The sequence below is a fragment of the Streptomyces bicolor genome (assembly GCF_000719285.1).
GTDB classification, from domain to species: Bacteria; Actinomycetota; Actinomycetes; order Streptomycetales; family Streptomycetaceae; genus Streptomyces; species Streptomyces bicolor.
Genome location: NZ_JOFS01000009.1, coordinates 1 through 56074 on the forward strand (window position 1 = coordinate 1; position 56074 = coordinate 56074).

A 56074-nucleotide genomic window follows, 5' to 3' on the forward strand; every position below is an offset into this window, starting at 1 on the left:
TGGCGCGTTCTCCGGCAAGGACCCGTCCAAGGTGGACCGTTCGGCGGCGTACGCGATGCGCTGGGTCGCCAAGAACGTCGTCGCGGCGGGTCTGGCCGCGCGCTGCGAGGTGCAGGTGGCGTACGCGATCGGCAAGGCCGAGCCGGTCGGCCTGTTCGTCGAGACCTTCGGCACCGAGACGACCGGAGTGGCGAGGATCCAGGCGGCCATCACCGAGGTCTTCGACCTCCGCCCGGCCGCCATCATCCGTGACCTGGACCTGCTCCGCCCGATCTACGCCCAGACCGCGGCCTACGGCCACTTCGGCCGTGAGCTGCCGGAGTTCACCTGGGAACGCACCGACCGCGTGGACGCCCTGCGGAAGGCGGCCGGGGCCTGATGCGTATCGCCGTCACGGGCTCCATCGCCACCGACCATCTGCTGTCCTTCCCCGGCCGGTTCGCCGAGCAGTTCGTCGCCGACCGGCTGGACCGGGTCTCCCTGTCCTTCCTCGCCGACAGCCTGGAGGTGCGCCGCGGGGGAGTGGCCGCCAACATCGCCCTGGGACTGGCCCGGCTGGGCCTCACACCGGTGCTGGTGGGCGCGGCCGGCACGGACTTCGCGGACTACGCGGCCTGGCTGCGCGAGAACGGCGTGGCCACGGACGCGGTGCTGGTCAGCGAGACCCTGCACACCGCCCGCTTCGTGTGCACGACCGACCTCGACCACAACCAGATCGCCACCTTCTACGCCGGTGCGATGGCCGAGGCCTCCCGCATCAGCCTCGCCTCCGTCACCGAGCACAGCGGCCGGCCCGACCTGGTGGTCGTGGGACCCAACGACCCCGGGGCGATGCTGCGGCACACCGAGGAGTGCCGGCAGCACCGCATCCCGTTCGCCGCCGACCCCTCCCAGCAGCTCGCCCGTCTCGCACCCGACGAGGTACGTCAACTGGTCGCCGGGGCGGAGCTGCTGTTCACCAACGAGTACGAGGCCGCGCTTCTCCTCGAGCGCGCCGACTGGACCGAGGACGAGGTGCTGCGGCGCACCGGCGCCTGGATCGTCACGCGCGGCGCCGACGGAGTCGACGTCGCCCGCGCCGGACACGAGCGGCTGCACATCGACGCCGTACCGACCACCCGGGCCGTCGACCCCACCGGAGTCGGCGACGCGTTCCGCGCGGGCTACCTCGTGGGAACCGCCCGTGGCCTGCCGCCCGAGCGGGCCGCCCGGCTGGGCTGTGCCCTGGCCACCGTCGTCCTGGAGACGGTCGGCACCCAGGAGTACGCGCTGACCCCGGCCGATCTGCTCCGCCGTATCGAAGCCGCCTACGGCCCGGCCGCCGCCCACGAGACCCGGCCCGGACTGGGCCCCGACCGAACCCCGAGCAACGTCAAGCAGGAGGCGATCGCGTGACCACCCGAGTCTGGGACTATCTGCCGGAGTACGCAGTCGAGAAGGACGACATCCTGGACGCCGTACAGAAGGTGTTCGGGTCCGGTCAGCTGGTGCTGGGCGAGAGCGTCAAGGGCTTCGAGGCCGAGTTCGCCGCCTACCACGGGCTGCCGTATGCCACCGGCGTCGACAACGGCACCAACGCGCTCAAGCTCGCCCTTCAGGCGCTGGGCATCGGCCCCGGCGACGAGGTCATCACGGTGTCCAACACGGCCGCGCCGACCGTCGTCGCCATCATCGGCGCCGGAGCCACACCCGTCTTCGTGGACGTCCGCGAAGAGGACTTCCTCATCGACACCGACCAGGTCGAGGCCGCCATCACGCCCCGCACCAAGGCGCTCCTGCCGGTCCACCTCTACGGCCAGAGCGTCGACATGGAGCCGCTCAAGCGCATCGCCGAGCAGCACGGGCTGAAGATCCTGGAGGACTGCGCCCAGTCGCACGGCGCCCGTCACCACGGCCGGCTCACCGGCACCATGGGCGACGCGGCGGCCTTCTCCTTCTACCCCACCAAGGTCCTCGGCGCGTACGGCGACGGCGGCGCGGTCGTCACCGCCGACGAGGAGACCGAGCGGGCCATGAAGCAGCTGCGCTACTACGGCATGGACAAGGTCTACTACGTGGTGCGCTCGCCGGGCCACAACTCCCGCCTGGACGAGGTGCAGGCGGAGATCCTGCGCCGCAAGCTCACCCGCCTCGACGCCTATGTCGCAGGCCGCAACGCAGTAGCCCGCCGCTACGAGGAGCAGCTCGCCGACGTCACCGGCCCGGGCGGACTGCTGCTGCCCACCACCAACCCGGGCAACACCCACGTCTACTACGTGTACGTCGTCCGCCACCCGAAGCGTGACGCGATCATCGAGGCGCTCAAGGCCTACGACATCCACCTCAACATCAGCTACCCCTGGCCGGTGCACACCATGTCCGGCTACGAGCACCTCGGGTGGGCCGAGGGATCCCTGCCGGTCACCGAGAAACTGGCCGGCGAGATCTTCTCGCTGCCGATGTATCCCTCGCTGTCGGAGGGGCTCCAGGACAAGGTCATCGGTGCGCTGCGGGAGGTGCTGGCCCGTGTCTGAGGCATCCGGATCCCTGGGCATCTACGACGTCGGTGACGTCTACGACGCGATCTACAACGGGCGCGGCAAGGACTACCGCGCCGAGTCCGCCGTCGTCGCGAAGCACATCCGCTCCCGATTCCCGGCCGCCGCCTCCCTGCTGGACGTCGGCTGCGGCACCGGCGGCCATCTCGGTCACTTCGCCGAGGAGTTCGGCGACGTGCGCGGCATCGACCTGGCCGACGGCATGCTCGACGTCGCCCGCCGCAACCACCCCGGCATCCCCGTCGAGCGCGCCGACATGCGCGGCTTCCGGCTGGGGCGCCGCTTCGACGCCGTCGCCTGCCTCTTCGCGGCCATCGGCAACCTCACCGGCGAGGACGAACTGGCCGCCACCCTGCGGTCGTTCGCCGACCACCTGGTCCCGGGCGGCGTCGCCGTCCTCGAACCCTGGTGGTTCCCGGAGAACTTCACGCCGGACCACGTCGGCGGAAGCGTCGTCACCCACGGCGGCATGACCGTCGCCCGCGTCTCCCACACGGTCCTGCACGGCACGGGCGACGCCAGCCGCATGGACGTGCACTACCTGGTCGCCCGCCCGGGCCAGGACGTCCGGCACTTCTCCGACACCCATGTCATGGCCCTCTACAGCAGGGCCCAGTACGAGGCCGCCTTCACCGCGGCCGGGTTCACGGTCGAGTACGTCACCGGTGAGTACCCCGGCAACGGCCTCTTCGTCGGCGTCAAGTCCGTCAACCAGGAAGGCGAGTGAGCGCCGTGCAGGTGCACAAGCTCGGCATCGAGGGTGCCTTCGAGTTCACGCCCCAGGTCTACAAGGACGACCGAGGCCTGTTCTCCTCCCCGTACCAGCAGGCGGCGTTCACCGAAGCCACCGGCCGGCCGCTGTTCCCCGTGAAGGACATCAGCCACAACCTCTCCGCCCGCGGCGTGCTGCGCGGCATCCACTACACCGCCACGCCGCCCGGCCGCGCCAAGTACGTCTACTGCCCCTACGGCCGTGTCCAGGACTTCCTGATCGACCTGAGGGTGGGCTCGCCCACCTTCGGCCAGTGGGAGGCCACCGAGATCGGCGGCGACGACTGCCGCGCCCTGTACATCCCGGTCGGTGTCGGCCACGCCTTCCTGTCCCTGCGGGACGACTCGATGGTCGTCTACGTGATGTCGGAGGGCTACGTCCCCGAGAACGAGCGTGCCGTCAGCCCGCTCGACCCCGAACTCGGGCTGCCGCTCCCGGCGGGCATCGAGGCCGCCCAGTCGCAGCGTGACCTGACCGCGCCCACCCTCGCGGAGGCCCGGGAGCGGGGCCTGCTGCCCACGTACGAGGCCTGCCAAGAGGTGGAGGCACAGCTGTGGCCGTGAACCCCCCGCTCGTGGTGCTGCTCGGCGCCACCGGATTCGTCGGCTCGGCCGTGCTGCGCGAACTCGCCCGGCGCCCGCTGCGGATCAGGGCCGTCTCCCGCCGCCCCGCGCAGGTCCCGGCCGACGCCCGCGCCCAGATCGAGGTGCGGGCCACCGACCTCACCGCGCCCGGCGCGATCGCCGAGGCGGTCGACGGCGCCGACGTGGTGATCCACACCGTGCTGTACAGCGCCGGCGCGACGACCTGGCGCGTCGAGGACGGCGACACCGCCGCCGAACGCGTCAACGTCGGCCTGGTCCGCGACCTCGTCGAGGCCCTGCGCGAGCGCCGCACCGCCGACGGCACACCCGTACGGGTCCTCTGGGCGGGCGCCGCCTCGCAGGCCGGCCCGCTCGACAAGGAGGTCCTCGACGGCACCGAGACCGACCGGCCCAAGGGCGAGTACGACCGGCAGAAGCTCACCGCCGAACGGCTGCTGCTGGCCGCCGACGCCGAGGGCGTGCTGCGCGGCGCCGCGATCCGGCTGCCCACCGTCTTCGGCTACGGCCCCGAGTCCACCGCCCGCGACAAGGGCGTCGTCACCCTCATGGTGCGCCGCGCCCTGTCCGGCGAGTCGATCACCATGTGGCACGACGGCACGGTCCGCCGCGACCTGCTCTACGTCGAGGACGTGGCCCGCGCCTTCTCCGCCGCCGTGGACCACGCGGACGCGCTCGCCGGCCGGCACTGGCTGCTCGGCACCGGCCGGGGCGAGCCGCTCGGCGAGGTCTTCACCACGGTCGCGGCCCTGGTCGCCGAGCAGACGGGCAAGCCCGCGGTCCCGGTGGTCTCCGTGCCCCCGCCCGCGCACGCCGAGGCGGGCGACTTCCGCAGCGTCACCATCGACGCCTCGGCGTTCCGTGCCGCCACCGGCTGGCACCCCGGGACACCGCTGGGCGAGGCGCTGCGCCGCACGGTCGCGTTCTGCGCCGAGGGCCGCGAGGGGAGCCTGACGTGACCGCGCCCGCGGCCCCCTCGCTCCCGACCGCGCCGGTGCTGCGCTCCCGCGCCGCCGAGGACCTGGCAGCCCGCCTGGCCCGGTCGGCCGCCGCCACCGACGCCGGGCACGGCATGCGCACCACCGACGTCGACGACTGGCTCGCCGGACGGGCCGGCGCCCACCGCTTCCGCGTACGGCGCCACCCGCTCGGCCGGCTCGACGGCTGGTCCTTCGCCGAGGGCACCGGCAACCTGGTGCACCACACCGGGAAGTTCTTCAGCGTCGAAGGACTGTCCGTCACCCTCAGCGAGGGCTCGGTGCGCTCCTGGCAGCAGCCCATCATCCGGCAGCCCGAGGTCGGCATCCTCGGCATCCTCGCCAAGGAGTTCGACGGGGTCCTGCACTTCCTGATGCAGGCCAAGATGGAGCCCGGCAACCGCAACATCCTCCAGCTGTCGCCGACCGTGCAGGCGACCCGGAGCAACTACTCCACCGTGCACCGCGGTTCGAAGGTGAAGTACCTCGAGTACTTCGCCGGACCCGGGCGGGCCCGCGTCCACGCGGACGTGCTCCAGTCCGAGCACGGCTCGTGGTTCTACCGCAAGGCCAACCGCAACATGCTGGTCGAGGTCGGCCCGGACACCGAGGTCCCGCTCGACGACGACTTCTGCTGGCTCACCCTGGGGCAGCTCGGCGAACTGCTGCGCCGCGACAACCTGGTCAACATGGACGCCCGTACGGTCATCGCCTGCTTCCCGCCGGCGCAGTCCTCCCCGGGCGCCCTGCTCACCGACGCCGAACTGCAGTCCTGGTTCACCGTCGAGCGCTCCCGGCACGATGTGGACATCCGGCGGATCCCGCTGGACGAGGTCGAGGGCTGGCAGCGCGGCGACGACGTGGTCGAGCGGCCCGACGGCCGGTACTTCCGGGTCGTCGGCGTCCGGGTCGAGGCCGGCAACAGGGAGGTCACCGGCTGGGACCAGCCCCTGTTCGAGCCCGCCGGCACCGGGGTCACGGCCTTCCTGTACCGCCGTATCGCCGGAGTGCCGCACCTGCTGGTGAACGCCAAGGTGGAGGCCGGGTTCCTGGACACGGTGGAACTCGCGCCCACCGTGCAGGCCAACCCCGGCAACTGGGAGCACCTGCCGCCCGGGGACCGCCCGCCGTTCCTGGACCTGGCGCTGGACGCCCCCGCCGACCGCGTGCGCTACGCGGCGATCCACTCGGAGGAGGGCGGCAGGTTCCTCAACGCCGAGAGCCGCTACCTCTTCGTCGAGACCGACGAGTCCCAGACCCCGCTGCGGCCGCCCGCCGGCTACCAGTGGGCGACCCCGGGCCAGCTGGGCGCGCTGACCGCCCACGGGCACTACGTCAACGTCCAGGCCCGGACCCTTCTGTCCTGCATCGACGCCGGCGCCGTACAGCTGTAGCGCCGCCTCACGGGGGACGGCCGGGCCCGTCCTGTGCGCGCGGCCGTCCCCGAGGAGAGGCATGACCGTATGACCACCGCCATCCCCGCCACGACCCCGCCCGGGTCCGCCCCGTCACCCGGTGTCCGCCGCATCACCCTGGACGCCGCCGGCCTCACCCTGTCCGCGCTGCTCGCCGAACCCGCGTACGGCGCGCCGCGCGCCGGCGTCGTCGCCCTGCACGGCGGCGGCATGAGCGCCGGCTACTTCGACGGCCGGGCGCGTCCGGGTCAGTCCCTGCTCGCCCTCGGCGCCCGGCTCGGCTACACCGTCCTCGCCCTGGACCGGCCCGGCTACGGTGCCTCCGCCCACGCCCTGCCCGAGGGCCAGCGCCTGGCCGAGCAGTCGGACAGCCTGCACGCCGCCCTCGACGACTTCGCCCGTCGGCACGACACCGGCGCCGGACTCCTGCTGCTCGCCCACTCCTACGGCGGCAAACTCGCCCTCACCGCGGCCGCCGACGACGCGCGACGCGGCCCGCACGACTCCGGTCGCGGCCTGCTAGGCCTGGACGTCTCCGGTCTCGGGCACCGGTACGCGGTGGCGGCGCGGGAGCTGCCGGACGAACACGGCCACGGTCACTGGACCCGGAACTGGGGCAAGCTGCGCCTGTATCCGCCGGGCACCTTCCGGGACAGCGGCGCGCTGGTCGCCCCCATGCCGGCGCGGGAGCGGGAGGAGGCAGCGCGCTGGCCGGAGACGTTCGCGTCGCTGGCCGCGCGGATCCGCGTCCCGGTGCGGCTCACGTTCGCCGAGTACGAGGCGTGGTGGCGGCACGACGACGACACCCTCGCCGCACTCCGGGAGCAGCTGGCCGGCGCGCCCCGGGTCGTGGTCGACCGGCTGCCCGGCGCCGGGCACAACATCAGCCTCGGCTGGGCTGCCCGCTCGTACCATCTGCGCGCCCTCGGCTTCCTGGAGGAGTGTCTCGCCCAGCGCGAGTGCGCCCCGGCCGGGCGCTGACGGACCGGTGACCGCCATGCTCGGAAAGACTCTCGCGAGCGGCCTGCGCTCCCTGTCGGTGCGCAACTTCCGCCTCTTCGCGGCCGGTCAGCTCGTCTCCGTGGCGGGCACCTGGATGATGGTCGTGGCACAGGACTGGCTGGTGCTCTCGCTGACCCGCGACTCCGCGGCGGCCCTCGCCACCGTGACGGCCCTGCAGTTCACGCCGCTGATGCTGTTCACCCTGTACGGCGGCAGGCTCGCCGACCGCCACGACAAGCGGAGCCTGCTGACGTGGGCCAACACGGTCTCCGCAGCCCTCGCCCTGGCTCTGGCGCTCCTCGACCTCTCCGGCTCGGCCCGCCTCTGGCACGTCTACTTCTTCGCGCTCGCCCTCGGCACGGTCAACGCCGTCGAGGTGCCGGCCCGGATGTCCTTCGTCGGCGAACTGGTCGGCGCGCGCCTGCTGCCCAACGCCTCCGCGCTCAGCGCCGCGTACTTCAATGTCGCCCGGGTCGCCGGGCCCGCCCTGGCGGGGCTGCTGATCAGCGCGTTCGGCACCGGGTGGGTGATGCTGCTGAACGCGGTGAGCTATGCGGCGACCGTGGCCGGGCTGCGCATGATGCGTACGGCCGAGCTGCATCGGCCGAAGCGGGCTGCCGGGCGGGGCGGGGTGACCGACGGGCTGCGGTATGTGACGAGCCGTCCGGACCTGCGGCTCCCCGTCGTGCTGATCGCGGTCGTCGGGTTGTTCGGCCTCAACTTCCAGCTGCTGCTGCCCCTGCTCGCGAAGACCGTCTTCCACGCAGACGCCGCCTCCTTCGGCCTGCTCACCACGGCCTTCGCGGCCGGTTCCCTGCTGGCCGCGCTGGTCGGCACGGGACGCCGCTCCCGCCCCTCGGCCGGTACGGTCGTCCTCTCCGCGCTCGCCTTCGGGGTCCTGGAGACGACGGCCGCCTGGGCGCCCGACTTCATGTCCGCGCTGGCTCTGCTGGCCCTGACCGGATTCGCCTCCCTGTACTTCGCCCAGGCCGCCAACCACCGCATCCAACTGGGCAGCGACCCCGTGTACCGGGGCCGGGTGATGGCCCTGTACACGCTGATCCTCCAGGGTTCGACGCCCCTGGGTGCCCTGCTCGTCGGGGGGCTGTCCCAGCGTCTGGGGGCACGTGCGGGGCTGCTGACCGGAGGGCTGGTGTCTACGGCGGCGGCGCTCGCGGCGTGGGCGGTGGTGCGCAGGGGGAGCGGCCGGGGCGAGGGCGACACCGGGCAGCGCGATGTTCAGGAACGCCGGCCGTCCCACGACCACCGGCACCCCACGAAAGGCGGTACGACATGACACTCGTCCCGGCCGCGACGGCCACGGCACCGCGGCGCCCCCGGCAGTCGGCCGGCCTGCCGGCCCCCGCCGTACTGCGCGCCATGCCCACCGACCTCCGCGTCCACACCCTGGAGGCCTGCCTGCGCCGCGAGTTGCAGCTCCGCCTGCGCGTCCCGCCCGCACACCGCGTCAGCGGCGACCGCCCCCTGCGCCGCCAGGGCGTTCACCCACTGCTGGCGCTGCAACTCAAGCGGGCCCTGGAGCACGCGCTCGATGTCGCGGTGCCGGCCGACCTGCTGTGCGAGGGGACACTCGGCGAGGTCGCGGAAACGCTGGCGGCCGGGCTCGGCGGCGGTCCGGAGGTTCACGAGGGCGGCAGTCCATGACCGTCCGCCACCGCGGCCGCTCAGTGCCGCAGGCACCCCGACTCTCCGTCGGCCCGGGCGAGGCGCACCTGTGGGCGCTGTGTCCGCCCACCGACGGCGAGGAACCCCGGGCGATCGGTGAGCTCGACGCGGAGGAGCGACGCCGGGCCGCCGGCTTCCTGCGGCCCGAGGACCGGCTGGCGTATCTGCACGCACACCTCGCGTTGCGCCGGCTGCTGTCGGCGTACACCGGCACCGCGCCGGGACTGCTCCGGTTGCGCAGAGCCCCGTGCCCCTACTGCGGCGGCCCGCACGGCCGTCCCGTCCTGCTGGGCCGGTCGGGTTCGCTGCACTTCTCCATGTCCCACAGCCACGGCCTCGTCCTGTACGGCGTGGCGGGGACCCCGGTCGGCGTGGACGTACAGCGCGTGCCCACCGCCAGGACGGTGCAGCTGTGCCTGCCCCGGCTGCACCCGGCGGAGCGGGAGGAGGTCGAGCGGGCACCGCAGGACCGGCGGCGCAGGGTCTTCGCGGAGCTGTGGGCACGCAAGGAGGCCTACCTGAAGGGCCTCGGCACGGGTCTGAGCCACGGGGTCGGCCAGGACTACCTCGGCGTGCACGCGAACGCCGGAGGGCACCGGGCACCGGACGGCTGGCTCGTGGCCGACCTGCAGGGCTGCCCCGAGCACGTGGCCGCCCTGGCGCTCGCGGCGACTACCGGCCACCGGGCCGCGCTCCACGAACTCCCGCACCACGTCACGCGGTTGCCGCCGCGGCGGGCCGCCGAGGAGATCGCCGCCGCGGAGCCCGTTCTGTGCATGCCCCTGCCGGCGCCGGCCCGATGACCGCGTCGACGACGTTTCGAGAGCTTTCACAGTCGAAGACAGCAGACGAAGAGAACAGAGGAGAACCAGAACCATGGGGGAGACCACCACGACCGGCCGGGTGGAAGAGCTCGACCAGCTCAGGGAGCTGGCCCGTCAGGGACCCGACCCGAAGGCCACCGAACGCCAGCACGCCAAGGGCAAGCTGACCGCCCGCGAACGGATCGAACTCCTGCTGGACAAGGGCAGCTTCACCGAGGTCGAGCCCCTGCGCCGGCACCGCGCCGTCGGCTTCGGACTGGAGGCCAGGCGGCCGTACACCGACGGAGTGGTGACCGGATGGGGCACCGTCGACGGCCGTACCGTCTTCGTCTACGCCCACGACTTCCGTATCTTCGGCGGCGCACTCGGCGAGGCGCACGCGCAGAAGATCCACAAGCTGATGGACATGGCACTGGCCGCCGGCGCCCCGCTCGTCTCGCTCAACGACGGCGCCGGCGCCCGCATCCAGGAAGGCGTGTCCGCGCTCGCCGGCTACGGCGGCATCTTCCGCCGCAACACCAAGGCCTCCGGCGTGATCCCGCAGATCTCGGTCATGCTCGGCCCCTGTGCCGGCGGCGCCGCCTACTCGCCCGCACTCACCGACTTCGTCTTCGCCGTACGGGACATCTCCCAGATGTTCATCACCGGGCCGGACGTCGTCCAGGCCGTCACCGGCGAGCAGGTGACGCAGAACGAACTCGGCGGCGCCGACGTGCACGGCGGCGTCTCCGGCGTGGCGCACTTCGTCTACGACGACGAGGAGCACTGCCTGGCCGAGGTGCGCTATCTGCTGTCCCTGCTGCCCGCCAACAACCGCGAGCTGCCGCCCACGGTGCGCGGCGCCGACCCGGCGGACCGCGCCGGCGACACGCTGCTCGACCTGGTCCCCGCGGACGGCAACCGCTCGTACGACATCCGCGCGGTGATCGAGGAACTCGTCGACGACGGCGAGTACATGGAGGTCCACGCCACCTGGGCGACCAACCTCGTGTGCGCACTGGCCCGCCTCGACGGCCATGTCGTCGGCATCGTCGCCAACCAGCCCGCCTCGATGGCCGGGGTGCTGGACATCAAGGCCAGCGAGAAGGGCGCGCGGTTCGTGCAGTTCTGCGACTCCTTCAACATCCCGCTGGTCACCCTGGTCGACGTGCCGGGCTTCCTGCCGGGCGTCGACCAGGAGCACGACGGCATCATCCGGCGCGGCGCCAAGCTGCTGTACGCCTACTGCAACGCCACCGTGCCGCGGATCTCCGTGGTGCTGCGCAAGGCCTACGGCGGCGCGTACATCGTGATGGACTCCCGGTCGATAGGCGCGGACATCGCGCTCGCCTGGCCGACCAACGAGATCGCGGTGATGGGCGCCGAGGGCGCGGCGAACGTGGTCTTCCGCCGGGAGATCGCCGAGGCCGAGGACCCCGAGGCGATGCGCCGCCGGAAGATCGAGGAGTACCGCACCGAGCTGGTCCACCCCTACTACGCCGCCGAGCGCGGCCTGGTCGACGACGTGATCGACCCCCGCGAGACCCGCGCGGTGCTCTGCCGCGCCCTCGCCATGCTGGCCGGCAAGGACGCCGAGCTGCCCCGCCGCAAGCACGGAAACCCGCCGCAGTGACAGGGGACGTACCGATGATCCAGGCGAACCACACCAATCCCGCGCAGCTGCTGCGCATCGAGAAGGGCAGCCCCGACCCCGAGGAACTGGCCGCGCTCACCGCGGTCCTGCTCTCCCGTACGGCCGCGGTCGGCGCCGAACCCGACGACCTGTCCCGCCGGCACCGGGCCGTCGCCCGCTGGCGCCGCCTCGAGCGGGCCCAGGGCTTCGACGGCCCGCGCAGCTGGCGGGGCGTCACCCGCTGAACACCCGGACCGGACAACGACCCGGACCAGCTGAAGACCCCGACCATCCGACATCAGGAGCAGCCATGACCACCGCCCACGACGAGTTGGCGTACCTCCGCGCCGAGGTGCGGACCCTCGGGGACCGCGCCGGGATCACCGAGGTGTGCGACCGCTATGTGCACCACCTGGACGCCGACCGCCACAACGACACCTGGTTCGGCTCGGTGTTCACCGAGGACGTCCAACTCACCTTCCCGTTCGGCGAGTACAAGGGCTTCGACGGCCTCGCGGGCTTCCAGCAGATGGCCCGTACGACCTTCGAGCGCACCCATCACCTCGCCGGGAACTACGCGATCGACCTCTACCCGGAGGGCGAGTCGGACCGGGCGCGCGTGCGTGCCCATCTGATGGCGGTGCACGTCCGGCAGCGGGAGGAGCCGGCCGCCCACTTCGACATCGGCGGGCACTACGACGCCGAGCTGGTGCGCACCCCGGTGGGATGGCGGATCCGGCGGTTCACCTTCGACCTGGTGTGGAACGCGGGCCAGGGGCCGAACGCCGCCCACTGAGCGAGCGGTCGGCCCCCGGCGGGGCGGCTCAGCCGCGGGGCAGATAACCGTGCAGGAAGGCGTGGACGCCGGCCGCGGCGATGTCGTGGGTCTCGGCGTCGGACAGCGCGTCCACGCCCGCCCGGTCGCGGCCCCAGGTGTTGGTCACCAGCACCACGAAGTGCTGTGCGGCGAGTTCGGAGTCCTGCACGTGCAGCAGCCCGCGCTCGGCGAGCCGGGCCATCCGGGCGGCGAGCGCGCGCTGCACGCGCAGCGGGCCGGCCTTCTGCCAGGCGTCGTGCAGGTCGCCGGGGAAGTTCTCGCCCTCGGCGTTGATCCGGGCGACGATCGCGAAGTGCTCGGTGAACTCCGGGCGCGGGCGTACCCAGTCCTTGGCGAGAGCCACCAGGTCGGCCTCCAGGTCGGCCGGGCTCGCCGTGCCGCCGAGACAGCGCTCGATCATCGCCTCGTGGGCCGCGGCCACCTGCTCCGAGCTGTCGATCAGCACGGTGGCGAAGAGCTGCTCCTTGTTCTCGAAGTGGTTGTAGATCGTGCGCGTCGAGACACTGGCCTCGGTGGCGATCATGTCGATGCTCGCGCCCTGGTAGCCGACCCGGCCGAAGACCTTCCGGGAGGCCGCCAGGATGGCCCGCCGCTTCTCCGGGAACCCCTTGCGCGGCCTGTTCTGCCCGCTGTCTGCACTGGCCATTGCGGCACCTCCTCATCGATTACAACGACCACTTTACACGTTGCAATGCACGTTGTACTTTACCTTCATGAGCGGTTCGCAGAAGCTCGACCACGCAGAGGTGCCGTCCGGCGCCGAGTTACCTCCGGGTGCCGGGGGACGCGCCAGGTCCGCACTGACCCTGGCCTCCGTACTCCTCGGCTATCTGATCGTCCCGATGGCCATGTCCGGCACGAGCATCGCGCTCCCGCGCATCGCCGCCGACCTCGGCGGCAGCGGCGGCGCCCTGCAGTGGGTGGTCACCGGCTACTTCCTGGCCGCCTCCTGCCTGATGCTCGTCGCGGGCTCGCTCGGTGATCTCTTCGGGCGGCGGCGGATCTTCGCCGTGGGAGCCGTGCTCTACGTCGTCAGTACGGCTGCCGCCGCGTTCGCCCCGCATGTGCTGCTGCTGGACGCGGCCCGGACCCTGTCCGGGGTGGGCGCGGCCGGCGTGATGGCCGGTGGCGGCGCCATCCTCGGCAGCACCTTCGAAGGGCCCGCCCGCACCCGTGCCTTCGCCATGGTCGGCACCTCGGTCGGCGTCGGCCTCGCCTTCGGCCCGACCTTCGCCGGCTGGCTGGTCAGCGCACTGGGCTGGCGCGCGATGTTCGGCGCCTTCGCCGGGGCGGGGCTTTTGCTGGTGGCCGGCACGCTGGTCCTGCGGGAGTCCTCCGCCGAGCACCGGCCGAAGTTCGACCTGCCCGGCACCATCGCCTTCGTCCTCGCCATCATCGGCCTGATGTACGGCACCAACCAGGTGGCGTCGGCGGGCTGGACCAGCCTCCGGGTGCTCGGCTTCCTGGGTGCCGGTCTGCTCATGCTCGTGGTCTTCGTCGCCCTGGAACGGCGTACCGAACACCCGGTCCTGGACCTGGCGTTGCTGCGCGGCGGCCCCTTCGCCGGCTGGCTGCTCGCCGCGCTGACTACGGCCGTCGGCACCGTCGGCGTCCTGGTCTACCTGCCGACCTACCTCCAGGGCGCGGGCGACTTCTCCGCCGGGGACGCGGGCACCCTGATGCTGGCGATGACCCTGCCGGTCCTGGCGGTGCCCCCGCTGGCCGGCAAGCTGGTGAACCAGGGCGTGCCCGCCCGGCTCCTGATCGCCCTGGCCGTCGCCCTCATCGCCGGCGGCAACGCCTGGATGACCGTGCTGGCCCCGGACTCCGGTGCCGTGCAGCTCGTCGGCCCGCTGCTGCTGATCGGCGTGGGCAACGGTCTGTCCGCCGCGCTCGTCGACGCCCAGGCGATGGAGCACGTGCCCCCCGACCGCATCGGCATGGCCTCCGGCCTGCTGAACACCGCCCGCGGCGGCGCCAACGCGCTGGTCCTCGCGGTCTTCGGCGCGGCCCTGATCAGCCTGATGCAGTCCGAGGTCGGCGGCCGGGAGCAGGCCGGCAAGGTGGCCGCGGGCGACCTCGACGGCGGCTCCCGCGCCTTCCTCGCCGAGCAGTACACCGAGGCCTGGCATGTCGTGCTGTGGACGGTGACGGCCCTGTGCGTGCTGTCGGGCCTGGTGATCCACCGCCTGGTCGGCAGCACCGCCCGCGGCGCGGCGCGGCCCGCCGAGGCCGCCGTATCGGACGAGGGGTGAGGCGGAGATGCGCACACCACTCCCAGTCACGCCCATGGGCGCCACCGGCCTCGTGGTCCCCGTCCAGGGGCTCGGCTGCATGCGGATGACCGAACCGGCCACGCTCACCGGCCCGTCCGAGGCCGCCGCCGTCATCAACCACGCGCTGGACCTCGGCGCGACGGTGATCGACACCTCCGACATGTACGGCCGCGGCCGCAACGAGGAGATGGTCGGCCGCGCCATCCGCCACCGCCGTGCCGAGGCCGTGCTGTGCACCAGGTTCGGCGTGGTCTTCGGCCCCGGCGACAGCTGGTCGGTGCGCGGCGACGCCCCCTTCGTACGGGCGTCCTGCGAGGCCAGCCTGAAGCGCCTCGGCACCGACGTGATCGACCTGTACTACCTGGCCCGGCCGCAGGTGAACGTGCCGCTGGAGGAGACCATCGGCGCCATGGCCGACCTGGTCGCCGAGGGCAAGGTGCGCCACATCGGGCTCAGCGAGGTCAGCGGCGAGGAACTGCGCCGCGCCCACGCCGTCCACCCCGTCTCCGCGGTGCAGTCGGAGTGGTCGCTGGGCGCCCGCCGGATCGAGGCGATGGTGCCGGTCTGCGCCGAACTCGGCGTCGGCGTGGTGCCGTTCTCGCCGAACGGCCGCGGGCTGCTCAGCGCCCGGGACGACCGGTCGGCGCAGATCGCGCGGACCTTCCCGGGCCGGGAGGCGCTGCCCGACGTACTGCGCGGGATCGCCGGTGCCCGGGGTGTGCGGCCCGGCCAGATCGCGCTGGCCTGGGTGCACCACCGGGCCGGGGTCTGGGGCATTGCGGTCACCCCGATCCCCGGCACCAGGCGGCTGGACCACCTGGAGGAGAACGTCGCCGCGGCGGGCATCGACCTCGACGACGGCGAACTGGCCCGGCTCGACGCCGCGTCCATGGCGGGCGTGTGAGCCGCGTCCATGGCGAGCGTGCGCGTCGGCCACCCAACTCCACACCCTTTCCCTTCCGTTCAACCTGATGAGGAGCAACTCACCATGTCCACACAGACCCTGAAGCTCGCCGTCATCCTCGGATCGGTCCGCGAGGGCCGGTTCGGTGAGGTCGTGACGAACTGGTTCGCCGGGCTGGCCAAGGAGCACAGCGCCTTCGACGTCGAGGTCGTCGACCTCTCCGAGACGGAGCTGCCGCTCGTCCTTCCGGCGATTCCGCCCGCCATGGCGACCGAGGAGGTGCGTCCGGCCGAGATGCTGCCGCTCTCCGCGAAGCTGGCCGCGGCCGACGCGTTCGTCGTGGTGACCCCCGAGTACAACCACAGCTTCCCGGCCTCCCTGAAGGCCCTCATCGACTGGCACTTCACCGAGTGGCAGGCCAAGCCGGTCGGCTTCGTCTCCTACGGCGCTCAGAGCGGCGGCCTGCGTGCCGTCGAGCAGCTGCGCCAGGTCTTCGCCGAGATGCACGCCGTCACCATCCGCGACGGTGTCGCCTTCCCGTTCTACTGGGAGGCGTTCGGCGAGGACGGCGCGCCGCGTGACACCGAGGGCACGAGCGGCGCCGTCAAGGTGATGCTCGACGAGCTCGCCTGGTGGGGCAACGCCCTCCACGAAGCCCGCGCCAAGTCGCCTTACACCCCCGAGGCCTGACGCGGCACGGGACGGGGGCGTGCCCGCCCCTCGTGGGCACGCCCCCTCCCACCCCTTTGCCCCACCTGTCTCACTCACCGTCCCCACCCCGCTCATCACTCCCCGGAGGAGTCATGTTCATCGCGTACGTCGTGCTCGCCGTCCTGGTGTCGGTCCTGCTGGTCTTCTCCGGCCGCAGCATGCTCGTCAAGGACAAGGACATCGTCGAGACGCTGACCCGGCTCGGCGTGCCGGACAGCTGGTACACCATGCTGGCGCTGCTGAAGTTCGCCGGCGCCCTGGGCCTGCTGATCGGCATCTTCTACCGGCCGCTGGGCATCGCCGCCGCCGTCGGCGTGGTGCTCTTCTTCATCGGTGCGGTCGTCTCGCACCTGCGCGTCAAGGACGTCAAGGGCGTTCCGGTGCCGTTCGTCCTGGTGCTGGTGTCGGCCGCCCCGCTGGTGCTGGGCCTCGCCACCCTGTGACGGCGCGCGTCGGAGCGCACCCTTCGATCGGCCCGTACGGACCACGCGTACGGGCCGATCGCACGCCCGGCACGTCCGGTCACGGACACCCGACCGACCTTACAAAATCTGACACACCACAACTTTCCCTGACATTGGATGTATTGACCCACTCTCCGGCATTGAAGAAGCTCTTGAGACATGACGACGACTCTGCGTGAGGTGCTCGCCCGCGACCTCGCAGCCGGTACGCCCACGTTCTCCTTCGAGTTCTTCGCGCCGAAGACCGAGTCCGGGACCCGCAGCCTCTGGGACGCCGTACGCCGGATCGAGCCGCTGTCACCGACCTTCGTGTCGGTCACCTACGGGGCGGGAGGCTCCTCGAAGGACCGCACGGTCGAGGTGACGCAGCAGATCGCGGCCCAGACCACCCTGCGGCCGGTCGCCCATCTGACCGCCGTCGGCCACAGCGTTGCCGAACTGCGCCACATCATCGGCCAGTACGCGGACGCCGGCGTCCGTGACGTCCTCGTCCTGCGCGGCGACCCGCCCGGCGATCCCGACGGCCCCTGGATCCCCCACCCTCAGGGCTTCACCCACGCGCACGAACTCGTCTCCCTGGTACGGGACATCAGCGACTTCAGCATCGGCGTCGCGGCCTTCCCCGAGCGCCACCCCCGTTCCGCCGACTGGGCCGACGACATCCGGCACTTCGTGGCCAAGTGCCGTGCCGGGGCGGACTACGCCATCACGCAGATGTTCTTCCACGTCGACGACTACCTGAGGCTGCGCGACCGGGTGGCGGCCGCCGGCTGCGGCACACCGATCATCCCCGAGATCATGCCGGCCACCGACGTCCGTCAGATCCGCCGCTTCGCCCGGCTCAGCAACGCGTCCTTCCCCGAGGACCTGGCCCACCGCCTCGACGCGGCCCGCGACAACCCCGCCGAGGGCCACCGCATCGGCGTCGCCCACGCCACGCACATGGCCGACCGCCTCCTGACCGAGGGCGCCCCCGGCCTGCACTACATCACCCTGAACCGCTCGACGGCGACGTACGAGATCCACCAGAACCTGGGCCTGACCCGCCGGCGGACGCCGACGCCGGCGTAGGGGCCTGAACCTGCGGCCGGCGCTTCCTTGCCGACGGGGAGAGAACCCCGGATCTAAGGGTGACGGGGGCGAATGCGGCGTACTTCGTCATTGGCCGTCTGCGGCTTCTTGTGCGTATCGGCCCAGGTCGCCAGCAGGGTGAGACCGTCAGCGCTGGGCGTACCGGGATCTTCGGTGTAGGTGGTGATGGAGACGTGCGGGTCGCCGGGCAGTGCGAAGTCGTCGTACGCGAGTTCCATCGTGCCGACGACCGGGTGGTGTACGACCTTGCGTCCGCGTGAGTGGCGGCGCACGTTGTGCTTGGCCCAGCGGGTGGCGAAATCGGTGCTGCGGGCGGAGAGCTCGCCGATGAGTTCGGTCACCTGCTGGTCCAGCGGGTCCCGCCCGGCGGTCGCGCGCAGGACCGCGACCAGCAGGTTCTTCGCCTCGTCGATGTCGGCGTAGAAAGCCTCCGCGCGCGGGTCGAGGAATACGTACCTGGCGAAGTTCGGTGGCTGCTGGGCCATGGTGAACAGGTCGGCGTACAGAGCGCGGCCCAGGTCATTGGCGGCGAGGAGGTCGAGGCGGCCGTTCTGTACGACGGCGGGCACGCTCATGGAGTCGAGGACCTGCTGCACCGACGCGGTGATGGGGGAGGTGCGCTTGGGGCGCTTGCGGCGTGAGCCTTCGCCAGGCCGGTGTACCCGAGGCCCGACTGGCCCGGCTGCGCTCACCGATCGGGCTCGACCTCGGCGCCCGCACACCCGAGGAGACAGCCGTCTCCATCACCGCGGAGATCATCTCCCACGCCAACCACGCCACCGGCCTGCCCCTGTCCGACGGCACGGGGCCGATTCACGGACCGCTCGTCCGACGCCAGGCCGACGGTCGAAGGACCCCCGACGATGCCGCACGCGTCGGCGTGGGCAGCTGAGGCCAACCGGTCGGCCTGCGCACGGCGGGGCCGAATCCCCTTCTCGGCGAAGGGCCCCGTCCCATCCTGCTGTGGCATGGCCGACGTCTCCGAACCCCCGCAGCCGGCTCTGGCAGCGCTCGACTTGCATCTGACCACGAGGGAGGATCCTGAAGTGCCAACGGGAAGAACCGGCGGCACCCTCCGGTTGGCACCGAAGTACGGCTGTCGCGCACACCGACCGGAGGGAAACCGCCACTCATGACCGACAACTTGAAGGAAACCGTCGGACGGTACGGCATCTGGAGCAGCGCCCTGCGCTTCGGGAACCCGTCCCGCAACGGTGAACTCGCCGAGGCAGCCGTGGAGTTGGAGGAACTGGGCTACGGCGCGCTCTGGCTCGGCGGCAACACCTCCGCCCGCGACGCCGCCCCGCTGATCGACGCGACCTCCCGGATCGTGGTCGGCACCAGCATCCAGAGCATCTGGGAGCACGAGCCCGCCGCCACCGCCGCGAGCTTCGCCGAACTGGACTCCGCGCACCCCGGCCGCTTCGCCCTGGGCCTCGGCGTCAGCCACGCCAAGCTCGCGGAGCAGTACCGGCGCCCCTACTCGGCCCTGGTGTCCTACCTGGACGCCCTGGACGAGGCGGGCCACCCCGCGGACCGCCGCCTCCTCGCGGCCCTCGGCCCGAAGACCATCGACCTCGCCCGGGACCGCGCCGCCGGCTCCATCCCGTATCTGGTCACCGCCGACCACACGGCCGCGTCCCGCGAGCGCCTGGGCGACGCCCCGCTGCTGGCCCCGGAGCTGAAGGTCGTCCTGGAGTCCGACCCGACCCGAGCCCGCACCCTGGCCCGCGACTACCTCGCCATGTACCTGGCCCTCCCCAACTACACCAACAACTTCCTCCGCAACGGCTTCACGGAGGACGACCTGGCGAACGGCGGCAGCGACCGCCTCATCGACGCGGTCTACGCCTGGGGCGACGAAACACAGATCCGCGCCCGCATCGACGAGTACATCGCCGCGGGCGCGGACCACGTGGCCCTCCACATCGTGGACGGCGGCACGCCCTCGGGAGAGTCCCTCCCGAGGGAGGCCTGGAGCAAGCTTGCTTCTCTACTGATGTGAGCTTCGGGAAGAAACTTCCTCTGACCAGCAAAAACGCCCTCCCGGTGGGAGGGCGGAGACGGGGCGCCCCCGGCGGGAGCCGCAACCAAGGGCTGGTCTGCCGTACCCGCTATGACCCAGGAAGCGAGCTAACATCTAAGTAAGACTCAATCTACGTAATATCGAAACTGTGTTTCACTGGGAGGCTGCCGTGGAGTTCAAGGGCAGGGCGGCTGACCTGGACCTGCTGGCTCGACAGCTGGGCTTGGTGATCGAGGGCGCGGGCGCCACCCGAGGGCAGGCTCTGATCATGACGGGACGGCGTCGGGTGGGGAAGTCCCGCCTGGTTCAGGAGTTCTGTGACCGGTCCGGAGTTCCGTATGTGGTCTTCCAGGCGACTCGGGGCCGCAATGCCGTGGCCGAGCGGGCGGACTTCACCGGAGCGCTTGCCCAGTCCGCCCTACCGGGAGCGGAGCTGGTGGCCGGGCTGCAGACCGCGGACTGGAACCAGGCGCTTCGCTCACTGGCCGTCGCGGCTGCGGACGATGCCCCGAGTATCGCGGTGATCGACGAGGTGCCGTGGCTGGTGGAGCAGGACGCGGAGTTCGAGGGGGCGCTGCAGACGGTCTGGGACCGCCACCTGTCCGCCAAGCCGGTCCTGCTCATCCTGGTCGGCAGCGACATGTCGGTGATGGAGGCACTGCAGTCGTACGGCCGCCCCTTCTTCGGCCGGGCGGCGAAGATGACCGTCCAGCCATTGCACCTGGCCGATGTGCAGGCCATGACCGGGCTGGATGCGGCGGAGGTGGTGGACGCGCTGCTGATCACGGGCGGCTTTCCGGAGATCGTCCAGTCGTGGCGGCCGGGGATGGGCCGGGCGGACTTCCTGCGCGCGGCGGTGGCGAATCCGCTGTCGCCGCTGCTGGTGGCGGGCGAGCTGTCGCTGCTGGGGGAGTTCCCCGAGGCGTCGCACTCGCGGGCGGTGCTGGAGGCGGTGGGCAGCGGGGAGCGGACCTTCTCCACCATCGCCGCCCAGGCTGGGGGCGCGGGCGCGCTGCCCTCGGGCACGCTGTCCCCGCTGCTGAACACCCTGCAGGCCAAGCGGGTTCTCGCGGCCGACCTGCCGCTGTCCGCGAAGGCAGACACCAAGAACAAGCGCTACCGGATCGCCGATCCGTATCTCCGGTTCTGGCTGGCCTTCCTGCAGCGGGGAATCCCGCTCATCGAGCGCGGCCGGGGCGACCTGGCCCTGGAGCGCATCGAGCGCTCGTGGACGACCTGGCGGGGACGTGCGGTCGAGCCGGTCATCCGGGAGTCGCTGCTGCGGCTGCTGCCCGATGAGCGGTGGCCGGAGACGGAGGCGGTCGGCGGCTGGTGGAACCGGCAGAACAACCCCGAGATCGATCTGGTCGGTGCCGATCGTGAACCTGTTGCGGAGGCGGTGCACTTCGTCGGCTCCGTCAAGTGGCTGGAGTCCCAGCCATTCGGGCGGCGTGAATACGACGCCCTGGCTCGGCACGTACTCGCGGTGCCCGGCGCCGGGCCGGACACCCCGTTGGTTGCGGTGTCCCGCAGCGGTGTGGACGGCGGTCTGCCGCTCGCGGCCCACTGGGGGCCTGAGGATCTGGTCCGCGCCTGGCAGTAGCCGGAAGACGGCGAGGCCCGGGCTGTGGGCTCATGATGCCCAGTGTCGGCATGCCTCCACCCAGGCCCATCCCTCGGGCGCGGGTTCGGGCAGCGGTAGGTCGAGGATGCCGATCGCCTGACGGTGTCGGCCGTGTCCGCACAGGGCGACGATGCCGCTGCCGGGCCGCAGCTGGATGCTGGTGCCGACGGAGGCGATGCTCGGCAGCGGGTCATGTTCGTCATGGCTCTTCTTGCGGCGGCGCAGCAGCTCCTCCCCATCTCGCTCCCAGGTGAACGTGCGTCCAGGTGGCCGAGACGGTTGCCGGCGGCGTCCAGGACGAAGTCGTAGCGGACCGGGCGGTCAGTTACCTCCTCACGGGGGTAGTCGATGACGTCGGCGGCGCCGAGGGAGCGGACCAGGTCTCCCGCGTCGGGGCCGCAGACGCCGCTGACATGGGCGCCGTAGTGGACGCCGAGCTGGACGGCGTACGTCCCGACGCCTCCGGAAGCCCCGATGACCAGTACCTCCTGGCCTGGGCCGGGGCGTGCCACGTCGAGGGTGTGGAGCGCGGTGATGCCGGAGACGGGAAGCGCGGTGGCCTGGTCGACGGACAAGGCGGCAGGCCTGGCGGTGAGTTGTTCGGCCCTGCCGCAGGCGTATGCGGCGAAGGAGCCGTCGCACTGGCCGAAGACATCGTCCCCGGCCTTCACGTCGCTCACCTTCGGGCTGACCGCCTCGACGGCCCTGGCGGCGCGCCAGCGGCGGACGCGATGACAGGACGCCGTAGTCCGATCTGCGGGCTGAGGCGCGATGTCGGGGCCGCCCCGTCATGAGATACCAGACAGTCGGGTCGACACCGGCCACGTGGATCCGGATGAGCATCTCGTCCTCGCGGGGAACGGGACGGTCGATGTCCCGCAGGCGCAGGGATTCCGCGGCGTGCGGGTCGAGGCCGGTTCGAAGGGTGCCCGATCGTTGTCCGCGGCGGACGAGTTCGGCCCGTCCGCCCTCACATGTGAGTCGACCCACACCTCCTCCACAGACCTCGACACCACGGCGACAACGACTGGGCGCTCGCAGGTGGGGGACGCGCCAGCAGACGGCGAAGCGGCTCTGGGTCCTGTGACGGCGGATGGACAGGCCCTGTACCTGTCGGTGCGGCGGCTGGGGGCGACGACTGGTGGCAGCGAGCGCGAGATCGCCGCGCGACGACCGACTCTGGAGGAGGCCGTGGACTCGTTGGTCGGAGTTGCCAGAGCGGTGGGCACACGCTTGCAGCAGACGGGAAGGTTGAGTTCGCCTGTGAGTTCGCGGTCGTGTCCGGCACGCTCGTGGCGGTACTCGGCAAAGCCACGGCCAGGTCCACCCTCAAGGCCGCGCTGGAGTGGGTTGCACCGTCGTCGTGACCGCCCTGAGCGATGCCACCCGGGACCTGCTCAGAATCATGGCCTTGACCATGCGGCTTTCCATGAGACGGCTAGCCGCAGGTTGGGCGCCCCCGGCAGGACTCGAACCTGCGGCCAAGCGCTTAGAAGGGCCATGGCCTCTGCTCTTGTCGTTGAGTGCTGACCTGCACGCATGGCGCCACTGGTGACGCCCAAGTGGCCAACCTCGACACGTATTCGACACGGGCTCCGTTGGCGGACTGGCGGGCGATGTGGCGGCCAGGCAGGGGGCCAGCATTGCGTCGGAAGGTGCCGGCCCCTGGATCTCCCCGATGTACTCACGTATGACTGCTCAAGTCGACCTATTCTGCCGTCGGCGTCGTGCTCGAGAGCGGACACGCTGTGAGCACTCACTGCCCATCGTGTGGCGAAGTAAGGGGGTACAACTTGTCCTTGACTGCACGGCATGCAGTGCGGGGCTTGCTGGATGCGACGCTGACAGATCTTGGGTGTGCGTGGTCTTGGGAAGCAGTGCACCGCGTGCGGCCGCGGGTTGATCTGGCCTGTCCCGAGTGTGCACACCGCGTACATGCCAAGGTCTCGCCGCGGGGTACGCGATACTTCGCACACGACCCAAGCGGGCCCAACTGCGCAATGGCGGGGGAGTCCGTAGAACATCACCTGCTGAAGCTGGAGTTGGCCACTGCCATCCGCGCGGCAGGACACCAGGCACAGTTAGAGGTGCGCGGTCCAGGTGGCCATTGGCGTGCCGATGTGCTGTCGTCCTCCCCGGATGGTGCTGTCCGGATGGCCTGGGAGGTGCAGCTATCTGCAATCACCCTCCAGGAGATCCACGAGCGCACTCAGCGTCTTGCTGCCGACGGCGTCGGCGTTTGCTGGGTGTCCACGCGCCTGCGGTCTTGGCACGGTGCCGTCCCCTCGATAGTGGTCACTCCTCCGCCTACGGATGATCTTGATTGGCAGATCACTGCAGGACTCGCGTTCTTCGAGATCGAAGAGTGCTATGCGCACGAGAAGCCCTGGCAATGCCCTTTGGGGGAGCATGGCCTGTGGAGCCGCCTAGAAATCACGCTGCCGGCGTTCGTGAGACAGGCCCTTGAGGGCTGCGTGATCGTTCATCAACCCACGGAGCACATCTATTTGAGCGACGGCTCCTGGTCTGCGGTGTGGAGCTCGCCGGATCACATCGCCGTCGCGGCACGATTCGGCGAAGTTGAACGGGAGAGTCAGCAACGACAGGCGCGGGAGAACTTGGAACGGCGTGCCCGCAAGTGGCCTGACGTCAACCGCGTTTTGGTTCAAGAGTGGCAGGAGATGCTCCCGGAGGGCACACAGCGGGCCCTGCACTCCGCGGTTGCCGATTGGATACGCGCCGAGACAGGAAAGGAACCATCCTTCAAGCCTCAATGGTTCGCGTGGAACTGGGCGTGTGGCGTGCCAGTCTGCGTCGACGGACGACCATACGGAGTCATCCATCCTGACCCCTCCAAGGTCGACTGGAAGCTCTTGACGCGGATGGTCATCTTCGTTCCCACCGACACCGATCGACAAGCCCTGCTCCGCTCGGCTCCAGAGGGAACCCGCGTCGTGACATTGTTGCCATAGAGCCGCGCGGCGACGTGCATACGGCTCCGGAGGGCGCTTGAGACTCCGATATCGTGCCTGGTCATGGCGCTGCAAGCTCCCGATCGAGTGCAGTCCGTCCACGGATAGTCCACACCCTTGACTGCGGATGGCTTCGGGCTCACCGCAGGGTTGCCGGCGCTCCGGCCATCCATGGTTCCGCCTACCTGTGCTTGAAGCGCGACGGGCTCCAGGCCGAGGAGCTCGGCTCGTTTTGATGACAGATACGCCAAGGCCTTCTGTAGCTGGCGAGTGATCGAGTAACTTCGCGACTTCGGCAGCAGGGGGGGTGCTCATGGCTTCGGGCGACGAAGACGACGACGTGCGGCCCAGCGATGACCGTGATCTGGTAGATGGTCAACTGCCCATGACAGCAAGGCAAGAGCACTTCAGTCTGGCATTCACCCGCATGGTCGCCTACGCGGCAGGGTGCGCGGTCAAAACGCACGAGACGGACTACGAGGGCGTGGACATCACCATCACCTCGTCGGCTGACTACAAGCGCTTCTGGGGCGCCGAGTTCGATCTTCAGCTGAAGTGCACTACGCAGCAGCAGTACCTCACCGAGACCCACATGGCTTGGCCTATGAAGACGAAGCCGTACAGGAAGCTCATCCGTCCACGGCGCTACATACCTGCCTACCTAGGCGTGCTCCTGCTTCCCGAAGACGTGGACAAGTGGCTATCGGTGGATGAAGATCGCCTCATCACCGAGAGCCGTATGTACTGGCAGGCCGCTTCAGAGTTTGAGGCTGACAACGGAACACAGCTCACAAAAACGGTACATTTGCCCCGTGCGAACCTCTTTGATGGTGGGCAACTTCTCGCCATCATGAGGACCATCGGCGACGACGAGGGAGGCCACAGGTGAGTCCCTCAGCCCTCGGCGACTACCGTGAAGCAGCAGCCACGCTGAGCCCACCAGCAGTCTCGCAGTTCCTTGCCGCGCATGATTGGGAGCTGGAGGCGCGGCAGGACCACGTGCGTGAGATCTGGAGGCTGCCCGGGCCTAATGGCCATGTCGAGGGACGGATCATGCTTCCCTTGGCGCAGGACTTTGCCGACTTTCACCAGCGCTTCGAGGACACGCTTGTGTCGCTTGGCCACATCCATTCCATGGACGCGGTCGAGCTGTACGAGAGGGTCTTGGCAACCCGCGCGGATCTGTTCTTCGTGCGTCTGGACCAAGCGATGCTTGACGGGACGATCCCTTTCCAGCAGGCAGAAAAAACTCTTCAGTCGCTATACAAGATGGTCCGGGCTGCTGCCACAACAGCAGCTGACCCGACTCACTCGCACCGCGGGCGGCGTCCTGCTGGGGTAACGGAATTCCTGGAAGACGACGTTCGACTGGGTCATACGAAGCGCGGCAGTTTCGTCTTCACCATCGTCACGCGTCTGGGGGACCCGCCTCCGGTGGATACAGACCAAGTTGACCCAATTACACCGTTTCCGCGTAAGGTAATGGAAACTCTTGCCCGGGGACTGGAGACTGCAGAGCGCCTGACGCGGCAGTGGGATGAACGAGTCCTTGAAGAGCCGGGACGTTCAGGCCTAAGTGCTGGACTGGTGGAGTCACTGGAAGATATGGCCCAGCCCGTCCAGTTGCGGCAGGTGGATCTATCATTCGAATGGGCTGCCGCGGAGCCTCGTCCGGACGTCGGTTTGGCTACCATCGTCCTAGACCGAGATGTCATGGGTGAACTTCCCCGGGTGCGGGAGCGCTTGGTGAGGCAAGAGGAGCCCCCACGGCGTGAGACTCTCGTCGGGATAGTGAAGGGACTGAGTCGCGACGATTCGTCCGACGACGAGGTTGAAACCGCCTCCGTCACCCTCGCTACCGAAGTGAATGGGAAACAGCGCTCAGTTCATCTCACGGTTTCTGGGGAAGACCACGACTGGGCCATCGTTGCCTATCGCCAGAAAATTCCATTCACAGTATCCGGCGATCTCACCTATGAGAAGCGGGCTTGGCGTCTGGTGGGGGAGATCGACGTCGACTCAAGGTTCTTGCGGCATCATGCAGGGTTGCAGTCCTCGGCCGGCGACGCCCCTTCAGACGAGAGTGGCGACTGACACTCACTCCAGGCCAATCATGGCGGCTCCCACCTGACGAAGGGGTGGGGGCCGCCGATGCTTCCTGACGGCCCGAAGCGTACGTGACCTCGCATGTTGCATGACTAAGCGTCAGATGGTCTCATCCCTCGTTAGGTTGTACGGCTTCGCCCAAGATCGCACTTTCGGTTGAACGGCTGTCGTGGACCAGCCTGTGCCACTAGGCTCACGGACTGTAAGCACTGCAGACGCCTCGGGGGGCGGAATCATGGTTGACCTCATCCCGCACGTGGGAGCCGGCACGCTGATGGAGAGCGTCTTGCTGGCGGACGATCGAGCGGTCCGTGTCGGAGCTATTCAGGCTCTGGACTTTGACCGGGCCATTGTCATTACGCATGACCGGTGGAAGGCCGAGACCGGGGGAATTCCACAGTTCTCTTTCTTGCTTGCCACCGCGCGCGAGATTGGTACAGGCGGCGGTGACGACGACGAAGTACTGTTGTTGCGCGTAGAAGGTACTGCTCCATTGTCACTGGAACGGGATCTTCTTGGAGTCCGCGAAGAAGCCCTGCGTGACGCACTGTCCAGGCATGAAAGCCCATCCCCGTCGGTCGTACTGGACCTGGATATTGATCCATTCACGCGGAATCGCATCTCCTTCACCGGCCTGGACTGCCGCATCATTGGCACCTTCTATGAGCAGACCAAGGATGGAAAGCTTGTTCTTGATTTCGGTCACGACGTAGACAACTTCTACGCAACTGCCACGTACCGAGTCTATAAGCCCGTAGGTCCCGGACTGAGTGCCATTGCCTCCTACATTAAGCCCGGCGGCGATGAGAAGATTGAAAATGTCCGTATCGGAGCTGTTCGATATTCCTCCACGCGTCGACGTGCCATGGCATCCGGGCAGGATGATGCGCCGGTATTTGTCAATGTCTATGACTTTATTGGAAATAAGACCGGTATGTTCGGCATGACCAGAATGGGTAAGTCGAACACAATGAAGACTGTGGTCTCCAGGGTATTCGCGGTATCGGAGAACCGCAGGTCTCAGGGGAATTCTCCGATCGGGCAACTGATCTTCGACCCGCAAGGGGAGTACGCCAACCCGAATACTCAGGATGGTACGCATCTCGCCGCACTCGGCGAGCGACACGTCATCATCTATAAATTCGGCGCTGCGGGAGACAAGTCGAACGTTCGTCCGCTGGGGTTCAACTTCTTTGATCCAGCCCAGGTGGATGCCGTAAAGGGAGTTATCTCTTCGGCTTTGGTCGATGCAGCAGCAGACTATGTGCGCGCCTTTGTGCAGGCAGACTTTGAAGGAAACCCGATTGCGGGCGAAACATCGGACGAAGCGGTCAAACGAAAGGCGCACGCCACACGAGGGCGCCTGGTCCTCTATGGGGCTCTGAGTAAGGCTGACTTTCCTGTCCCTATGAAAGAGCCCGAAGGTAAATGGCCCTGGCGAGCATGGGTCACCATGCGCAAGGAATTGGTTGACGAGCTTGAGAACCAGCTCGGCACGGGGCATGTGGTTCGGGCTAAGTCAGGTCGTCAAGTTGGGGTTGAGCGTACATCTCTCACAACCGTGTTGGACTGGCTAATCGAGCGTGCTGAGGCCAATGACCTTGGTGGCAAAGCGGCCGAAGGTCTGAAGTCCATCGTTGAAGGTGACGCATGGCGCTCGGCGTTGCCTATCTACACTCAGGAGAACCAAGGGCGGCAGGTGTCTGGGTACACCAAACTGAAGCCCCTTCAGTCGTTTCACACTCCATCGTCGCGCTCTGATTACAGGAGCGAGGTTTACGGGGAGCTAGTTGCCGGTCGGGTTGTTATTGTCGATCTGCACCTCGGTCCCGATAGCGTTGTACGGAAGCTTTCGGAAAGTCTTGCCTCGTACGTGATGCAGAAGCAGACGGAAGTCTTCACGTCTGGTGACGCCCCGCCGCAAATTCAGGTGGTTATTGAAGAAGCTCATAATCTATTCTCTAGCGCCAAGTACAAGGACGATCTCGATGTCTGGGTACGCCTGGCCAAAGAGGCTAGTAAGTTGAAGATTGGCATGATCTATGCCACGCAGGAAGTCACAGGCGTAGCTCACCAGGTGCTGGCCAACACGAAGAATTGGGTCGTGGCTCACCTAAACAACACGCGAGAAGTAAATGAGCTGGCCAGGTTTTATGACTTCAAGGCGTTCAGTGACTCGATTATTAGTCACGAGGACAAGGGCTATGTGCGGCTGAAGACTATGTCTTCGCCGTTCATCATCCCAGTTCATATTGACAAGTACGGTCGCGCCCTGGTCAATGAGGGTCGTGCAGCGGCCGGCGATCCTCCCCTCCTTGAGGAAGGAGAGCACAGTGCCGTATGAGACCGTATCAGGTGGGTTTGAGCGGGCATCTCGTCTTGGTCATACGAACGCCATCGTTAGGGCCATGGCCGAGAAGTCAGATTTCTACGTACCAGCAGAGCATTTAAGCGACACATCTTGGCTTGAGCCGAAGATCACCCATGATGCCGCGCAAGCGGAGAGTGGTGGCCGGATCAGCAGCGCTATCGCTGTGGACGGCTCCCTGATGGTCGTCCCCGTTCGCGACGGCCTGCCTTCCGTCCGATATGGATATGCGCAGTCGGCGGCCGTTTGGCTGGACATCACCGCCATGGAGAAACAGAGGCAGGAGCGTTTCGTTGATCCGGTCGCCTTGGGGCAGGCGGTCAACTCTGCGCTGATCTCCTACGACCTGCCAGTCGCTGGTGCCTACGTGCGCCGGGGTGTTTCAATCAAGGACTCTTGGCGAGAAAGCCTGGACAGCCTCTTCCGTACTAAGAAAATTGAAGTCAACAGGATGAATCAAAGCTTGATGAGCCTCCTGTTCCTTCTTCATGGTCAACCTGGCAAGCCTGCCACATCTTTGGATGTGAACTGCCCTGAACCCACCTGCGGTGAACGAGATATTGCGGTGAGTAATTCCGGAGCGGACTGTCCGGGCTGCAAGACGCGCTTGTTCCCGACAGACGTTCTACGTATTCACGAAGAGGTCGTAGAAGATGGCTCAAATGAGAGTCCACTAGGTCGCCTCATGCAAGTCGTCGAGCTGCTGGTCGTCGTGGGACTGGCTACCTTGCTCTGGGAGCAGTCCCGCGATCAGCTCTTCCGGAATACTCTCTTTATTATGGACGGCCCGATGGCCGTTTATGGACCTCCGGCTAAGCTGCGCAGTCAGGCTTTGCGTTATTTTCAGTCCATGCGTGGGGCATCCGCAGGCCTTGCGCCATTTATTTGCGGGATCGAAAAGACCGGTACAGTCGTTGATTACGCTGGTACATTGGCGCGACACAATGTTCTGGCCGCGGGTGACCTTATGACGGTGGATTCGGAGGTGATTTCAGCAATCACCAACTCTGATAACCCTATCGCATATGGTGCTGAGACCTATTGGGGTCGAAAATTTATCTATAGGTCTACTGATGGCCGCACCGTGGTCTTTACGGTCCTGCCGAGCCAGGGCCCGCCCTATGACGACCGCGGGGGGCAAGCGCATCCCTCCGCCTACCCGACCCTGCCAGCAATCCTTGATGTGATCGACCGTACAGGCTCGTCCATGTATCGTAATGGCATTGTCCCAGTGTCACTGGCGCACTCTAAGGCGGCTTACCCCATTGGGGTGGGAACGGACGTTTTGCGTCTGGCTGCAAGGCAAAAGCTTGGCTTGGGGACTTCTGGATCCTGACCGAGGAGCTTCCGATGACGGCTGTCGTGACACCTAGCGCAGACGGTTCCTTGCCGCTGTCCGCGGTGAGCGCGCCGGCGCAGATTGGTCCATTCCCTCGGCGCACCGAGACTCCACTTGAGCTGGAGAACCCGAGCGCAGCTCGCAGTAGATACCTATCGCCCCTGCGGTATCCAGGGGCAAAGTCTGGTCTTGTGCCAGTCATCGAAGGTCTTCTAACGGCTTCTCGGCCGTCAATAGGGCAGATAAGTCTGCTGGTCGAACCCTTTGCTGGGGGTGCCTCGACAGCGCTTCGCCTTGCGGCCGTAGGGGCAGTGGAACGGGTACTCCTGGCGGATGCGGATCCATTGGTGGCGCGATTCTGGCAGATCGCTGCTGCTAACTCAGAGTGGCTAATCGATCGAATGTATGAAGAGCCGGTTACGCTTGAACGCTGGGATTATTGGAGATCTTGGCGCCCTCGGGGCGAAGACGACCGAGACCTTGCGGTCAAGTGTTTGTTTCTCAATAGAACGACATTCTCGGGAATCCTTCACGGTCGAGCCGGCCCTATCGGCGGTCGAAAGCAGGAGAGTCGCTACACAATCGACTGTCGGTTCAACAAGGATGCGCTTGCCCAAAGAATCAGATTCGTCGGTGAGCTGTACTCGAAGAACCGAATCGTTGACGTGTGGTGTAAGGACTGGCAGAGCACGCTTCATGATGTCGCTGAATGGTATCCAGACCTATTGCCGAATCGCGTTCTGGCGTACCTAGACCCGCCCTATTTGGCCAAATCGGAGACGCTTTATAGTAGGTCTTTCGACCCTGCCGGTGGATATTCTGCGGCGCGAAAAGGTATTGATACCTCGGGCTGGGAGAAGGGGCGAGAGCACTATCGCTTGGCTGAATACCTACGTCGAAAGGCTCAGTATCGTTGGATTCTTTCCTATGATCGCGATGATTGCCTCTTGGAAGATCCTGACTTGTACGCTGCATCGCGAATGACACCTACCCCGGCGGATAGAGAATCCATTGGGGTGAGGAGCTGGTACATCTCGAAGAGGTTGGTCGATCTGAATTACACGGTGGCTGGCTTTGGTAAGAATGGGCGAGCAGCGGAGCTGCTTTTTACGACTCTGCCTGCGCGTTGTGTTCCATTGGGTGAGAACATGCGCGCCGTCTGACGGGGGTAGCTGCACGGGACGACACTAGGTCGGCGGAGCGACTTTGGCCTGGAGCTGCTTTGGCGCGAGTGATCATGGCCCCGTAAGCTTCCGGCGCGTCGGGCAGTCTGTGGACCTGCCCGGTAAAGCACGACGTTGGGGCCATGATCTTCGAGGCTCGCGCCAAAGTGGCTGGCTAAAGTCGTGGAGCCGACCGCCCCAGCCACGACGGGGTTCTTCCCCACTCTTGGCCGCGCCCGCCGGCCGGTGGCCTGGTGCGGGATCAGCGGGCCGTATGAACGCCCGCGCATCTGGCAGCGTCGGCCCGCGTGTCACCGCCACCACGATCCGGCCTCTTTCGGGAACACAAAGCGTCTTTGACCTGCACTGTTGGGGATCACCGTTCGTCCCCGTGCCCGTGTTGGAATGTGGCCGCTGCGTGCGGCGACGGGCGGGCGGCGACGTGCGCCGGTGGCGAAGACATGGAGGCGGCGCGGCGGCGACCGACCGGCGCCGCCGCGCTTGGCGCGGCCCTCGGTTGGATCCGACCTACTTCGTAGGCAACCGGGTGGAAAGGGACGCGTGGTGGCCCCGGTAGCGGGGCGTTGAGGTCCGACCGCTGTTGCGTCTTTCCCCTTCCGAGGCCGGATCGTGGTGGCGGTGACATGCGGGTCGTAAGCAGCCGTTGATGCGGCTGGGCGGAGTGTGCGGCGGTTGGGTTGGCGATGATCGACGAGAACTGGTGGTCGCCGACCAGCGAGCGCAGCGAGCCTTGATGATGTAGGGAAACTCTGACCGCAAGGTGCTCTTGCAGGTTCGCGCAGCGATCCTGGGACTGGACCACCGGAACCGGTCTAACGTCGCGCGCTCGGCGACCGGTGGCTGCAGACGAGGGCCGTACAGCCCAGCTGTCGGTGGGGCAGAATAGGGCGGCGACCTGCGGGTGCGATTCGCGCTTCCGGCTCCGCACGCCGTGGACGTGCAGTCGCGGTTCTGCGATGGTGAGCCTGTGGGCGAGGGGGAACGCGAAACAATTGCCATTGCGTTGGATCACGCATGGCGTTGGTACGAGAACTGCCGTAACCGTACTGTGGCTCTGCTTCAAGTCGTCACTCTTTGGCTGGCGATTCTGGGTGCAGGCTACGGAGCCGTGCTGCAGGCGAAGCTGTACGGTCTCGGTGGTGCGATAGGCCTCCTGGCTGCGATCGGTCTACTCGCAGCTGACCGTGAGGCGAGTCGCATGAGAGCGTCGGCAGCGCTGGCAGCCGACGCTGTGGCCGAACTTGAGGCACGTCTGGCTGACGCCACTGGCGTACAAGCCCTGCGTCTGTACCAGCGTGAGCAACAGAGTCGTCCGCCCTCCCGTCGCTTCTTGGGCCTCGACCTCGGACGCTGGGTGGTGCACGTGAGTCTCACGGTCTGCATCACCGTGGCCTTCTACACGTGGGTGGCACTGCCCTGAGACGACTGAAGTAGGCGCTCTGATCGCAAGGCGCTCTTGCAGGGCCCATATTCGGCTGCTGCCATGTGCAGAGATGACACGCCTTTGGGGGAGCGGGCCGATGAGCGATCTCACGGTGAACCCGTGGAAGCGGCATGGCAAGGATCGGTTGTACGTGAACCTCCCGGACGGGACCGCTGTTGCGTGGGCGGACCGGCTGACGAAGGTGGTCACGATCAAGGTGTCGAAGTACCGGGATGAGGCCGTGGCGCTGCTGAGTAAGCACCTTGGGGGTTCGGTGATCGTCCGCTCTGAGGCACCGCGGCCTCGCGTGGCTTCTGGGGCGCCGCCTGTGATACCTCCTCGGCAATCCGCCGTGCCCAGCCCGCCCCGGCGTGGTCGACCGGTGGCTTTGCCGGACTTGACCGTTGCCGATGACCTGGCAGAGAACCGCCCCGGTGCGGTTGTCCTTGAGACGATCGCCGCTCGGGGTCCGTCGGCGGCTCGGAGACTCTGGACCCGGGCCCTGCGGCGGGCTTCGGAGTGGGATAGCTGGTATGTCGGGCTCGAAGGAGAGCGGCGCGTAGGCCGGGAGCTGCAACGGCTCTCGGCTGGCGGATGGAGAGTTCTGCACGGCGTACCCAAGGCCAACGGTGGGGACATCGATCACTTATTGATCGGCCCTGGCGGGGTCTTCACAATCAACACCAAGCACCACCAAAACGCTTCGGTCTGGGTCGGCGACACCATGGCCAAAGTGAACGGCGGTCAACCGGTCCCGTATGCGGCGGCGAGCAAGGCAGAAGCCGCCTATGCCCAAGAGGTACTGGAACGGCACTGCGGGTTTCCCGTTCCGGTCGAACCGGTCCTGGTTTTCGTCGGCGTTGCCTCGCTGCACCGTGCCGTGACGCAGTACGCCGTGCGGATCTATCAAGAGCGCGAAGTGTCCGCGCTAGCTCCCCTCTCGGGCAAGCTCACGGCTGAGCAGGTCGAGTGCGTCTACGGCGTTGCCCGGCATCGGCGTGCGTGGCTGCGTGTGTGAACCATCGCTTGCTGGCCGGGGGTGGCTGGCAGGCCAGCAAGTCGGAGAACTCCACATGAAGGACGCAAAGCTCTTTGTCCCACTGGCGCGCATGACGCTGCGGTAGATCTCGCGGGAGTTGCTAGTTGACAGCACTCCGCTCAGCCAAGTCGCGCAGCGACTCGGGGATGCGTGGATCCGAGAGTTGGATCAAGTCGCGGATGACTTCACGAGCCAGGTGGTGGTCGTGGATCTGCTCGGGCGCTAGGGCTTCGGCCTCCAGGAGTGCGGCTGTGGCCTCGCCGACGTGTCGCCGCTGCGCGTGTGCTCGCGCCACGTCAAGCAGGAAACGTGACTGTCGCTCGGGCGACAGACCCGAAGCGTCAACCTGCTGGGCCACCTCTAGGGCAAGCCCCGCGTCTCCCAACTCCACTGCCGTGCTTACGGCGTGGATCTCGACGTTCGTCGGCCCGAACTCCGTGTCGAAGTCGTTGCGGTCCCCGCCTAGCCGCGCTGCGATCCCACGTGCTCTGTCGATGTGCTCGTGGGTCCGCCCTCGGTTGCCCTCCCTCGCGTTGATCACTGCCAGAACGAGGTTCATGGCGCCAAAGAGCGAAAGCTCTTCCGGCGGGCACGCCGGGGCCTCAGTCCTCGGACCCATGACGGTCGCAGCGGATTGTGCTGCCTGTTCGGCCTGCTCCATGTGCTGCTGCCGCATGAAGGCGTGTGCCATACGGAACAGACTCGCGACGACTTCCAACGGCTGCCCGGCAAGTTCGGCTGCTTGTAGTGCTCGATCAGCTGCGACCCACGCCGCATCTGCCTGATCTTGCCTAGTGAAGCTTGCTGCGGCGACCTGGTACGCCTTGGCGCGTAGGGCATGGAGTTGAGCGAGTTCGCCTGCCGGCGCGTGGCGTACCGCGGCCTCGATGCTCGGGAGCAACTTGACGAGATGATCGCTCAGTGCCGCGTAGCTCGATGCGTGCACGAGAGTCCATGCCTCGTCTACTCGCTGACGGAAGTCCGCAAGCGATGGAATCGGTTCGGCCGGGGGCTGCTGGAAGAGGCTGCCCAGCGCAGGGTGACCGGTAAGGGCCACGCGTAGTCCGTCAAGGTCGTTGCTCTTCGCCGGCGCTTCTGGCTCGGCCTGCTCCGTCGGGGCAGCGTCCGGTCGTAGTTCGCGCACGGGCACGTTGAGCGCATCGGCAAGAGCTTGAAGGACGGATAGCCGCTCGACGGGCTGTACGCCTCTTTCGACCTGCGACACCCAGCTCTCGGAACGTCCCATCGCGGTGGCAAGGTCGCTCTGGGACATGCCTGCGGCGCGGCGCAGCTCCTTCACCCTTTGGCCGAGCGTTTTGGTGTCAGAAGCCGTCACTTCTCGGCTCCGGTGGTGTACTTGCCGGCGTACGGCTGGAGGAAGTCGACCTCGGTCTTCTCGACGTACTTGGAGCGCTCGGTCAGGAAGTGGCGGGTGTGCGGCTGACGCTCGTGCTCCTCGAAGGCAGCGCGATCGGCGTACAGCTCGTAGAAGATCCGCTCATTGGGTGCGCCCTCGACCTCATGGCACACATAGACCAGCGTGCCGGGCTCGTGTGCCCGGATCCCCGCGGTCGTCTCTCGCATGAGCGCATCGAACTCTTCGCCAGCACCGTCACGGAGCGTGAAGCGAACAAAAAGCCCGAAGTTGGCCATTTCTTCCTCCTCGTTGTCGCACTCAGTCTCGCAGACTCGGAGTTCCCCTACTAGTCGCAGTTTTTCTGTTGACTCGCAGTTTTTCTGCGAGTAGCTTCGGTGGTGTCGCTACAACAAGCCGCCCCGAACTGCGTGCCATCCGCCAAGATCACAACGCAGCCCGGGGCTAGTCCCAAAAGGGAGACTCCATCATGCGTCAGATCCCCGTCGACACGTCCGCGATGACGGTCATGCTGATCCAGACCCCGGAGAAGAAGGTCAAGAACCGCGAGACTGGTGAGGTCGCCACGGATCGGCAGTCGGGTCAGGTGCTCTACAACGTCAACGTCGCGGTGGTCATGGACGGCCGTCCGGACGCGGTGACGATCGTGGTCGCCGAGGACGGCATTCAGCCGGACCTCGTGGCCGGCATGCCGGTGGAGCTGCCGGGCTTGGTGGCCCGCCCGTGGGAGAACGACTTCGGGCACGGCATCTCCTATCGAGCGATCGCGGTCGCCGCGAAGCAGCTCACCCCGGCCGGCTCGAACGGCAAGGGCTGAACGTCATGACCGAACTGCTACTGATTGCGTTAGCGGTTCTGCTCGGCCTGGCGCTGCTGCTGAGGTGGCGGCGTCCGGCCTGGTACTGGATGACCTTCGGCGTCCTGTTGGCCATGCTCAAGGTCCGCTTTCGGTACGCGTCCGTGATGGACGCCTGTGACCTCACGGTCCCGGCCTCGCGCCTCCGGCTTACCTTGGCCCGCTGGTTCAACTGGGACACACCGCGGCAGCGCGTTCCTCGGCTGCTCTGGATAAGGCCGACGCGTACCGGGTTGCGGCTGCGCATCCGGATGCAGCCCGGCCAGGATGCCTTCGACTACTCGGCTGCGGTCGACCGGCTGCGGCACGCCTTCGGCGTTCACCAGGTCACCTCCCGCGAGATCAAACCGGGCACCGTCGAAATCGCCATGACCGGCTACGACGTCCTCCGGCGGGTGCAGATGCCCGCCCGCCTCGACCGGGGTGAGCTCCGGATTCCGATCGCGTTGTGTGAGGACGGCTCGGTCCACTACCGCGACTACAAGCAGGTTCCGCACGCCATCACCCTGGGTGCCTCGGGATCGGGCAAGTCGGTCACACAGCGCCGTGTCATTGCTGAACTAGCCGCTCAGCGGGTGGCGTTGGTCGGAATCGACTGTAAGAACGGCGTGGAACTGGCTCCGTTGGCTCGCCGGTTCTCGGCCCTGGCTGACAACCCCGATGATGCCGCTGACCTCCTCGAAGCCCTGGTGGCCCGTATGGAGGCGACCTATCAGACGATCCGGCGCGAGCAGCGCATCAGCGCGGACACCCCGGATGCGGAGATCACCGCGGACATCTGGGGCCTGCCGGAGCACCTGCGCCCTGTGCCGGTGGTGCTCACTATCGACGAGATCGCCGAACTCGCCTTGTTCACCACCACGAAGGAGAAGAAGCGCCGGGAACGGGCCGTGGTCGCCCTTGTCCGGCTGGCTCAGCTAGGACGCGCCGCCGGCATCTTCGTCGACATCTACGGTCAGCGTTTCGGCTCCGAACTAGGCGATGGCATCACCATGCTGCGCGCTCAGCTGACCGGCCGTATGTCTCACCGCGTCAACGACGAATCCAGCTCCAAGATGGCCTTCGGTGACGTCTCCCCGCACGCAGTTTTCGCCGCCACGCAGATCCGCAACGACCGCCCCGGCATGGCCGTCGTGGGCTACTCCAACGGCGACTGGACGCGCATCCGCTCCGCCTACACCTCCATGCGCGAAGCCGTCACCGCCTGCAACCGGAACGCCGACCTGACCCCGGATCTTCCGGAGCTGTCCCGCTTCCGGCCGCTGGTGGATCTCGCGGCCGCCGAGGCGCCCCAGGTGGCAGAAGCCGCCTGAACCTCCCCCCGTTCCACGGTCGGCGCGACTGCCTCGCGCCAGGTCCTTACCCGAGCCATGCCCGAAGAAGGAGATCACCCGTCATGTGCCCCAACTGCGAGGACTTCGCTCGCACCGTGGTGATGCTCGGCCAACTCGCCCTCTACGCCGACATGTTCGGTGCCGATCAGGACTTCGTCGACTCCGTGGGCCCGTGCTTGGCGGCTTCGCTGCCTGAGCCTCCGCCCGGCTTGTTCCCGCCCGGCTATGACCCCAACGAGGGCCCGGAGTACCCGGGCGAGGGGCGGTGACCGTGCCCGCCGCGAAGAAGCCCGCCACCCGCCGCAGGACGGCGCCGCCCAAGCCCGCCAAGTGCCCGGACTGCGACGGCAACGGCGAAATCGCTGAGGCCGTCAAGGTCGGCACCCGCAAGGGCCGCATCACCGACGACCGCCAGACCGGCCTGTGCCTGACCTGCTGGGGCACCGGCGAAGCCACCCCCGACTGAACCGGCCCGGACGGGGCGGCCGGACATCGTTCCCCGCCCCGCCCTCTGGCCCACCCGACCTGCAAAGGAGGTGAAGACCATGCGCCGCGCCCTGTACCACCTTGTGCTCGTTCAAGCCGTGATCTCCGGCGCCCTGTCCTTCGCCCACCTGCACGACCTCGCCCAAGCCGCCGGCCAGACCGGCTGGAAGGCCTGGGCCTACCCCGTCTCCGTCGACCTGCTCATGGTCGCTGCCTGGCGTCGACTGCGGGCTCATCGCTCCTGGCTTGCCTGGTGCTGGTTCCTGATCGCCCTGGTCGCCTCGCTCGGCGCCAACGTCGCCACGGCCGGCTTCCTTGACATGGATCACCCGCCCGCGCTGCTCCGCCTCGGCGTCGCCGGCTGGCCTGCACTCGCCTTCCTCGGGGGCACCCTGCTCGCCCATGCCCCCGAACCGCCCACCGCCCTCGCGGACACCTCACCGGAGCCTGTGCCCTCCGCTCTGGATTCCGAACGCACACCAGAGCCGACACCCGAGCCGGAGCCCGCGGCGATTCCTCCGGTCGACGACACCCCGGCTTTGCCCACCGCAGAAGCAGATCCGACCCCCACTACTCCTGCTCCGGCCATGCCGGTACCGCCGGCGTTGGTCGCCCACGCTCGCAAGGTCGCCGACGAACACCATGCCCGCACCGGCAGTCCGATCGACCCCGAGGCCCTGCGTGCCCGCCTCGGCGTCCCCGCCCCTATGGCGGCCGCCATCGCCGCCCAACTCGCGTGACCAGAAAGGACATTGATCGATGGGACACCGCTTCTTCCTCTTCGAGCGTCTCGTGCGCTACGGCCCCGTTGAGATCGGCCGCGCTCTGATCAAGAACGGCGAGAAGGGCTACATCGCCTCGTGCACCGCCGATCAGTGCGGCTGGTCGGCGGAGTACACCAGCTACGGCGCCGTGTGCGTGGCGGCTAAGGGACACCGCTGCCGGATCAAGAGCAAGTACGAGTAGCCGAAGGGATACCTCGCCATGTCCGTGCCGCTGTGGTTCTTCATCGCCTGCCTGGCCGTGGTCGGCGTCAAGACCCTCCGCCCGCCCCTGTGGCTCGTGATCGTCCTGCTGATCGGCGGCTACATCCTCGCCGGCAGCCTGTTCGCCCCGGCCATCGACCCGTTCATCAAGTAGCCCTCGATAGAAGGGAGTTCATCGATGTTCCACCCGAAGATCCCGACCATGCCGACGCCGACAGGCCACGCGGCCCTACCAGCCGCGGTTGAGCCGACCACCGTCGTTCCGAGCACGCAGAGGACGCCGACCGTTCCCGTCGCGCCGGAGCCGGCCCGGCCCACGATCCAGCTCACCCCGGGCACCGTAATCGCCCTCGTCGGTGGCGGCACCGCCGTGGTGCTCGTCGTGGGCGCCGTCCTCGTCTCGCTGCTGCTCGCGGTCGCTATCACCGGTGCTTCGGTCGCCGTGTGTGCCGTAGTCGTCCGGTCGATTCTCGCCAGCGACACCCGACGTTGACCGGCTCCCGGAGCGGCCTCGGTCGCCAAACTTCGTCCGCTCCGGGCGCCGTCCCTTTCCGAACCAACGATCCGGAAGGAACCTCCATCATGCCCGGCCCCAACCAGGCCATCGTCACCCGTGTACGGATCTGCCCGAACTGCGACGGCTTCGCCACCGCCGCCGTACCCGCCGGCACCCGCCACAGCGACGGATCCCGCGTCCTCCTCCACGTCGACTGCGCCACATGCCATGGCATCGGCACCGTGCCCCTCCGCCCTCGCCTGACTGCCGCGGATGTGGAGGTGGCTGCGTGATGACTGCAGAGCAGAACCTCACGGCCGCGCTTGCGGACGTCAAAGCAGAGATTGCCCGGACGGACAACAAGACTGCTCTGTTGCTCGCTTTCGTCGGCGCAATGCTGGCTGGCAGCTGGACGGTTGCCAAGGACACACGGCTGAACGTCGCCGCCACCCTGGTCGGCGCGCTTGGCATGGCGCTGCTCGTGGCGGCGGCCGGACTGCTGCTCAGCTCGGTCCGCCCCAATCTGGGCGGTCCTCACCGGGTCGGCTTCCCGCTGTGGGCCACGCTGAATGCCGAGCAGATCACTGCAGAACTCGCAACTGACCGGCGGGCGCAACACATCGCCGACCTGTCCCGGATCGCGGTCGCCAAGTTCACTCGCCTGAAGCAGGCAGTCGACATGACGTGCATGGCTGGCGCGCTGCTCATCATCGCGGCCCTGGTCTCCGTCGGAGGTGCGGCATGACGGACCGCGACTCTGGCGAGGTACGGGCCCTAACCCTGTGGCAGCCATGGGCCTCCGCCATCGCTTACGGCACGAAGCGGATCGAAAACCGCCGCTGGGCCACCGACTACCGCGGCTGGCTCCTCATTCACGCCGGTGCCGCCATTGACCCCGCCGCCAAGTACGCGGTCATGGCCCGCCCGTTCCTGCATCGCCCGCAGCCGGCTGGCGCCGTCCTGGGCTGGGCCCGGCTGGACGACTGCCACCAGGACGACGGCATGTGCACCCTGTGGTCCGCGCCTGGGCAGTGGCACTGGCATCTCTCGGATGTCCACCGCCTTGTCCGGCCCGTGTCCTGGCCCGGCGCCCGCGGCCTGTGGACCCCCACCCCCGCCCTCCTCGCCCAGGTGCGGGAGGCCGCCCATGCCTGACCTGCGCGTACTGGACCTGTTCTGCTGCTCCGGCGGCGCTGGCTGGGGCTACCACCTCGCCGGCTACGCGGTCGACGGCTGCGACATCGCGAACCGGCCCCGCTACCCCTTCGCCTACCACCGCGGCGACGCCCTCGACTACCTCGGCCACCTGATCCACACCGGGGACATCGAGCGCTACATCCTCGTGCATGCCTCCCCGCCCTGCCAGGCCGGCTGCGCCCTCACCGTGGGCACCAACCACTCCCAGGGCTGGGGAGGCACCCACGAGGACCTCGTGGCCCCCACTCGCGCCCTCCTTGACCGGACAGGCCTGCCGTACGTGATCGAACAGCCCAACGGCCGTGCGAAGATCCGCAAAGACCTCACCCTGTGCGGCGAGATGTTCGGCCTCGGCGTCCTGCGCCACCGCAACTTCGAGCTCGGCCGCTGGGCCACCCCTCAGCCGCCCCACCCCCGTCACCGCGGTTATGTCCGAGGGCACCGCCACGGCGTCCGTCGTGACGGACCCTACGTCGCCGCCTACGGCAAGGGCGGCGGCAAGGCCACCATCCCCGAGATGCAAGCCGCCATGGGCATCACCTGGACTGACGTCCACGAAGAACTGACCGAGGCGATACCGCCCGTCTACACCCGCTGGATCGGCACCGCCTTCCTGACCGCCCGTCAGGAGGTGTTCGCATGACCGACTCCATCACCCCGACCGCCCTCGACCCGATCACCCTCGGGGACCTGCTGAGGGTGGCCTCCGCCCCCGACTTCGACCGCTGGCAACACCAGATTCACCGCACCGGCGGTTGTGCCGACCCCATCCACCTCCGTGGCTGGACGACCCGCGTCGACACCACCACCGGCGAGGCCCTGCACCGCTACACCACCCACGGGGAACCAGGTGGCCGGCTGCGCATTGCCTGCGGCAACCGCCGCGCCACCCGCTGCCCGTCCTGCGCCTGGACGTACGCGGGCGACACCTACCACCTCATCCGCGCCGGACTCGCCGGGGATGACCGCCGTGACATCCCCGCTGCAGTCCGGGACCACCCCCGCGTTTTCGCCACCCTCACCGCCCCCTCGTTCGGCCCAGTCCACAACCGGCCCGACCACGGACGCTGCCGCTGCGGCCATCGCCACAGCGAGAACGATCCCACCCTCGGCACCCCCCTCGACCCCGACGTCTACGACTACGCGGGCGCCGTGCTGTTCAACAACCACTCCGGCGACCTCTGGCAGCGCTTCACCAACCGGCTCCGCCGCGAGATCGCCGCCCGCGCTGGCCTCACCCAACGCGAACTCAAAGAGGCCTGCCGCCTCTCCTACGGCAAGGTCGCCGAATTCCAGGAGCGAGGCGCCATTCACTTCCACGCCGTCATCCGCCTCGATGGGCCCGACGGACCCGACTCACCACCGCCCTCGTGGGCGAGCGTCGACCTGCTCACCGACGCCATCCGCGCCGCCCGCCGGCACCCCTACACCAGCCTCCGCCTCCCCGCGGCCGGCGACCAACCCGCCCGCACGCTCCGCTGGGGCCGAGAACTCGACATCCGCCCCGTCAAGGCCTTCGGCGACGACTCCGAGATCACGGAGCAAAAGGTGGCCTCCTACGTCGCCAAGTACGCCACCAAAGCCGCCGAGAACACCGGCACCCTCGACCGGCGCATCGCCGAACTTGCCGACCTCGACCGCCACCGTGTCCCCGACCACGCCCGCCGGCTCATCGAAGCCTGCAAGCGCCTCGACCCGCTCTACCCGGACCGACGGCTGTGGGCCTGGGCCCACATGCTGGGCTTCCGCGGCCACTTCTCCACCAAGTCCCGCCGCTACTCCACCACCCTCGGCGCCCTCCGACAGACACGCGCCGACTACCGCGCCGCACAGGAACGCGCCGCCCTCGGCCTCGACGACCGCGAACCGGACACTGTCCTCGTCCTCGCCGACTGGCAGTACGCAGGCCATGGCCACACCCCCGGCGAATCCGCCCTCGCCGCCACCATCGCCCACGACATCCAACTCAACCGAGAAACCGCCCGCGAAGCCCTGCTCAGCGAAGGGAGCACAACATGACCACGGCCGTCCGATCACGGAGCATGCTTACTCTCGCTGAGGTCTGCGAGGAACTGAGCATCTCGCGTTCGACCTTCTATGACTGGCGTGCCAAGCGGCGTGCACCTCGCTGTATCAAGCTCCCGAACGGTGATCTGAGGATCCGGCGGACCGACCTCGACAACTGGCTCGATGACCGGGAGGACGTCGCCTGATGGAGACGACCTACGACGTCAAGGTCTACAAGATCCTCACGTACAAGGGCGCTCGTAAGACGACGTACACCGTGCGCTGGGTCGTTGCGGGCAAGCGCTGGCGTGCGCCCTTCGACACCGTCGCGCTCGCCGAGGGCTTCCGCTCGGAACTCATCCAAGCCGCCCGCAAGGGTGAGGCGTTCGTCTTGGCGACTGGTCTGCCGGTCTCCCACCGCTCCAAGTCGGCCGCGATGAGTTGGTACAAGTTCGCCGTTCAGTACGTGGACGCCCGGTGGCCTCAACTCGGAGGCAACAGCCGTAAGAACACCGCCAAGACGCTCACGGCAACCACTCTCGCTCTGCTCCGCGCGCAGCCCACCCAGTTCGATCCGGTGGCCGTGCGGACAGCTCTGCGGGAGTGGGCGTTCAACGCGAACCGTCGATCGGAAGCGCCGCGGGACGTGGTGACCATCCTCAGATGGGTCGAGCGGAACACCCTTCCGGTCTCGGTCTGGGAGGACCCCGAGAAGGTCGAAGACGTCCTACAGGCCGTCGACACCCGACTCGACGGCAAGCAGGCGGCGGCCTGGTCCCGCAAGCGGCATCGCCGGATCCTCAACGTCGTCATGAAGTACGCGATCCGGCGGCGCATCCTGCGGACCAACCCCCTTCCCAAGGGCAAGGAGGCGACGACGGCGACCAAGACGACCAATGCCGTGGACAAGCGCTGCTTGATGAACCCGGACCAGGCGGCGGCGCTCCTCGACTGGATCCGCCGGCGGCCCCGTGGTGGCAAGCGACTGCACGCCTTCTTCGCCACGCTGTACTACTGCGGGCCTCGCCCCGAAGAGGCCGTGGCCATGCGGGTGTGGGACGTGAGCCTGCCCGATGTCGACGCTGACGACCAGTGGTGCGAACTGATGATTCACACCGCGACGCCGGAAGTCGGCAAGCAGTGGACCGACACGGGAGAGATCCACGAGAAGCGTGACCTGAAGGGCCGTGCCGAAGGGGAGACGCGCACGGTGCCGGGGCATCCCGCCCTGACGTGCATCCTGCGGCAGCACATCGAAGACGAAGAGCTCAAGCCGGGTGATCTGTTGTTCCAGGGCGAGAACGGCGGCATTCTCGCGGGCTCGGTCATCCGCCGGGCCTGGCGCAGTGCTCGCATGGCGGTACTGCCTCCGCACGTCTTCGACTCGCCGACCGGGAAGCGCGTGTACGACAACCGGCACACCCGCCTGACCAAGTGGCTCAACGACGGAATCCCGCCCGCTCAGGTGGCCGAGTGGGCCGGGAACAGCGTGCCTGTGCTGCTCGCCACCTACGCCCGGTGCGTTGACGGGCAACTGCCGGACCTGAAGAGGCGGCTTGAAGCTGCCGGGGATCTCCCGGACCTGTCCGGCGCTGGCTGATCCCCCGCCGAGAACTTCGACACGTATTCGACACGGCCACCCGCAAAAACCCGGTGACAGCCGGACAGCCCCGGAGCTCTCCCTTGATCGTTGGGGGAGTGCCCGGGGCTTCGTCGTGTCTCGCGAAACCTGCCCTGAACAGCAAAAATGCCCTCCCGAAGGAGGGCGGAAAGAGGGCGCCCCCGGCAGGACTCGAACCTGCGGCCAAGCGCTTAGAAGGCGCCTGCTCTATCCACTGAGCTACGGGGGCCGGTCGTGGTGGGCTCGGTCCTGGCGCCCGGGTGGGGGCTGGTCCCTGACGTTGCCGGGGACAAGGATAGAGCTCCCGCATCCGTGCCCCTGTTGCTTCGCCTCCGTGGCTCGATGTGGAGGTTCGGTGAAGCGGTCCTGATAATCGCAGGCAGGTACGAATCGTGCACCGCTTTTGGCCTCTTGCGCCCCGGGTGTTGTGCACTCGTTATGCCTGGACTATGCCTGTGTCTCAGTCGTCCCTTCCGTCCCTTGTGTTCCGTCGGCACGCAGACATGCTCATATGCTTCAGAATTCCCCTAAAATTGGGCATTCTTCGCATGTGGTGACCTTGGACGTACGGCCTCAGCTGCTCGACGCAATCTCCGCCCTGCGCGACTGTGTCGCCGCCGCACGCTTCCCGCTGCCCCTGGCGGGGGCCCCACGCGCGCGTGCCAACCGCGACGAACTGCTCGCACAGCTCGACGACTATGTGGTGCCCCGCCTGCGACAGCCCGAAGCGCCCTTGCTGGCCGTGGTGGGCGGATCCACCGGCGCCGGCAAGTCGACGCTCGTCAACTCCATCGTGGGCAGACGCGTGACCGAGGCGGGCGTACTGCGGCCGACCACCCGGACGCCGGTGCTGGTCTGCCATCCGGAGGACCATCACTGGTTCAGCGGGATGCGCGTACTGCCCGACCTCACGCGCGTGTGGGTCCCCGAGCACGATCCGGCCGATGAGCTGATGCTGCCCGGCGAGGATCCCGCGCGCGTGCTGCGGCTGGAGACCGCCGACACGCTGCCCCCCGGGCTCGCCCTTCTCGACGCGCCGGACATCGACTCCCTGCTCGCCGACAACCGCGCCCTCGCCGCCGAACTCATCTGCGCGGCCGACATCTGGGTGATGGTGACGACGGCCGCCCGCTACGCCGACGCCGTCCCCTGGCACCTGCTGCGCACCGCCAAGGAGTACGACGCCACCCTCGTGACCGTCCTGGACCGGGTTCCCCACCAGGTGGTCTCCGAGGTGTCGCGGCAGTACGGGGCGCTGCTCACCAAGGCCGGCCTCGGTGACGTACCCCGCTTCACCGTGCCCGAACTGCCCGAGTCGGCCTGGGGCGGCGGCCTGCTCCCGGCAACGGCGGTGGCCCAGCTGCGCAACTGGCTCGTCCATCACGCCAACGACCCGGCGGCACGCCAGCACGTGATGGCCCGTACGGCCCACGGGTTCCTCAACTCCCTCAAAGCCCGCCTGCCCGAACTCGCCGGCGCCGCCGCCTCCCAGTACGCCGCCGCGCTGCGGCTCACCGCCGCCGTCGACTCGGCGTACGACAGCGAGTACGCGCGCGTGCGGAGCCGGTTGCAGGCCGGCGCGGTGCTGGCCGGCGACGCCCTGAAGCGCTGGCGCGCCTTTCCGCTCGACTGCTCCGCCGGGGAGCTCCTCGACTCGCTGGTGGAGAGCCTGAGCACCCTCCTGCTGTGCGCGGTCACCGCCGCCGACGAGCGTGTGGACGACGCCTGGCGGCGCGAACCGGCCGCCACCGCGCCCGAGCTGACGAGCCGTGACCCGTCACCGACGAGCGTCGAACACCGCATCGGCATGGCGGTACGGCGCTGGCGGCGCGAGCTCGAGGAGTACGCCGAGGACGAGGTGAACGACATCGACCGCGGCGTCGTCCAGGATCCCGAGATCGTCGCCGCCCTCGTCGCCACGGCCCTGCTCGGCGCCCGCCGGGCGCGGTCCGCGGGGGAGTTGCTCGCCGAGCGGATCGGGGCGCACGGGGCGCTGCGGCTGCGCGACCGGTCCGGCCGGCTGCTCAGCGAGCATCTGGACCGGGTCATGCACAGCGAACGCGAGCGCCGCCTCGCCCCGCTGGACGGCCTGGAGGTCCATCCGGACCCCCAGGCCGAACTCATCGCCGCGCTGTCCGTACTGCAGAAGGAGAGGTGACCGGTGACTGCCGTCACTGACCAGAACCAAACGGAACAGGACCAGACGGAACACGTCGATCTCCCGGAGGGCAGCGCCACCACGGACAACGACGACGAGCGCGGGAACAGCGCCCCCGGGGAGGCCGCTTCCGAGGACGGACCTCTCGTGAAGGGCGACCGCGCAGAGGGCGATCGTGCGGAGGGGGACCGCGCAGAGGGCGACCGCGCTGGAAGTGATCCCGCTCAGGGTGATCGCGTAACAGGTGACCGAGCGGAGGAAAAGTCCGGCGAGCGGGAGGGTTCCGCGGCGGCCGAGGGCTCAGCGACGGCCGAGCGCTCCACCTCGGGCGAGGAAGCAGGGCCGGGCGACGGCGAGAGCTCCGCGGCGGCCCCGGAGCCGGAGAAGCGCAAGCTCTGGAGGAAACGGGGGAAGCGGGAGGAGCAGCCGAGCGGCGGCCACGCGCGCGTGGGGGACGGTGACGCTCACGCGCGTGGGGGCGCCGGTGCCCGCGGCTCCGGCGGCACCGAGGACGGCAGCGCTTCCCGTCGTACGGAGCCCCCATCCCGTAAGGAGCCCCTGTCCCGTAAGGAGTCCCCGTCTCGCAAGGACTCCTCGTCGCGCAACGATTCTTCGTCCCGTAAGGAGTCCTCGTCCCGCGTGGAAACCCCCTCCCGCCCTGAGCCCTCCTCGCGTGCGGACGCCGACTCCGGCACGGAATCCTCGACCCCCTGGGACGACGGGCTCATCGCGCGGCGGGTGAATGAGAGCGCCGCCGCGGAGCAGCCGGCCGTCGTGGAGACGCGCACCTCCGGGCGGCAGGTCGTGATGCCCCTCGCCTACGACGGACCGCTGCGGTCCCGGCTGGACGCGCTGCGCGAGCTCGTCGGGCTCTCGCGCACCCGGCTCGACAGCAAGACGCTCGCGGAGGCGGGCCGGGTGCTCGACGAGGCGGCTGCGCGGCGCAGGCTCTCCGGGCAGCACACCGTCGTCGCCATCGCCGGAGCCACGGGCAGCGGCAAGTCGCAGCTGTTCAACGCGCTCGCCGGAGTGACCATCTCGGAGACGGGCGTACGGCGGCCCACGACCGCCTCGCCCCTGGTGTGCAGCTGGAGCGACGGCGCGGTCGGCCTCATCGACCGGCTCGGCATCCCGCCACGGCTGCGGCGGCGCCCCGCGCAGAGCGCGGCCGCGGACGGGCAGCTGCGCGGGCTCGTCCTGGTCGACCTGCCCGACCACGACTCGGCGGCCGTGGCGCACCGCGAGCAGGTCGACCGAGTCCTGGCGCTCGTCGACGCGGTCATCTGGGTCGTCGACCCCGAGAAGTACGCCGACGCGATCCTGCACGAGCGCTATCTGCGGCCCATGGCCGGACACGCCGAGATCATGTTCGTCGTCCTCAACCAGACCGACCGGCTGCCCGGAGAGGCCACCGATCAGGTCCTCGACGACCTGCGCCGGCTGCTCGACGAGGACGGCATCGCGCTGGGCGAGCACGGCGAGCCGGGCGCGACGGTGCTCGCGCTGTCCGCGCTCACCGGGGACGGCGTCGGTGATCTGCGGGAGGCGCTCGGCCAGTTCGTGGCTGCGCGCGGGGCCGCGGCCCGCCGGATCTCGGCCGATGTGGAGGCAGCCGGATGGCGGCTGCGGCCCGTGTACGCCGCGCGCCGGCGGACCGGGCTGAGCGAGGAGGCACGGGACGAGTTCTCCGCCCGGCTCGCGGACGCGATCGGCGCTACCGCCGCGGGCGAGGCCGCCGAGCGGGCATGGCTGCGCAACGCCAACCGTGCGTGCGGGACGCCCTGGCTGCGGCTGTGGCGCTGGTACCAGGACCGGGGCGAAGCACCGACGGGACGACTCTCCCTGCGCACCCAGACGGACGAGGAGTCCACCGCGCGCCAGCGCGTCGAGCAGGCGGTGCGGACGGTCGCCGAGCAGGCGTCGGCCGGGCTGCCCGGGCCCTGGGCGCAGGCGGTGCGCGAGGCGGCCGTACGGGGGGCCCAGGGGCTGCCCGAGGCGCTGGACGAGCTGGCCGCGCGGGCCGGACTGCCGCCGGGGCGCCCGCCGAGGCCGGGCTGGTGGCCGGGGGCCGTCCTGGTCCAGGCGGCCATGACGATCCTTCAGATCGTCGGCGGGCTGTGGCTGGTGGGGCAGATCGTCGGGGTCATGGCGCCGAACCTGGGCGTCCCGGTGCTGCTGATGGTGGCCGGCATCGTCGGCGGGCCGCTCGTCGAGTGGGGCTGCCGGATCGCGGCACGGGGGCCGGCTCGGCGGTACGGCCTGGAAGCGGAGCGGCGGTTGCGGGAGGCGGCGGCCGGGTGCGGGCGGGCCCGGGTGCTGGACCCGGTGGCGGCCGAGTTGCTGCGCTATCGCGAGGTCCGGGAGCAGTACGGGCGGGTGATGGGGGTCGGCGGACCGGTGAGGTGAGCCGAGGCCCGGGGGCGTGCCCTCGCGGGGGCGTGGCCCTGGGCTGCGGCGCACTGGGGCTGCGGCGGTCGGGGCTGCGGCCGTCGGGGGGCGGGGGTCGTTGGTCACCCGTTCGAGTGGCGGAGATTTCCACAGACGGGCGGTGATCCACAGGGCTCAGCGGGCCCGGCCCGGCGGAGGCAGTCTGGCTTCGCGGCGATCGCGACGGCGCGGTCGATCGCGGTGACGGCGGTGAGCGTGCCGCCGTCACGACGGACGCAGCCGTACGGGACGGGCCCGTACGTGTTTCCGCCCGGCGGCAGTGGCCGGGTGAGGGAGGGGTTCGAGGATGAACGAGACGACCATCTGCGCGGTGGGCAACGTGGCGACACAGCCGGTGTACCGGGAGCTCGCGACGGGACCGTCGGCCCGCTTTCGGCTCGCGGTGACCGCGCGCTACCTGGACCGCGCGAAGAACGAGTGGACCGACGGGCACACCAACTTCTTCACGGTGTGGGCCAATCGGCAGCTCGCCACGAACGCCGCCGGGTCGCTCAACGTGGGCGATCCCGTCGTGGTCCAGGGCAGGCTGAAGGTGCGGTCGGACGTCCGCGAGGGGCAGAGCTGGACCTCGGCCGACATCGACGCGGTGGCGATCGGGCACGACCTCGCCCGCGGCACCTCGGCCTTCCGGCGCACTTCCCGGACGGAGGCGGGAGCCGTCGCGGCACCGGACCGGCCCGAGCCGGACTGGGAGACGCCACCCGCGGCCGACGATTCCCAACTCGCCCCAGAACCAGCAGCGGTGACGTGACGTCAGTCACCTTCTCGGGCTGACCGAACTGCGGCTTATCGACGAATGCGTTCCGAACCACCCCGGGGGATTTGTCGATAAGCCCTGCTCGCAAGGGATCTTGGCGATAACGATTCCGAGTCGGATCGGCCCTCCGACGGGATCCCAGGGAAGCGTGGTGCGCCGCGTACCTAGGATGCCGGGCATAGCTCTCGGGGCTTGTGATTCTGCTGGTGGGACCTTCCCCCACGTCAACGGGTCCTGCTCGAAGGGGAATTCTGTGTTTGCTGCGTTCTCTGCACTGCCGGTGCGGGGGCGAGGGGTGGCCCGCCTCGCCGCCTCGACCTTGGTGTCCGGGCTCGTCGCCGCCACGGTGGTGGCCGGCGCCGGCCCGGCCGCGGCCGACGAGGCGGCGCAGGGCCAGGGCGGGGCGACCGCCACGATAGGCGGCCTGAAGACATACGGTGCGGCGGTCGTGCACGCCGACTCCGGGGACCAGGAGATCTCGGCGGGCCTGTTCGAGATGTCCGTCGACAACGGCGGCACCCTGCAGACGTACTGCGTCGACATCCACAACCCCACACAGCGCGACGCCAGATACCACGAGACGTCCTGGAGCGGCACCTCGCTGGGCGCCAACAAGGACGCCGGGAAGATCCGCTGGATCCTGCAGCACTCCTACCCGCAGGTGAACGACCTCGCGGCGCTCGCCGGCAAGGCGGGCGTCAAGGGCGGCCTCACCGAGCAGGACGCGGCGGCCGGCACCCAGGTGGCCATCTGGCGCTACTCGGACGGCGTGGACGTCGACGCCCTCGACCCGCAGGCCGAGCAGCTCGCGGACTACCTCCACAAGAGCGCGCGGAACGTGGCGGAGCCGAGGGCGTCGCTGACGCTCGAACCGCCCGCGGTCTCCGGCCACCCCGGTGAGCGGCTCGGACCGGTGACGGTGCGCACCGACGCCGAGAGCGTGACGGTGACCCCGCCGGCGGACGCGGCCACCAGCGGGGTGCGGATCGTGGACAAGGCCGGCAAGCCCGTCACGTCCGCGGCGGACGGCGGTCAGGTGTTCTTCGAGGTGCCCGAGAAGGCGGCGGACGGCCAGGCCGAGCTGACGGTGCAGGCCTCGACGACCGTGCCGGTGGGGCGCGCCTTCGCGGCCGAGAGCCGCAGCCAGACGCAGATCCTGGCCGGCTCCAGCGAGTCGACCGTCTCGGCGACGGCGAGCGCGACCTGGGCGGGGACGGGTGCGATACCCGCGCTGTCCGCGGTGGAGAACTGCGACAAGGGCGGTGTCGACATCACCGCGGCCAATGAGGGCGACGCGCCGTTCACCTTCGAACTGCTCGGGATCGAGTACACCATCCCGGCGGGCGAGTCGCGGACGGTGACGGTGCCGCTGCAGGAGGACCAGGCGTACGACTTCACGATCCAGGGTCCGGCCGGCTTCGAGAAGCGGTTCACGGGCGTGCTGGACTGCATGACGCAGGTCACCGAGGCCGACGCGGCGGGCCCCGACGTCCAGACCCTCGGCGAGCCCAGCCCCGCCACCGTCGGCACCACCACCGACGACACCAACCTCGCCGCGACCGGCGGCTCCGACATGACCCCCCTGATCGCGGGCATCGCCATCGGCCTGGTCCTGATCGGCGGCGCGGCCCTGGTGGTCGTACGGAAGAAGGAAGCGGCGACCCAGGACTGAGGCGGGTGTTCCCACGCAAGTGAGGGGACGGTCCGCCAGTGACGGACCGCCCCCTGACCTGTTCCAGGTCGGCGCGGCTCATGGGATACCGGTGCGCTGCCATCGGCGGAACCCAGGGGACCGTCTGCCCACGGTCCGTACTCCACCGGTAGGTCGCGCCATGGGGCACCGGTTCGCACTGCCGGCGGACCCCGTCGAGGGTTAGAAGGCGCTGCTGTTGCAGCCCATCTCCGAGCCCAGGTGCGTGGCCTGGCCGCCCGAGTTGCCCTCGCCGTTGAGCGCGTTGCCCAGCACGCCGTTGAGCAGGCCGACCTGGCCGAGGACGTCGAGGTTCAGGTCGTGCGACTTGCAGCTGGAGCTCTGCAGGATCTTGTTGCCGTGACCGTCCATGCCCTGGGCGGTCGCCGTGCCGGCGCTCAGGAGGCCGACGCTGCCGAGCGCGACGACCACGACGGAAACCTTGCGAAGCGTGTGCATGCCATCTCCGGTGAAGTGAGGTGTGTTCGATCCGTGACAGACCGATTTCGTGCAATCACGCGTAGTTAATATGAAAAGGTTCTGGAATGTCCGAATGGCGCGCCGAAATTCATGATCTCACCACGAATGCACCCGGACGCGCGCAGGGCCGGCGCGGGAAGGCGCAGCCCATCACCCCGTGGCCCGGCGACACAGTGGGCCCCCTCAGGCGCAATTCCTCGGCGATGCCGTCGCCCGCGGGCACGCGACAGCGACCGGCAACGACGGTCGAGGGTCGGTCGTCGACAGTGAAACCCCAGGTCAGAGCGCCCTCACGATACGGGTTTCCCCCAGGGGGTAGCGGTCGGGCAAGATGGGGTGTATCTGCCCACTGCCAGATTTCAAGCTGCCGGACGGTTTCTCTTGGCTGAGTTCATTTACACCATGCGCAAGGCGCGCAAGGCGCACGGCGACAAGGTGATCCTCGACGACGTCACCCTGAACTTCCTCCCCGGAGCGAAGATCGGCGTCGTCGGCCCGAACGGTGCCGGTAAGTCGACCGTTCTGAAGATCATGGCGGGCCTTGAGCAGCCGTCGAACGGTGACGCGTTCCTGTCGCCCGGGTACAGCGTCGGCATCCTGATGCAGGAGCCCAAGCTGAACGACGAGAAGACCGTCCTGGAGAACGTGCAGGAGGGTGTCGCCGAGGTCAAGGGCAAGCTCGACCGGTTCAACGAGATCGCCGAGCTGATGGCCACCGACTACTCCGACGCGCTGCTCGACGAGATGGGCAAGCTCCAGGAGGACCTCGACCACGCCAACGCGTGGGACCTCGACGCCCAGCTCGACCAGGCCATGGACGCGCTCGGGTGCCCGCCCGGCGACTGGCCCGTCGTCAACCTCTCCGGTGGTGAGAAGCGCCGCGTCGCGCTCTGCAAGCTGCTGCTGGAAGCCCCTGACCTGCTGCTGCTCGACGAGCCCACCAACCACCTCGACGCCGAGTCCGTGAACTGGCTGGAGCAGCACCTCGCCAAGTACGCGGGCACCGTCGTGGCCATCACCCACGACCGGTACTTCCTCGACAACGTCGCCGAGTGGATCCTCGAGCTCGACCGCGGGCGTGCCTACCCGTACGAGGGCAACTACTCCACGTACCTGGAGACCAAGCAGACCCGTCTCAAGGTCGAGGGCCAGAAGGACGCCAAGCGCGCCAAGCGGCTCAAGGAAGAGCTCGAGTGGGTTCGCTCCAACGCCAAGGGGCGGCAGGCCAAGTCCAAGGCCCGTCTCGCTCGCTACGAGGAGATGGCCGCCGAGGCCGAGAAGATGCGGAAGCTGGACTTCGAGGAGATCCAGATTCCGCCGGGGCCGCGGCTCGGCAACATCGTCGTCGAGGTCAACAACCTCAGCAAGGCCTTCGGTGAGAAGGTCCTGATCGACGACCTCTCCTTCACGCTGCCGCGCAACGGCATCGTCGGTGTCATCGGGCCCAACGGCGCCGGCAAGACCACCCTCTTCAAGATGATCCAGGGGCTCGAGCAGCCCGACTCCGGCGACATCAAGGTCGGCGACACCGTCAAGATCTCGTACGTCGACCAGAGCCGCGAGAACATCGACCCGAAGAAGACCCTGTGGGCCGTGGTCAGCGACGAGCTCGACTACATCAACGTCGGTCAGGTCGAGATGCCGTCGCGTGCGTACGTCTCCGCCTTCGGCTTCAAGGGCCCCGACCAGCAGAAGCCGGCCGGCGTGCTCTCCGGCGGTGAGCGCAACCGCCTCAACCTGGCGCTCACCCTCAAGCAGGGCGGCAACCTGCTGCTCCTCGACGAGCCGACCAACGACCTCGATGTCGAGACCCTGAGCTCCCTGGAGAACGCGCTGCTCGACTTCCCGGGCTGCGCCGTCGTCGTCTCCCACGACCGGTGGTTCCTGGACCGAGTCGCCACCCACATCCTCGCCTACGAGGGCGAGTCCAAGTGGTTCTGGTTCGAGGGCAACTTCGAGTCGTACGAGAAGAACAAGATCGAGCGGCTCGGCCCGGACGCCGCCCGTCCGCACCGCGCCACCTACAAGAAGCTGACCCGGGGCTGATCGATCTTGCGGCACATCTACCGCTGCCCGCTGCGCTGGGCGGACATGGACGCGTACGGCCACGTCAACAACGTGGTCTTCCTCCGCTACCTGGAGGAAGCCCGTATCGACTTCCTGTTCCGCCCGGAGAAGGACTTCAAGCAGGGGTCCGTGGTGGCGCGCCATGAGATCGACTACAAGCGGCAGCTCGTCCACCGGCACACGCCCGTGGACATCGAGCTGTGGGTCACGCAGATCAGGGCCGCGTCCTTCACCCTCACCTATGAGGTGAAGGACGACGACCTCGTCTACGTCCGTGCGTCGACGGTGATAGTGCCGTTCGACTTCGAGGCGCAGCGGCCGCGCCGGCTCACCGAGGACGAACGGGAGTTCCTGCGCGAGTACATGGACGACGACGAGGAGGAGGCCGTCGCCGCATGACGGTGCTCCACCTCGCCGACGAGGGGGAGGCGGCGGACCTCGCGGCCTTCCTCTCCCGGCTGCTCCACTACGACCGTGGGGCCGCGGTGCGCCTGCAGGCGGCCGGCACCGCCCTCGCCGTCTTCGGGCGGCCGCCGTCCTTCGAGGTGCTGGCGATCCGCGCGGTACGGCTGGCGAAGCCGTACGAGAACGGGCTCGACGTCACGCTGGACGTGACCGTGTCCGTGGGTGAGCTGCTGGAGTCCGTCGACGAGTCGGCGGCCACCGCCGTCGTGCCGGGGGCCGTGACCGGGCCGCCGTGGGCCGGGGTGCTCCCGCCGCGCGGCGGATGGCGGCCGGTGCCGGGGCTGCCCGCGCCGGATGCCCTGCGGGCGATGGTCGGTGCGGGCGTCGCCGAATTCCGCGCCCGTACCCAGGAGTTGGCGTCCGAGCGGCGCACCCGGGCCGAGCTGGACCGCATCGGGCGGGAGATCTGGTCCCGGACCGTCGGGGACACCCGTCTTCCGGTGCGGGCCGTGCACGCGGCCCAGTCGCTGGGATTCCTGCGCGCCGGCGGGGAGTTGGCGTTGCTCTCGTCCGGTGCGTGGCTACGGCTGCGCACGCCGTACGGGTCGATCGCCGTACGGCGTGCGGGAATCGGTGCCCTGGACGTCAGCGTCCGCTGAAGGCCGCGGTCACACCAGTGGCCACAGCGCGGCCGTCAGACCGAAGCCGATCATGCCCATCGCCAGAGGAGGAGGACCAGGCCCTGGTCGGCGCCGTTGGCCTGGGTGACGGCGACCGCGTCCGGGTGCGGGGGCAGGAAGGCGTGCACGGTGAGCATGGCCGCGCCCATCGGGAGGGCGTAGGCCGGCAGCGGCTTGCGGGAGGCGCGGCGACGCCGTACGCGATCGGTATCAGGATGATCAGGCCGACCTCGAAGAAGACCGGGATGCCGAGCACGAAACCGGCGACCGTGAGGGCGAGCGGGGTGCGCTTGGGGCAGGCTCAGCCCGCCGTGTTCACCATCGAGGCCGCAGCGTACGTCAGGTAGTTCCACAGCGTCCGCTCGTGCTCCTCGGAGAGGCCGAGCTCGTCGACGGCGACCCGCATGTGCTTCAGCCAGGCGTCGTGCGCCGCGCGGTCGACGGTGAAGGGGGCGTGGCGCATGCGCAGGCGGGGGTGGCCGCGGTTCTCGCTGTACGTCGTCGGGCCGCCCCAGTACTGGATCAGGAAGAGGGTCAGGCGCTCCTCGGCCGGGCCCAGGTCCTCCTCGGGGTACATGGGCCGCAGCAGCGGGTCCTCGGCGACACCCTCGTAGAAACGGTGGACGAGGCGGCGGAAGGTCTCCTCCCCGCCGACCTGCTCGTAGAAGGTCTGCTCCTGAAGCGTGCCGCGCCGAATCTCGGTCACCGTGAGCTGCCTCGCATCTGTTGTTCCGGTCCGCCCGAGTCGCTGCCGGGGGTCCGGGGGTTGTCCCCCGGGAAATGCAGTACGCCCTCCATGCTCTCAGACGCGGCGACCGAGGACTCCAGGCCTAGGACCGGCCGACGCGTTCCGGATCGTCCGGCGGGGCGCTCGCCTCGTACCGCATGCCGCAGGACAGTGGACGTATGAGCGCGCAGGATGTCGACAGGGACGCCGAGGGAGTCGCCGATCTCGCCGCCTCGGCGCGGGCCGCGCTGGTGCGGGAGATCGACGCGAGCGGGGCGTGGGCCGAGGACCCCGTGTGGCTGGACGCCTTCGCCGCCGTGCCACGGCATCTGTTCGTGCCGTACTACTACGTGGGCGTCGTCGGCGGCTACGAGCGGCGCTGGGGTCAGAGCCCCGACCCGGGCGCGCGCGAGCGCTGGGTGCGCGGGGCGTACGCCGACACCCCGCTGGCCACCCGGCTGCGCGACGGCGAGCTGGTCTCCTCCAGCAGCCAGCCGTCCCTGATGGCGAT

At 68.7% G+C, this 56074-nt stretch carries 60 protein-coding genes, 1 tRNA gene and 1 pseudogene (1 of these 62 cut by a window edge); 54 read left to right on the plus strand and 8 right to left on the minus strand.

Annotated elements, in window-relative coordinates; genetic code table 11:
• From IF78_RS0113105 to IF78_RS0113170, 14 genes are all read left to right on the plus strand, one after another.
• Nucleotides 1-379: methionine adenosyltransferase domain-containing protein (locus IF78_RS0113105; protein WP_031476631.1), on the plus strand; the 379-nt coding region annotated here is incomplete at its 5' end.
• A complete protein-coding gene (locus tag IF78_RS0113110; protein ID WP_051827788.1) occupies nt 379-1395 on the plus strand; it encodes a carbohydrate kinase family protein in 1017 nt (338 codons plus the stop codon). The genes IF78_RS0113105 and IF78_RS0113110, both read left to right, overlap by 1 nt.
• Nucleotides 1392-2513 carry a DegT/DnrJ/EryC1/StrS family aminotransferase gene (locus IF78_RS0113115; RefSeq protein ID WP_031476634.1) on the plus strand — a complete coding sequence of 374 codons (1122 nt, stop codon included), beginning with the start codon at nt 1392-1394 and terminating at the stop codon, nt 2511-2513. The genes IF78_RS0113110 and IF78_RS0113115 overlap by 4 nt, the downstream gene beginning before the upstream one ends.
• Nucleotides 2506-3264, plus strand: coding sequence for a class I SAM-dependent methyltransferase (locus tag IF78_RS0113120; protein ID WP_037640379.1), 759 nt, complete (start codon nt 2506-2508; stop codon nt 3262-3264). Before IF78_RS0113115 ends, IF78_RS0113120 begins: the two co-directional genes overlap by 8 nt.
• On the plus strand, nt 3261-3872 hold the full coding sequence (locus IF78_RS0113125; protein ID WP_324617252.1) for a dTDP-4-dehydrorhamnose 3,5-epimerase family protein: 612 nt from the start codon (nt 3261-3263) through the stop codon (nt 3870-3872). The genes IF78_RS0113120 and IF78_RS0113125 overlap by 4 nt, the downstream gene beginning before the upstream one ends.
• Nucleotides 3863-4870, plus strand: a complete 1008-nt coding sequence (locus tag IF78_RS0113130; RefSeq protein ID WP_031476640.1) for an NAD-dependent epimerase/dehydratase family protein — start codon at nt 3863-3865, stop codon at nt 4868-4870. The genes IF78_RS0113125 and IF78_RS0113130 overlap by 10 nt, the downstream gene beginning before the upstream one ends.
• Nucleotides 4867-6282: an NDP-hexose 2,3-dehydratase family protein gene (locus IF78_RS0113135; protein ID WP_051827790.1), complete on the plus strand. Its 1416-nt coding sequence runs from the start codon at nt 4867-4869 to the stop codon at nt 6280-6282. The genes IF78_RS0113130 and IF78_RS0113135 overlap by 4 nt, the downstream gene beginning before the upstream one ends.
• 69 nt (nt 6283-6351) lie before the next feature.
• Nucleotides 6352-7284, plus strand: coding sequence for an alpha/beta hydrolase (locus tag IF78_RS0113140; RefSeq protein ID WP_031476644.1), 933 nt, complete (start codon nt 6352-6354; stop codon nt 7282-7284).
• Between the two features lie 16 nt (nt 7285-7300).
• The gene (locus tag IF78_RS0113145) at nt 7301-8602 is read left to right on the plus strand and encodes an MFS transporter (protein WP_051827886.1); all 1302 of its coding nucleotides are present in this window, start codon (nt 7301-7303) and stop codon (nt 8600-8602) included.
• On the plus strand, nt 8599-8970 hold the full coding sequence (locus IF78_RS47605) for an acyl carrier protein (protein WP_031476648.1): 372 nt from the start codon (nt 8599-8601) through the stop codon (nt 8968-8970). The genes IF78_RS0113145 and IF78_RS47605 overlap by 4 nt, the downstream gene beginning before the upstream one ends.
• Nucleotides 8967-9794 (plus strand): 4'-phosphopantetheinyl transferase family protein, encoded by an 828-nt coding sequence (locus IF78_RS0113155; RefSeq protein ID WP_051827792.1) that lies wholly within the window; start codon nt 8967-8969, stop codon nt 9792-9794. Before IF78_RS47605 ends, IF78_RS0113155 begins: the two co-directional genes overlap by 4 nt.
• Nucleotides 9795-9867: 73 nt before the next feature.
• Nucleotides 9868-11427, plus strand: coding sequence for an acyl-CoA carboxylase subunit beta (locus tag IF78_RS0113160; RefSeq protein ID WP_031476650.1), 1560 nt, complete (start codon nt 9868-9870; stop codon nt 11425-11427).
• A gap of 14 nt (nt 11428-11441) precedes the next feature.
• On the plus strand, nt 11442-11672 hold the full coding sequence (locus IF78_RS0113165) for an acyl-CoA carboxylase subunit epsilon (RefSeq protein WP_031476652.1): 231 nt from the start codon (nt 11442-11444) through the stop codon (nt 11670-11672).
• A gap of 65 nt (nt 11673-11737) precedes the next feature.
• Nucleotides 11738-12223 carry a nuclear transport factor 2 family protein gene (locus IF78_RS0113170; RefSeq protein ID WP_031476654.1) on the plus strand — a complete coding sequence of 162 codons (486 nt, stop codon included), beginning with the start codon at nt 11738-11740 and terminating at the stop codon, nt 12221-12223.
• 28 nt (nt 12224-12251) lie between these two features.
• On the opposite strand, the gene IF78_RS0113175 is transcribed toward IF78_RS0113170, so the two are convergent.
• A complete protein-coding gene (locus IF78_RS0113175; protein ID WP_031476656.1) occupies nt 12252-12911 on the minus strand; it encodes a TetR/AcrR family transcriptional regulator in 660 nt (219 codons plus the stop codon).
• A 67-nt stretch (nt 12912-12978) separates the two neighbouring features.
• Here IF78_RS0113175 and IF78_RS0113180 point away from each other — a divergent pair, with 67 nt between their 5' ends.
• The 5 genes from IF78_RS0113180 to metF all read left to right on the plus strand — a co-directional run bounded on the left by IF78_RS0113180 (nt 12979) and on the right by metF (nt 17691).
• A complete protein-coding gene (locus tag IF78_RS0113180; RefSeq protein ID WP_051827794.1) occupies nt 12979-14520 on the plus strand; it encodes an MFS transporter in 1542 nt (513 codons plus the stop codon).
• A gap of 7 nt (nt 14521-14527) precedes the next feature.
• Nucleotides 14528-15445: an aldo/keto reductase gene (locus tag IF78_RS0113185; RefSeq protein WP_031476658.1), complete on the plus strand. Its 918-nt coding sequence runs from the start codon at nt 14528-14530 to the stop codon at nt 15443-15445.
• Nucleotides 15446-15529: 84 nt separating this feature from the next.
• Nucleotides 15530-16135: an NADPH-dependent FMN reductase gene (locus IF78_RS0113190; protein ID WP_031476660.1), complete on the plus strand. Its 606-nt coding sequence runs from the start codon at nt 15530-15532 to the stop codon at nt 16133-16135.
• A 113-nt stretch (nt 16136-16248) separates the two neighbouring features.
• The gene (locus IF78_RS0113195) at nt 16249-16599 is read left to right on the plus strand and encodes a DoxX family protein (protein ID WP_031476662.1); all 351 of its coding nucleotides are present in this window, start codon (nt 16249-16251) and stop codon (nt 16597-16599) included.
• Between the two features lie 180 nt (nt 16600-16779).
• The gene (metF, locus tag IF78_RS0113200) at nt 16780-17691 is read left to right on the plus strand and encodes a methylenetetrahydrofolate reductase [NAD(P)H] (protein ID WP_051827796.1); all 912 of its coding nucleotides are present in this window, start codon (nt 16780-16782) and stop codon (nt 17689-17691) included.
• Between the two features lie 53 nt (nt 17692-17744).
• On the opposite strand, the gene IF78_RS0113205 is transcribed toward metF, so the two are convergent.
• Nucleotides 17745-18308, minus strand: coding sequence for an MmyB family transcriptional regulator (locus IF78_RS0113205; protein WP_234439704.1), 564 nt, complete (start codon nt 18306-18308; stop codon nt 17745-17747).
• Nucleotides 18309-18355: 47 nt separating this feature from the next.
• On the opposite strand from IF78_RS0113205, the pseudogene IF78_RS0113210 reads away from it, so the two are divergent.
• The 12 genes and pseudogenes from IF78_RS0113210 to IF78_RS0113255 all read left to right on the plus strand — a co-directional run.
• Nucleotides 18356-18604: pseudogene (locus tag IF78_RS0113210) on the plus strand (XdhC family protein); the annotation flags it as partial.
• A gap of 240 nt (nt 18605-18844) precedes the next feature.
• Nucleotides 18845-19717, plus strand: a complete 873-nt coding sequence (locus IF78_RS0113215) for an LLM class F420-dependent oxidoreductase (protein ID WP_031476670.1) — start codon at nt 18845-18847, stop codon at nt 19715-19717.
• A 190-nt stretch (nt 19718-19907) separates the two neighbouring features.
• Nucleotides 19908-21341 (plus strand): ATP-binding protein, encoded by a 1434-nt coding sequence (locus IF78_RS0113220; protein WP_031476672.1) that lies wholly within the window; start codon nt 19908-19910, stop codon nt 21339-21341.
• A gap of 555 nt (nt 21342-21896) precedes the next feature.
• Nucleotides 21897-22097, plus strand: coding sequence for a hypothetical protein (locus IF78_RS48375; protein WP_158751356.1), 201 nt, complete (start codon nt 21897-21899; stop codon nt 22095-22097).
• Nucleotides 22098-23362: 1265 nt separating this feature from the next.
• A complete protein-coding gene (locus IF78_RS47610) occupies nt 23363-24334 on the plus strand; it encodes a competence protein CoiA family protein (protein ID WP_438947149.1) in 972 nt (323 codons plus the stop codon).
• 313 nt (nt 24335-24647) lie between these two features.
• Nucleotides 24648-25223, plus strand: coding sequence for a DUF4365 domain-containing protein (locus IF78_RS0113235; protein WP_031476677.1), 576 nt, complete (start codon nt 24648-24650; stop codon nt 25221-25223).
• Nucleotides 25220-26428 (plus strand): hypothetical protein, encoded by a 1209-nt coding sequence (locus IF78_RS0113240; RefSeq protein WP_051827800.1) that lies wholly within the window; start codon nt 25220-25222, stop codon nt 26426-26428. The genes IF78_RS0113235 and IF78_RS0113240 overlap by 4 nt, the downstream gene beginning before the upstream one ends.
• Nucleotides 26429-26675: 247 nt before the next feature.
• Complete coding sequence (locus IF78_RS46035; RefSeq protein WP_078662425.1) at nt 26676-28784, plus strand: helicase HerA domain-containing protein; 2109 nt, start codon at nt 26676-26678, stop codon at nt 28782-28784.
• Between the two features lie 64 nt (nt 28785-28848).
• On the plus strand, nt 28849-30144 hold the full coding sequence (locus IF78_RS48380; protein ID WP_158751360.1) for a hypothetical protein: 1296 nt from the start codon (nt 28849-28851) through the stop codon (nt 30142-30144).
• Nucleotides 30145-30158: 14 nt separating this feature from the next.
• The gene (locus IF78_RS50855) at nt 30159-31310 is read left to right on the plus strand and encodes a DNA adenine methylase (RefSeq protein WP_078662426.1); all 1152 of its coding nucleotides are present in this window, start codon (nt 30159-30161) and stop codon (nt 31308-31310) included.
• A gap of 958 nt (nt 31311-32268) precedes the next feature.
• On the plus strand, nt 32269-32751 hold the full coding sequence (locus IF78_RS48385) for a hypothetical protein (RefSeq protein WP_158751364.1): 483 nt from the start codon (nt 32269-32271) through the stop codon (nt 32749-32751).
• A gap of 100 nt (nt 32752-32851) precedes the next feature.
• Nucleotides 32852-33772, plus strand: coding sequence for a nuclease-related domain-containing protein (locus IF78_RS0113255; RefSeq protein WP_037640382.1), 921 nt, complete (start codon nt 32852-32854; stop codon nt 33770-33772).
• 121 nt (nt 33773-33893) lie between these two features.
• Here the strand turns inward: IF78_RS0113255 and IF78_RS46045 are convergent, their stop codons facing one another.
• A complete protein-coding gene (locus tag IF78_RS46045) occupies nt 33894-35129 on the minus strand; it encodes a helix-turn-helix domain-containing protein (RefSeq protein ID WP_031476686.1) in 1236 nt (411 codons plus the stop codon).
• Entirely contained in the window at nt 35126-35446 is a 321-nt protein-coding gene (locus IF78_RS0113265; protein WP_031476687.1) for a putative quinol monooxygenase, read from the minus strand. Before IF78_RS0113265 ends, IF78_RS46045 begins: the two co-directional genes overlap by 4 nt.
• Nucleotides 35447-35637: 191 nt before the next feature.
• Between IF78_RS0113265 and IF78_RS0113270 the strand changes: the two genes are divergently transcribed.
• The 15 genes from IF78_RS0113270 to IF78_RS0113340 all read left to right on the plus strand — a co-directional run bounded on the left by IF78_RS0113270 (nt 35638) and on the right by IF78_RS0113340 (nt 44130).
• The gene (locus tag IF78_RS0113270; protein WP_031476689.1) at nt 35638-35985 is read left to right on the plus strand and encodes an SCO3933 family regulatory protein; all 348 of its coding nucleotides are present in this window, start codon (nt 35638-35640) and stop codon (nt 35983-35985) included.
• Between the two features lie 5 nt (nt 35986-35990).
• The gene (locus tag IF78_RS0113275; RefSeq protein ID WP_031476691.1) at nt 35991-37337 is read left to right on the plus strand and encodes an FtsK/SpoIIIE domain-containing protein; all 1347 of its coding nucleotides are present in this window, start codon (nt 35991-35993) and stop codon (nt 37335-37337) included.
• Between the two features lie 83 nt (nt 37338-37420).
• Nucleotides 37421-37627, plus strand: coding sequence for a hypothetical protein (locus tag IF78_RS0113280; RefSeq protein ID WP_031476693.1), 207 nt, complete (start codon nt 37421-37423; stop codon nt 37625-37627).
• 2 nt (nt 37628-37629) lie between these two features.
• On the plus strand, nt 37630-37824 hold the full coding sequence (locus IF78_RS0113285; protein ID WP_031476694.1) for a hypothetical protein: 195 nt from the start codon (nt 37630-37632) through the stop codon (nt 37822-37824).
• Nucleotides 37825-37903: 79 nt separating this feature from the next.
• Nucleotides 37904-38584, plus strand: a complete 681-nt coding sequence (locus tag IF78_RS0113290; RefSeq protein WP_031476696.1) for a DUF2637 domain-containing protein — start codon at nt 37904-37906, stop codon at nt 38582-38584.
• A 19-nt stretch (nt 38585-38603) separates the two neighbouring features.
• Nucleotides 38604-38810 (plus strand): mobile element transfer protein, encoded by a 207-nt coding sequence (locus tag IF78_RS0113295; protein WP_031476698.1) that lies wholly within the window; start codon nt 38604-38606, stop codon nt 38808-38810.
• A gap of 18 nt (nt 38811-38828) precedes the next feature.
• A complete protein-coding gene (locus IF78_RS48870; protein WP_167348314.1) occupies nt 38829-38984 on the plus strand; it encodes a hypothetical protein in 156 nt (51 codons plus the stop codon).
• A gap of 24 nt (nt 38985-39008) precedes the next feature.
• Complete coding sequence (locus tag IF78_RS0113305) at nt 39009-39323, plus strand: hypothetical protein (protein WP_031476700.1); 315 nt, start codon at nt 39009-39011, stop codon at nt 39321-39323.
• A gap of 89 nt (nt 39324-39412) precedes the next feature.
• Nucleotides 39413-39619 carry a hypothetical protein gene (locus IF78_RS0113310; RefSeq protein WP_031476702.1) on the plus strand — a complete coding sequence of 69 codons (207 nt, stop codon included), beginning with the start codon at nt 39413-39415 and terminating at the stop codon, nt 39617-39619.
• Nucleotides 39619-40071 carry a Pycsar system effector family protein gene (locus IF78_RS0113315; protein WP_031476704.1) on the plus strand — a complete coding sequence of 151 codons (453 nt, stop codon included), beginning with the start codon at nt 39619-39621 and terminating at the stop codon, nt 40069-40071. The genes IF78_RS0113310 and IF78_RS0113315 overlap by 1 nt, the downstream gene beginning before the upstream one ends.
• A complete protein-coding gene (locus IF78_RS0113320) occupies nt 40068-40481 on the plus strand; it encodes an ASCH domain-containing protein (protein WP_031476705.1) in 414 nt (137 codons plus the stop codon). Before IF78_RS0113315 ends, IF78_RS0113320 begins: the two co-directional genes overlap by 4 nt.
• Nucleotides 40474-41166: a DNA cytosine methyltransferase gene (locus IF78_RS0113325; RefSeq protein ID WP_031476707.1), complete on the plus strand. Its 693-nt coding sequence runs from the start codon at nt 40474-40476 to the stop codon at nt 41164-41166. The genes IF78_RS0113320 and IF78_RS0113325 overlap by 8 nt, the downstream gene beginning before the upstream one ends.
• On the plus strand, nt 41163-42542 hold the full coding sequence (gene repSA, locus IF78_RS0113330) for a replication initiator protein RepSA (RefSeq protein ID WP_031476709.1): 1380 nt from the start codon (nt 41163-41165) through the stop codon (nt 42540-42542). Before IF78_RS0113325 ends, repSA begins: the two co-directional genes overlap by 4 nt.
• Nucleotides 42539-42736: a helix-turn-helix transcriptional regulator gene (locus IF78_RS0113335; protein ID WP_031476711.1), complete on the plus strand. Its 198-nt coding sequence runs from the start codon at nt 42539-42541 to the stop codon at nt 42734-42736. Before repSA ends, IF78_RS0113335 begins: the two co-directional genes overlap by 4 nt.
• Nucleotides 42736-44130, plus strand: a complete 1395-nt coding sequence (locus tag IF78_RS0113340; RefSeq protein WP_031476713.1) for a tyrosine-type recombinase/integrase — start codon at nt 42736-42738, stop codon at nt 44128-44130. Before IF78_RS0113335 ends, IF78_RS0113340 begins: the two co-directional genes overlap by 1 nt.
• Before the next feature lie 177 nt (nt 44131-44307).
• Here IF78_RS0113340 and IF78_RS0113345 read toward each other — a convergent pair.
• Nucleotides 44308-44380 (minus strand) — tRNA-Arg (locus IF78_RS0113345).
• Between the two features lie 321 nt (nt 44381-44701).
• On the opposite strand from IF78_RS0113345, the gene IF78_RS0113350 reads away from it, so the two are divergent.
• The 4 genes from IF78_RS0113350 (at nt 44702) to IF78_RS0113365 (ending at nt 51186) form a co-directional block, all read left to right on the plus strand.
• A complete protein-coding gene (locus IF78_RS0113350) occupies nt 44702-46309 on the plus strand; it encodes a dynamin family protein (protein WP_031476715.1) in 1608 nt (535 codons plus the stop codon).
• Between the two features lie 639 nt (nt 46310-46948).
• Nucleotides 46949-48715 carry a YfjP family GTPase gene (locus IF78_RS0113355; protein ID WP_107049936.1) on the plus strand — a complete coding sequence of 589 codons (1767 nt, stop codon included), beginning with the start codon at nt 46949-46951 and terminating at the stop codon, nt 48713-48715.
• A gap of 328 nt (nt 48716-49043) precedes the next feature.
• Nucleotides 49044-49508: a single-stranded DNA-binding protein gene (locus tag IF78_RS0113360; protein ID WP_031476718.1), complete on the plus strand. Its 465-nt coding sequence runs from the start codon at nt 49044-49046 to the stop codon at nt 49506-49508.
• A gap of 259 nt (nt 49509-49767) precedes the next feature.
• Nucleotides 49768-51186 carry a Cys-Gln thioester bond-forming surface protein gene (locus IF78_RS0113365; RefSeq protein WP_031476720.1) on the plus strand — a complete coding sequence of 473 codons (1419 nt, stop codon included), beginning with the start codon at nt 49768-49770 and terminating at the stop codon, nt 51184-51186.
• 201 nt (nt 51187-51387) lie between these two features.
• On the opposite strand, the gene IF78_RS0113370 is transcribed toward IF78_RS0113365, so the two are convergent.
• Nucleotides 51388-51663: a hypothetical protein gene (locus IF78_RS0113370; RefSeq protein WP_031476722.1), complete on the minus strand. Its 276-nt coding sequence runs from the start codon at nt 51661-51663 to the stop codon at nt 51388-51390.
• 402 nt (nt 51664-52065) lie between these two features.
• Between IF78_RS0113370 and ettA the strand changes: the two genes are divergently transcribed.
• The 3 genes from ettA to IF78_RS0113385 are packed head-to-tail and all read left to right on the plus strand — an operon-like array spanning nt 52066 to nt 54815.
• Nucleotides 52066-53730, plus strand: a complete 1665-nt coding sequence (gene ettA / locus IF78_RS0113375) for an energy-dependent translational throttle protein EttA (RefSeq protein ID WP_031476723.1) — start codon at nt 52066-52068, stop codon at nt 53728-53730.
• A 6-nt stretch (nt 53731-53736) separates the two neighbouring features.
• Nucleotides 53737-54150 (plus strand): acyl-CoA thioesterase, encoded by a 414-nt coding sequence (locus tag IF78_RS0113380; protein WP_031476725.1) that lies wholly within the window; start codon nt 53737-53739, stop codon nt 54148-54150.
• Nucleotides 54147-54815 (plus strand): DUF8185 domain-containing protein, encoded by a 669-nt coding sequence (locus IF78_RS0113385; protein WP_031476727.1) that lies wholly within the window; start codon nt 54147-54149, stop codon nt 54813-54815. The genes IF78_RS0113380 and IF78_RS0113385 overlap by 4 nt, the downstream gene beginning before the upstream one ends.
• A gap of 50 nt (nt 54816-54865) precedes the next feature.
• Here IF78_RS0113385 and IF78_RS50420 read toward each other — a convergent pair whose 3' ends face one another.
• Both IF78_RS50420 and IF78_RS0113395 read right to left on the minus strand, forming a co-directional pair.
• Nucleotides 54866-54985 carry a GntT/GntP/DsdX family permease gene (locus IF78_RS50420; RefSeq protein ID WP_267882936.1) on the minus strand — a complete coding sequence of 40 codons (120 nt, stop codon included), beginning with the start codon at nt 54983-54985 and terminating at the stop codon, nt 54866-54868.
• A 152-nt stretch (nt 54986-55137) separates the two neighbouring features.
• Nucleotides 55138-55542, minus strand: coding sequence for a globin (locus IF78_RS0113395; RefSeq protein ID WP_031476728.1), 405 nt, complete (start codon nt 55540-55542; stop codon nt 55138-55140).
• 200 nt (nt 55543-55742) lie between these two features.
• Here IF78_RS0113395 and IF78_RS0113400 point away from each other — a divergent pair, with 200 nt between their 5' ends.
• A protein-coding gene (locus tag IF78_RS0113400; protein WP_031476729.1) for a methyltransferase domain-containing protein crosses the window boundary here: on the plus strand, nt 55743-56074 show its start. Its footprint extends 664 nt past the window's final position; only the first 332 of its 996 coding nucleotides appear in the window; the start codon lies at nt 55743-55745; its stop codon lies beyond the right edge, outside the window.

Coding starts and splice junctions, on each gene's coding strand:
- IF78_RS0113110 (WP_051827788.1), top strand. CDS start 379: ATGCGTATCGCCGTCACGGGCTCCATCGCCACCGACCATCTGCTGTCC.
- IF78_RS0113140 (WP_031476644.1), top strand. CDS start 6,352: ATGACCACCGCCATCCCCGCCACGACCCCGCCCGGGTCCGCCCCGTCA.
- IF78_RS0113145 (WP_051827886.1), top strand. CDS start 7,301: ATGCTCGGAAAGACTCTCGCGAGCGGCCTGCGCTCCCTGTCGGTGCGC.
- IF78_RS47605 (WP_031476648.1), top strand. CDS start 8,599: ATGACACTCGTCCCGGCCGCGACGGCCACGGCACCGCGGCGCCCCCGG.
- IF78_RS0113155 (WP_051827792.1), top strand. CDS start 8,967: ATGACCGTCCGCCACCGCGGCCGCTCAGTGCCGCAGGCACCCCGACTC.
- IF78_RS0113160 (WP_031476650.1), top strand. CDS start 9,868: ATGGGGGAGACCACCACGACCGGCCGGGTGGAAGAGCTCGACCAGCTC.
- IF78_RS0113165 (WP_031476652.1), top strand. CDS start 11,442: ATGATCCAGGCGAACCACACCAATCCCGCGCAGCTGCTGCGCATCGAG.
- IF78_RS0113170 (WP_031476654.1), top strand. CDS start 11,738: ATGACCACCGCCCACGACGAGTTGGCGTACCTCCGCGCCGAGGTGCGG.
- IF78_RS0113175 (WP_031476656.1), bottom strand. CDS start 12,911: ATGGCCAGTGCAGACAGCGGGCAGAACAGGCCGCGCAAGGGGTTCCCG.
- IF78_RS0113180 (WP_051827794.1), top strand. CDS start 12,979: ATGAGCGGTTCGCAGAAGCTCGACCACGCAGAGGTGCCGTCCGGCGCC.
- IF78_RS0113185 (WP_031476658.1), top strand. CDS start 14,528: ATGCGCACACCACTCCCAGTCACGCCCATGGGCGCCACCGGCCTCGTG.
- IF78_RS0113190 (WP_031476660.1), top strand. CDS start 15,530: ATGTCCACACAGACCCTGAAGCTCGCCGTCATCCTCGGATCGGTCCGC.
- IF78_RS0113195 (WP_031476662.1), top strand. CDS start 16,249: ATGTTCATCGCGTACGTCGTGCTCGCCGTCCTGGTGTCGGTCCTGCTG.
- metF (WP_051827796.1), top strand. CDS start 16,780: ATGACGACGACTCTGCGTGAGGTGCTCGCCCGCGACCTCGCAGCCGGT.
- IF78_RS0113215 (WP_031476670.1), top strand. CDS start 18,845: ATGACCGACAACTTGAAGGAAACCGTCGGACGGTACGGCATCTGGAGC.
- IF78_RS48375 (WP_158751356.1), top strand. CDS start 21,897: ATGCCGGAGACGGGAAGCGCGGTGGCCTGGTCGACGGACAAGGCGGCA.
- IF78_RS47610 (WP_438947149.1), top strand. CDS start 23,363: ATGGCGGGGGAGTCCGTAGAACATCACCTGCTGAAGCTGGAGTTGGCC.
- IF78_RS0113235 (WP_031476677.1), top strand. CDS start 24,648: ATGGCTTCGGGCGACGAAGACGACGACGTGCGGCCCAGCGATGACCGT.
- IF78_RS46035 (WP_078662425.1), top strand. CDS start 26,676: ATGGTTGACCTCATCCCGCACGTGGGAGCCGGCACGCTGATGGAGAGC.
- IF78_RS48380 (WP_158751360.1), top strand. CDS start 28,849: ATGGCCGAGAAGTCAGATTTCTACGTACCAGCAGAGCATTTAAGCGAC.
- IF78_RS50855 (WP_078662426.1), top strand. CDS start 30,159: ATGACGGCTGTCGTGACACCTAGCGCAGACGGTTCCTTGCCGCTGTCC.
- IF78_RS0113255 (WP_037640382.1), top strand. CDS start 32,852: ATGAGCGATCTCACGGTGAACCCGTGGAAGCGGCATGGCAAGGATCGG.
- IF78_RS0113265 (WP_031476687.1), bottom strand. CDS start 35,446: ATGGCCAACTTCGGGCTTTTTGTTCGCTTCACGCTCCGTGACGGTGCT.
- IF78_RS0113270 (WP_031476689.1), top strand. CDS start 35,638: ATGCGTCAGATCCCCGTCGACACGTCCGCGATGACGGTCATGCTGATC.
- IF78_RS0113275 (WP_031476691.1), top strand. CDS start 35,991: ATGACCGAACTGCTACTGATTGCGTTAGCGGTTCTGCTCGGCCTGGCG.
- IF78_RS0113280 (WP_031476693.1), top strand. CDS start 37,421: ATGTGCCCCAACTGCGAGGACTTCGCTCGCACCGTGGTGATGCTCGGC.
- IF78_RS0113290 (WP_031476696.1), top strand. CDS start 37,904: ATGCGCCGCGCCCTGTACCACCTTGTGCTCGTTCAAGCCGTGATCTCC.
- IF78_RS0113295 (WP_031476698.1), top strand. CDS start 38,604: ATGGGACACCGCTTCTTCCTCTTCGAGCGTCTCGTGCGCTACGGCCCC.
- IF78_RS48870 (WP_167348314.1), top strand. CDS start 38,829: ATGTCCGTGCCGCTGTGGTTCTTCATCGCCTGCCTGGCCGTGGTCGGC.
- IF78_RS0113305 (WP_031476700.1), top strand. CDS start 39,009: ATGTTCCACCCGAAGATCCCGACCATGCCGACGCCGACAGGCCACGCG.
- IF78_RS0113310 (WP_031476702.1), top strand. CDS start 39,413: ATGCCCGGCCCCAACCAGGCCATCGTCACCCGTGTACGGATCTGCCCG.
- IF78_RS0113315 (WP_031476704.1), top strand. CDS start 39,619: ATGACTGCAGAGCAGAACCTCACGGCCGCGCTTGCGGACGTCAAAGCA.
- IF78_RS0113320 (WP_031476705.1), top strand. CDS start 40,068: ATGACGGACCGCGACTCTGGCGAGGTACGGGCCCTAACCCTGTGGCAG.
- IF78_RS0113325 (WP_031476707.1), top strand. CDS start 40,474: ATGCCTGACCTGCGCGTACTGGACCTGTTCTGCTGCTCCGGCGGCGCT.
- repSA (WP_031476709.1), top strand. CDS start 41,163: ATGACCGACTCCATCACCCCGACCGCCCTCGACCCGATCACCCTCGGG.
- IF78_RS0113335 (WP_031476711.1), top strand. CDS start 42,539: ATGACCACGGCCGTCCGATCACGGAGCATGCTTACTCTCGCTGAGGTC.
- IF78_RS0113340 (WP_031476713.1), top strand. CDS start 42,736: ATGGAGACGACCTACGACGTCAAGGTCTACAAGATCCTCACGTACAAG.
- IF78_RS0113360 (WP_031476718.1), top strand. CDS start 49,044: ATGAACGAGACGACCATCTGCGCGGTGGGCAACGTGGCGACACAGCCG.
- IF78_RS0113370 (WP_031476722.1), bottom strand. CDS start 51,663: ATGCACACGCTTCGCAAGGTTTCCGTCGTGGTCGTCGCGCTCGGCAGC.
- IF78_RS0113385 (WP_031476727.1), top strand. CDS start 54,147: ATGACGGTGCTCCACCTCGCCGACGAGGGGGAGGCGGCGGACCTCGCG.
- IF78_RS50420 (WP_267882936.1), bottom strand. CDS start 54,985: ATGGGCGCGGCCATGCTCACCGTGCACGCCTTCCTGCCCCCGCACCCG.